Annotated in this window: 51 protein-coding genes (2 of these 51 running past the window's edge); 25 read left to right on the plus strand and 26 right to left on the minus strand. The window is 57.2% G+C overall.

The genetic code is table 11. The annotated features are described in order from the left end of the window. Nucleotides 1-1,105, minus strand: the 5' portion of a protein-coding gene (locus AC2FIB_RS08550; protein ID WP_496841937.1) for an aromatic ring-hydroxylating oxygenase subunit alpha. The gene continues 47 nt to the left of window position 1, outside the view; only the first 1,105 of its 1,152 coding nucleotides appear in the window; the start codon lies at nt 1,103-1,105; its stop codon lies off the left edge, out of view. Between the two features lie 346 nt (nt 1,106-1,451). Between AC2FIB_RS08550 and AC2FIB_RS08555 the strand changes: the two genes are divergently transcribed. Further along, the gene (locus AC2FIB_RS08555; protein WP_496734780.1) at nt 1,452-2,363 is read left to right on the plus strand and encodes a LysR family transcriptional regulator; all 912 of its coding nucleotides are present in this window, start codon (nt 1,452-1,454) and stop codon (nt 2,361-2,363) included. 28 nt (nt 2,364-2,391) lie between these two features. Here AC2FIB_RS08555 and AC2FIB_RS08560 read toward each other — a convergent pair whose 3' ends face one another. Further along, nucleotides 2,392-2,970 (minus strand): TetR/AcrR family transcriptional regulator, encoded by a 579-nt coding sequence (locus tag AC2FIB_RS08560; protein ID WP_496734781.1) that lies wholly within the window; start codon nt 2,968-2,970, stop codon nt 2,392-2,394. Nucleotides 2,971-3,163: 193 nt separating this feature from the next. On the opposite strand from AC2FIB_RS08560, the gene AC2FIB_RS08565 reads away from it, so the two are divergent. After that, on the plus strand, nt 3,164-4,351 hold the full coding sequence (locus AC2FIB_RS08565; RefSeq protein WP_496734783.1) for an aromatic ring-hydroxylating oxygenase subunit alpha: 1,188 nt from the start codon (nt 3,164-3,166) through the stop codon (nt 4,349-4,351). Nucleotides 4,352-4,525: 174 nt separating this feature from the next. On the opposite strand, the gene AC2FIB_RS08570 is transcribed toward AC2FIB_RS08565, so the two are convergent. Both AC2FIB_RS08570 and AC2FIB_RS08575 read right to left on the minus strand, forming a co-directional pair. Beyond that, entirely contained in the window at nt 4,526-6,076 is a 1,551-nt protein-coding gene (locus tag AC2FIB_RS08570) for a class I adenylate-forming enzyme family protein (RefSeq protein WP_496841938.1), read from the minus strand. 108 nt (nt 6,077-6,184) lie between these two features. Further along, nucleotides 6,185-6,682, minus strand: a complete 498-nt coding sequence (locus AC2FIB_RS08575) for a flavin reductase family protein (protein ID WP_496734786.1) — start codon at nt 6,680-6,682, stop codon at nt 6,185-6,187. A gap of 186 nt (nt 6,683-6,868) precedes the next feature. Here AC2FIB_RS08575 and AC2FIB_RS08580 point away from each other — a divergent pair, with 186 nt between their 5' ends. Next, a complete protein-coding gene (locus tag AC2FIB_RS08580; protein WP_496841939.1) occupies nt 6,869-8,308 on the plus strand; it encodes a coniferyl aldehyde dehydrogenase in 1,440 nt (479 codons plus the stop codon). 111 nt (nt 8,309-8,419) lie between these two features. Here the strand turns inward: AC2FIB_RS08580 and AC2FIB_RS08585 are convergent, their stop codons facing one another. The 5 genes from AC2FIB_RS08585 to AC2FIB_RS08605 all read right to left on the minus strand — a co-directional run bounded on the left by AC2FIB_RS08585 (nt 8,420) and on the right by AC2FIB_RS08605 (nt 13,447). Then, on the minus strand, nt 8,420-9,121 hold the full coding sequence (locus AC2FIB_RS08585) for an ABC transporter ATP-binding protein (protein WP_496724825.1): 702 nt from the start codon (nt 9,119-9,121) through the stop codon (nt 8,420-8,422). Beyond that, nucleotides 9,121-9,885 (minus strand): ABC transporter ATP-binding protein, encoded by a 765-nt coding sequence (locus AC2FIB_RS08590; RefSeq protein WP_496734790.1) that lies wholly within the window; start codon nt 9,883-9,885, stop codon nt 9,121-9,123. The genes AC2FIB_RS08585 and AC2FIB_RS08590 overlap by 1 nt, the downstream gene beginning before the upstream one ends. Then, entirely contained in the window at nt 9,882-11,168 is a 1,287-nt protein-coding gene (locus tag AC2FIB_RS08595) for a branched-chain amino acid ABC transporter permease (RefSeq protein WP_496734792.1), read from the minus strand. Before AC2FIB_RS08595 ends, AC2FIB_RS08590 begins: the two co-directional genes overlap by 4 nt. Further along, nucleotides 11,165-12,121 (minus strand): branched-chain amino acid ABC transporter permease, encoded by a 957-nt coding sequence (locus tag AC2FIB_RS08600; RefSeq protein ID WP_496724831.1) that lies wholly within the window; start codon nt 12,119-12,121, stop codon nt 11,165-11,167. Before AC2FIB_RS08600 ends, AC2FIB_RS08595 begins: the two co-directional genes overlap by 4 nt. Nucleotides 12,122-12,202: 81 nt before the next feature. Beyond that, a complete protein-coding gene (locus AC2FIB_RS08605; protein ID WP_496734794.1) occupies nt 12,203-13,447 on the minus strand; it encodes a branched-chain amino acid ABC transporter substrate-binding protein in 1,245 nt (414 codons plus the stop codon). Between the two features lie 378 nt (nt 13,448-13,825). Here AC2FIB_RS08605 and AC2FIB_RS08610 point away from each other — a divergent pair, with 378 nt between their 5' ends. The 11 genes from AC2FIB_RS08610 (at nt 13,826) to AC2FIB_RS08660 (ending at nt 26,084) form a co-directional block, all read left to right on the plus strand. Next, on the plus strand, nt 13,826-14,659 hold the full coding sequence (locus AC2FIB_RS08610) for an FAD binding domain-containing protein (protein WP_496734796.1): 834 nt from the start codon (nt 13,826-13,828) through the stop codon (nt 14,657-14,659). Next, nucleotides 14,652-17,402, plus strand: a complete 2,751-nt coding sequence (locus AC2FIB_RS08615) for a molybdopterin-dependent oxidoreductase (RefSeq protein WP_496841941.1) — start codon at nt 14,652-14,654, stop codon at nt 17,400-17,402. The genes AC2FIB_RS08610 and AC2FIB_RS08615 overlap by 8 nt, the downstream gene beginning before the upstream one ends. Then, nucleotides 17,392-18,885 (plus strand): 6-hydroxynicotinate reductase, encoded by a 1,494-nt coding sequence (locus AC2FIB_RS08620; protein WP_496734800.1) that lies wholly within the window; start codon nt 17,392-17,394, stop codon nt 18,883-18,885. Before AC2FIB_RS08615 ends, AC2FIB_RS08620 begins: the two co-directional genes overlap by 11 nt. A gap of 6 nt (nt 18,886-18,891) precedes the next feature. Then, nucleotides 18,892-19,755, plus strand: coding sequence for a UPF0280 family protein (locus AC2FIB_RS08625; protein WP_496734802.1), 864 nt, complete (start codon nt 18,892-18,894; stop codon nt 19,753-19,755). Further along, nucleotides 19,748-20,329 (plus strand): amino acid synthesis family protein, encoded by a 582-nt coding sequence (locus tag AC2FIB_RS08630; RefSeq protein WP_496841942.1) that lies wholly within the window; start codon nt 19,748-19,750, stop codon nt 20,327-20,329. Before AC2FIB_RS08625 ends, AC2FIB_RS08630 begins: the two co-directional genes overlap by 8 nt. Next, nucleotides 20,326-20,907 (plus strand): amino acid synthesis family protein, encoded by a 582-nt coding sequence (locus tag AC2FIB_RS08635; RefSeq protein WP_496734805.1) that lies wholly within the window; start codon nt 20,326-20,328, stop codon nt 20,905-20,907. The genes AC2FIB_RS08630 and AC2FIB_RS08635 overlap by 4 nt, the downstream gene beginning before the upstream one ends. An 88-nt stretch (nt 20,908-20,995) precedes the next feature. Then, a complete protein-coding gene (locus tag AC2FIB_RS08640; RefSeq protein ID WP_496734806.1) occupies nt 20,996-22,210 on the plus strand; it encodes an ABC transporter substrate-binding protein in 1,215 nt (404 codons plus the stop codon). Nucleotides 22,211-22,277: 67 nt separating this feature from the next. Next, complete coding sequence (locus AC2FIB_RS08645; protein WP_496734808.1) at nt 22,278-24,122, plus strand: ABC transporter permease; 1,845 nt, start codon at nt 22,278-22,280, stop codon at nt 24,120-24,122. Then, a complete protein-coding gene (locus AC2FIB_RS08650; protein WP_496734810.1) occupies nt 24,119-24,892 on the plus strand; it encodes an ABC transporter ATP-binding protein in 774 nt (257 codons plus the stop codon). Before AC2FIB_RS08645 ends, AC2FIB_RS08650 begins: the two co-directional genes overlap by 4 nt. Then, the gene (locus tag AC2FIB_RS08655) at nt 24,885-25,586 is read left to right on the plus strand and encodes an ABC transporter ATP-binding protein (protein WP_496734812.1); all 702 of its coding nucleotides are present in this window, start codon (nt 24,885-24,887) and stop codon (nt 25,584-25,586) included. The genes AC2FIB_RS08650 and AC2FIB_RS08655 overlap by 8 nt, the downstream gene beginning before the upstream one ends. A gap of 72 nt (nt 25,587-25,658) precedes the next feature. Further along, a complete protein-coding gene (locus tag AC2FIB_RS08660; RefSeq protein ID WP_496734813.1) occupies nt 25,659-26,084 on the plus strand; it encodes a MarR family winged helix-turn-helix transcriptional regulator in 426 nt (141 codons plus the stop codon). On the opposite strand, the gene AC2FIB_RS08665 is transcribed toward AC2FIB_RS08660, so the two are convergent. After that, the gene (locus AC2FIB_RS08665; protein ID WP_496734815.1) at nt 26,079-27,191 is read right to left on the minus strand and encodes a CaiB/BaiF CoA transferase family protein; all 1,113 of its coding nucleotides are present in this window, start codon (nt 27,189-27,191) and stop codon (nt 26,079-26,081) included. The genes AC2FIB_RS08660 and AC2FIB_RS08665 overlap by 6 nt on opposite strands. A gap of 268 nt (nt 27,192-27,459) precedes the next feature. Between AC2FIB_RS08665 and fdxA the strand changes: the two genes are divergently transcribed. Both fdxA and AC2FIB_RS08675 read left to right on the plus strand, forming a co-directional pair. Next, nucleotides 27,460-27,789, plus strand: coding sequence for a ferredoxin FdxA (gene fdxA, locus AC2FIB_RS08670; RefSeq protein WP_282119302.1), 330 nt, complete (start codon nt 27,460-27,462; stop codon nt 27,787-27,789). 9 nt (nt 27,790-27,798) lie between these two features. Next, on the plus strand, nt 27,799-28,605 hold the full coding sequence (locus tag AC2FIB_RS08675; protein ID WP_496734817.1) for a ferredoxin--NADP reductase: 807 nt from the start codon (nt 27,799-27,801) through the stop codon (nt 28,603-28,605). Nucleotides 28,606-28,681: 76 nt separating this feature from the next. On the opposite strand, the gene AC2FIB_RS08680 is transcribed toward AC2FIB_RS08675, so the two are convergent. Beyond that, entirely contained in the window at nt 28,682-29,452 is a 771-nt protein-coding gene (locus AC2FIB_RS08680) for a crotonase/enoyl-CoA hydratase family protein (RefSeq protein ID WP_496841944.1), read from the minus strand. Nucleotides 29,453-29,461: 9 nt separating this feature from the next. Further along, nucleotides 29,462-30,223, minus strand: a complete 762-nt coding sequence (locus AC2FIB_RS08685; RefSeq protein ID WP_496734820.1) for an SDR family NAD(P)-dependent oxidoreductase — start codon at nt 30,221-30,223, stop codon at nt 29,462-29,464. 208 nt (nt 30,224-30,431) lie between these two features. Here AC2FIB_RS08685 and AC2FIB_RS08690 point away from each other — a divergent pair, with 208 nt between their 5' ends. Genes AC2FIB_RS08690 through AC2FIB_RS08705 form a run of 4 tightly spaced genes read left to right on the plus strand, consistent with a single transcriptional unit; the run spans nt 30,432 to nt 35,491 of the window. After that, a complete protein-coding gene (locus AC2FIB_RS08690) occupies nt 30,432-32,276 on the plus strand; it encodes a feruloyl-CoA synthase (protein WP_496841945.1) in 1,845 nt (614 codons plus the stop codon). Then, on the plus strand, nt 32,273-33,901 hold the full coding sequence (locus AC2FIB_RS08695) for an acyl-CoA dehydrogenase family protein (RefSeq protein ID WP_496734824.1): 1,629 nt from the start codon (nt 32,273-32,275) through the stop codon (nt 33,899-33,901). The genes AC2FIB_RS08690 and AC2FIB_RS08695 overlap by 4 nt, the downstream gene beginning before the upstream one ends. Before the next feature lie 16 nt (nt 33,902-33,917). Next, the gene (locus AC2FIB_RS08700; protein ID WP_496734826.1) at nt 33,918-34,331 is read left to right on the plus strand and encodes a Zn-ribbon domain-containing OB-fold protein; all 414 of its coding nucleotides are present in this window, start codon (nt 33,918-33,920) and stop codon (nt 34,329-34,331) included. Nucleotides 34,332-34,342: 11 nt separating this feature from the next. Further along, nucleotides 34,343-35,491, plus strand: coding sequence for an acetyl-CoA acetyltransferase (locus AC2FIB_RS08705; protein ID WP_496734827.1), 1,149 nt, complete (start codon nt 34,343-34,345; stop codon nt 35,489-35,491). A 206-nt stretch (nt 35,492-35,697) separates the two neighbouring features. Here the strand turns inward: AC2FIB_RS08705 and AC2FIB_RS08710 are convergent, their stop codons facing one another. From AC2FIB_RS08710 to AC2FIB_RS08760, 11 genes are all read right to left on the minus strand, one after another. Beyond that, entirely contained in the window at nt 35,698-36,867 is a 1,170-nt protein-coding gene (locus AC2FIB_RS08710) for an amidohydrolase family protein (RefSeq protein WP_496734829.1), read from the minus strand. A gap of 286 nt (nt 36,868-37,153) precedes the next feature. Next, a complete protein-coding gene (locus tag AC2FIB_RS08715; protein ID WP_496841947.1) occupies nt 37,154-37,447 on the minus strand; it encodes a hypothetical protein in 294 nt (97 codons plus the stop codon). Between the two features lie 4 nt (nt 37,448-37,451). Beyond that, a complete protein-coding gene (locus tag AC2FIB_RS08720) occupies nt 37,452-37,787 on the minus strand; it encodes an LLM class flavin-dependent oxidoreductase (protein WP_496734833.1) in 336 nt (111 codons plus the stop codon). Between the two features lie 189 nt (nt 37,788-37,976). After that, nucleotides 37,977-39,746, minus strand: a complete 1,770-nt coding sequence (locus tag AC2FIB_RS08725; protein WP_496734834.1) for an acyl-CoA dehydrogenase family protein — start codon at nt 39,744-39,746, stop codon at nt 37,977-37,979. Nucleotides 39,747-39,758: 12 nt separating this feature from the next. Beyond that, on the minus strand, nt 39,759-42,056 hold the full coding sequence (locus AC2FIB_RS08730) for a 3-hydroxyacyl-CoA dehydrogenase/enoyl-CoA hydratase family protein (protein WP_496841949.1): 2,298 nt from the start codon (nt 42,054-42,056) through the stop codon (nt 39,759-39,761). Continuing rightward, the gene (locus AC2FIB_RS08735; protein ID WP_496734837.1) at nt 42,057-43,238 is read right to left on the minus strand and encodes an acetyl-CoA C-acyltransferase; all 1,182 of its coding nucleotides are present in this window, start codon (nt 43,236-43,238) and stop codon (nt 42,057-42,059) included. Nucleotides 43,239-43,261: 23 nt separating this feature from the next. Further along, nucleotides 43,262-44,911 (minus strand): long-chain-fatty-acid--CoA ligase, encoded by a 1,650-nt coding sequence (locus AC2FIB_RS08740; protein WP_496734838.1) that lies wholly within the window; start codon nt 44,909-44,911, stop codon nt 43,262-43,264. A 38-nt stretch (nt 44,912-44,949) separates the two neighbouring features. Continuing rightward, entirely contained in the window at nt 44,950-46,338 is a 1,389-nt protein-coding gene (locus tag AC2FIB_RS08745; protein ID WP_496841950.1) for an amidase family protein, read from the minus strand. Nucleotides 46,339-46,364: 26 nt separating this feature from the next. After that, on the minus strand, nt 46,365-46,742 hold the full coding sequence (locus tag AC2FIB_RS08750; protein WP_496734841.1) for a nuclear transport factor 2 family protein: 378 nt from the start codon (nt 46,740-46,742) through the stop codon (nt 46,365-46,367). Between the two features lie 48 nt (nt 46,743-46,790). Further along, a complete protein-coding gene (ribB, locus tag AC2FIB_RS08755; RefSeq protein ID WP_496734842.1) occupies nt 46,791-47,438 on the minus strand; it encodes a 3,4-dihydroxy-2-butanone-4-phosphate synthase in 648 nt (215 codons plus the stop codon). Nucleotides 47,439-47,448: 10 nt separating this feature from the next. Then, complete coding sequence (locus AC2FIB_RS08760; protein ID WP_496734843.1) at nt 47,449-48,582, minus strand: LLM class flavin-dependent oxidoreductase; 1,134 nt, start codon at nt 48,580-48,582, stop codon at nt 47,449-47,451. A 179-nt stretch (nt 48,583-48,761) separates the two neighbouring features. Between AC2FIB_RS08760 and AC2FIB_RS08765 the strand changes: the two genes are divergently transcribed. The 5 genes from AC2FIB_RS08765 to AC2FIB_RS08785 all read left to right on the plus strand — a co-directional run bounded on the left by AC2FIB_RS08765 (nt 48,762) and on the right by AC2FIB_RS08785 (nt 55,542). Then, complete coding sequence (locus AC2FIB_RS08765) at nt 48,762-49,733, plus strand: TetR/AcrR family transcriptional regulator (RefSeq protein WP_496841951.1); 972 nt, start codon at nt 48,762-48,764, stop codon at nt 49,731-49,733. A gap of 262 nt (nt 49,734-49,995) precedes the next feature. Then, nucleotides 49,996-52,092 (plus strand): hydantoinase/oxoprolinase family protein, encoded by a 2,097-nt coding sequence (locus tag AC2FIB_RS08770; RefSeq protein WP_496734845.1) that lies wholly within the window; start codon nt 49,996-49,998, stop codon nt 52,090-52,092. Beyond that, nucleotides 52,092-53,744, plus strand: a complete 1,653-nt coding sequence (locus AC2FIB_RS08775; RefSeq protein WP_496734846.1) for a hydantoinase B/oxoprolinase family protein — start codon at nt 52,092-52,094, stop codon at nt 53,742-53,744. Before AC2FIB_RS08770 ends, AC2FIB_RS08775 begins: the two co-directional genes overlap by 1 nt. Next, complete coding sequence (locus tag AC2FIB_RS08780) at nt 53,741-54,808, plus strand: pyridoxal phosphate-dependent aminotransferase (RefSeq protein ID WP_496734847.1); 1,068 nt, start codon at nt 53,741-53,743, stop codon at nt 54,806-54,808. The genes AC2FIB_RS08775 and AC2FIB_RS08780 overlap by 4 nt, the downstream gene beginning before the upstream one ends. Then, entirely contained in the window at nt 54,805-55,542 is a 738-nt protein-coding gene (locus AC2FIB_RS08785) for a maleate cis-trans isomerase family protein (protein ID WP_496734849.1), read from the plus strand. The genes AC2FIB_RS08780 and AC2FIB_RS08785 overlap by 4 nt, the downstream gene beginning before the upstream one ends. A 157-nt stretch (nt 55,543-55,699) precedes the next feature. Here AC2FIB_RS08785 and AC2FIB_RS08790 read toward each other — a convergent pair whose 3' ends face one another. The 3 genes in view from AC2FIB_RS08790 to AC2FIB_RS08800 are tightly spaced (at most 15 nt apart) and all read right to left on the minus strand, a layout consistent with a single transcriptional unit that may run on beyond the window. Next, a complete protein-coding gene (locus tag AC2FIB_RS08790) occupies nt 55,700-56,431 on the minus strand; it encodes an amino acid ABC transporter ATP-binding protein (RefSeq protein ID WP_496734851.1) in 732 nt (243 codons plus the stop codon). After that, on the minus strand, nt 56,428-57,273 hold the full coding sequence (locus tag AC2FIB_RS08795) for an amino acid ABC transporter permease (RefSeq protein ID WP_496734852.1): 846 nt from the start codon (nt 57,271-57,273) through the stop codon (nt 56,428-56,430). The genes AC2FIB_RS08790 and AC2FIB_RS08795 overlap by 4 nt, the downstream gene beginning before the upstream one ends. A 15-nt stretch (nt 57,274-57,288) precedes the next feature. Beyond that, nucleotides 57,289-57,671, minus strand: partial view of an ABC transporter substrate-binding protein gene (locus tag AC2FIB_RS08800; RefSeq protein ID WP_496734853.1) — the 3' portion only. 442 nt of this gene lie beyond the right edge of the window; only the last 383 of its 825 coding nucleotides appear in the window; its start codon lies beyond the right edge, outside the window — the gene reads right to left on this strand; the stop codon is at nt 57,289-57,291.

The raw sequence follows: 57,671 nt of genomic DNA on the forward strand, positions 1-57,671 counted from the left end.
CGGGGCTTTCCCCAACGGCGGCTGGACCAACTTCGAAATAAGGCGAGGTCAGGGATTTCTGTTGCTGTTCACAGGCATAGATGTCCTCTTGCGTGAAATCGCCCGAGGCCATCGGATCGTTTTCATCATACGCATCATCACCTTCATATTTGCCTTTGATGCCAAAATTGTTCCAGAAGGACGCCGACCGGGTGGCCTGTTTCGAAAACTCCCAGCCCGATGCATTGGCAACACGCGTCCGGTTCAGAATCCGCGTCCTGTCCGGAGCAAGCGGGGTAATGATAAAGACGTTCCATACGTCCTCGGACGCGCCAATTCCGACCCCCGGAAACAGCATCGGCACCCATGCACCATTCTGATCTTCGGGAACGACCCGCGGCATCTGAAGCTTTTTGTTCTGATCTTTGGCGAACTCTGCGACCGGCGGTTCCCAAAAGATGTAGTGCGGCCCATACCAACCATATTGCGCATTGGCGTGGTCATACATCTGTAAGGTGTTCGAATGCAGGTGGCTCAGATGGTAGACGTCGATGTAGTTCTCGACGACGATCTTCCAGTTGGCCTTGATCTCATAGGTGTTGGATGTGTCCTCGTGCTCCACCAGCTCTTCTGGCACGTGCGGCCCGACTTTGTCGTCCACATCGCCGAACCATTTCATGATCGAGCCTGCGTTCGGGTCGGGATGCACAAACAACATACCCTTCCAGATATCGACCGAAGCAGGCTTCAGGCCAAGGCAGGATTTGTCGACGGACTTATATTCGCGATGCTCATCCGGGACCGAGATCAGGTTGCCTTCTAGATCATAGGTCCAGTCGTGATAGGGGCAGGTTAGCGCTTTTTGGGTCTTTCCCACGGCGCGGATCAATTGGGTGCCCCTATGTCTGCAGATATTGTGGAAGGCCCGCAGCCTGCGATCCCTTCCCATGACGATGAACAAGTTGTTCAATCCCGCCTGAACCGAAAGATAATGGCCTGGCTCGGGCAAATCTTCCATAAAACCAACAAAACGCCATGTTTTTGAGAATATCTCTCGCTGTTCTCGGTCGAACCACTCCTGCGATGTATACGCCTCTGCAGGTAACTCATGGTACATTTGCGGCATGCTGTCCCCTCCTAGGGCCGTCGTCTTCACGGTTGGCAAGCTGATCAATTTGACCTCGGCAATTGTGCTTAACACCTGCCGGATTTTACGTTGTTTCGAAGCGAAATAGGCAAACGAATTCTTGCTGTCAACTGTGACAACCTAAAAAGCACGACCACAACACCAACCTTGACCAATCTTGCATAAGTTCGAACAGCACTAGGGCGGCCCGTTTGCGACCCTCGGGCGTGGCAATTGCGAAGCTCAACCGAGCTGACAGTCTTCGCAAATAACGGTGAATAAGTACGCTTGAATAGACCGCAAATGACTGCAAGATACTGAGACGATTCATGAGCAGACTGCATAGATGGTAACGCCACGCCGCCTCTTCCCCTCGATCTCATCACTCCGCGCCCTTGAGGCGTTGGATCGCTTAGGCTCGGCTTCTGCGGTCGCTGATGAGCTTGCCCTGACCCAAAGTGCCGTCAGCCGTCAATTGCAAACACTGGAAGCCCAGCTAGGTGTCGATCTGATCCGTCGGGATCGCAAACGCCTGCTGCTGACGCCGGTTGCGCAGGAATATGTTGCCGAGGTTCGGCAAGGCCTGAACCAGATCGCTCAGGCCTCGCTAAAGCTGCACATGGCTCCTATTGGTGGCACTTTGAACCTTGCGATTTTGCCGACGTTCGGAATGCGGTGGCTAGTGCCCAGATTACCCGAATTTGCCCGAATGCACCCGGAAATAACCATCAACATGTCGACCCGCCTGCGTCCGTTCAGTTTCACCGCTGAACCCTTCGACGCGGCGCTGCATTTTGGAGAACCCGATTGGCCCGGCACGGATCGGCTGCTGCTGCGAGTGGAAAGTGTATTGCCGGTTTGCGCGCCATCCTTGCTGCCCAAAGGCGCGCCGTCATCACCGCGAGATCTGCTGAAACTCCCATTGCTGCACATCCAGACCCGGCCCCACGCCTGGCAAGAATGGTTCAGCCATATGGGGACAAGCCATCCCGACGCGTTGCCCGGAACGATTTACGATCAATACACAACGATCAATCAGGCGGCGGTTCACGGTCTTGGCGTTGCGTTGTTGCCCAATTATTTGATCGAACAGGACCTCGCGACAGGCAAACTGATCGCAGCCTTCCCGGACGCGGTTGAGATGATGGGCGCCTACTATCTTGTTTGGCCTAAAACCAAGTCGGACGACCCGTCGCTGCGCAGCTTTCGTCACTGGCTGTCCACGCAGGCCCAAACCGAAGAGGGTCTGCCGCGCTGAGGTCGTCGGATGCGACCCGACTTGGCAATTACAAAGTTTCCGTCAGCAATGAAGCCGCCCGCTTCAATTCGGCGCGCCAAGCGGACGGCGCATCAAGTGCGGCCAGTGAATCGAGGGACAGGAAGATCGTTGAAATGCCCTGCGCCACGGCCTTCACCCGTTCTGGTATGGCGTCGGGCGACACGCGAGCAAGGAACTTCTCAAGAACCGCCACAAAACGTGCCAGGACTTCCAGCAACGCCTCCGCAAGTTCGGGATGATCCCCGACTGATGCGGATAACCCCTGCCACGCAGCAGCAAGCCGTGGGTCGATCTCTTCATCTTCGGCAAATAGGATTTCCAAGAGCTGATCGCCTGTTTCGATCTGTGTAAGATGACAATCCAACTCCAATGTCAGATTGTTGAACGCGTCTGCGACATGCTGATTTAGCGCACCAATCATCTGGTCACAATTGCCAAGGTAGTGCCGTAACAAAGGTCGCTTCACACCCGCCTCGGCCGCGACACGCTCTTGAGTGGCGCCATCAAGCCCGTACCGGGCCACGCAGGTCATATAGGCATCAAGGATTTCTTCTGACCGTTGCGGTTTTAAGCTCGGGCGCGGCATAGCGTTTCCAGTCTCTTCATCAGGCTCAGGACAAAAGCCCTTGAAATCGTGATTATCCGCAGTTTTTGCGGCCAATTTCTTCCAAATCGTCTAATTTAGTGAACGATCACTTTTCATTGACATATGCCGCGCTCAAGGTTACCTGTCAACGTTGACAGCAATGAAAACTTAGCAGCCATTTGTGAGATCCTTCATGCAACAGCCGAACCAAATGCCAGAGGTCGCCACCCAGGAATTGCCTTCTGAAGCCTACACATCAGATGAATGGCTGGCGCAGGAAAACAAGAAACTGTTTTCGGGCAGCTGGGTGTTTGCTGGCGTCGAGTCAAAGGTTGCCAATGCGGGCGATTACATGACGGCCAAGGCAGGGCACTTTACCTTGGTCGTAATCCGCGGAAACGACGGCGAACTGCGGGCGTTCCACAACATTTGTCGCCATCGCGGAACCGAATTGCTGGACCGCGGCTGCGGAAATGCGGGCAAAACGATCGTGTGCCCCTATCACTCGTGGACTTTTGGCCTGGATGGCGCGCTGCGTGGCATCCCTGACCAGAAGGCCTGTTTCCCGGACATCAACAAAAAAGAAAACGGCCTGCACAGAGCTTCGGTCGCGGTGTTCAAGGGCATTGTCTTTGCCAATCCCGAACCCGATCAGGACCTGTCCGATTGGCTCAGCGGATTGGAAGATGTCGTCTGGCCGCACGACATCACCAGCCCTGAACTGATATCTTACGGCGAACCTGTAACCTATGAAATGCAGTGCAACTGGAAAGTGTTCTTCGAGAATGCGATCGACGGATACCATCTGGCCTATCTGCACAAGAACACCCTTGGCGGCCCAACTCAGGACAAGAACATCTGGGACCCTTATGGTGACAATCAGGTTTGGTACTCGACCGAGAATGAAACCGTGCGTTCGCGTGTTCCGAATTTCGTGTCTACGCGCATGGACAAATGGAACGCGAAGAAAATCCCGCATGCAGAGAAAGAAGGCTATGGCGGCGTCTACATGTTGTTCCCGACGACCCTGATCGTGGCAAGCCCCTGGTCTTTTTCGATATCTGTGATGGAACCTGTAAGCGCCGGTGTGACACGGTTGCATGCTTATGTCTGGGCCGCAAAATCATGGATGTCGAGCCGCGGATCCGTCAAGGATATCCCAGGCTATGACAAAGTATCCGGCATGATCAAAAGCTCGCACTGGAAAGTGCATCCGCTGGAAACGCAAGACTTCCAGACCGAGGATGTATATGTCGTCGAGAAAATGCAGCGTGCGATGATGTCGCCCAAATACACGGTCGGCAAAATGGCCTCTGGTCCTGGGGCGGAATCTCCGCTGACCTACTTTCAGAGATCCGTACTGCGGCACATAGAGGCGTAGGTACACGCGGCAAGCGATAGAGATTTCACCGGGTCGCTTGCCCAACCGAATGGCCTGCATCATTTGAGTTGGGCCATTGAAACGAAGAGGCTTGACCGCATTTCAACGATCAAGCCTCACACTGTTTTTCGAACTTTCATCCCCTGACCATGAGCATTCAGTCAGGAACGGTGCTTAAGCCGCACCGCTTTGATCGTCGCGGCAGCAAATCTCGATGATTTCGCGCTTTTGAATTTTGCCGGTCGGTCCTTTGGGCAATGCGTCCCAAATCTCGATATCTTTCGGGATTTTGAAGTTGGCAATCTTACCCCGGCAGTACTCACGCAGTTCTGCGCCACTAACAGCCGTATCAGAGTTCAGGGTGACAACGGCATGAATCCGATCCCCCCATTTCGGATCCGGCAGGCCGAACACACTGACTTCGTCGACTGCATCATGTTCAGCCAGACAGTTTTCGACCTCGACCGGGAACACGTTATAGCCGCCGGACTTGATGCGGAACTTTGCCCGGTCCTTGAGTTGGACGTAGCCCTCTGCATCGATAACAGCGATATCCCCGGTATGCAGCCAACCATCGCGGACGGTTTCCGAATACTCTACCGCCTGATTCCAATAGCCCGGGATCACGTAAGGCGAGTGAATCAGCAGCTCACCTGCCTCACCGCTGGGAAGGTCATTGCCCTGCTCGTCAACGACACGGACGTCCACGTAGAAAAGTGGCCGGCCCGCGCTTTCGAGACAATTGTGCCCGTCTTTCAAAGCGCGCTCATGATCCGTTGCGGTCAACATCATGCCCATGCCCATCAGCTCGGTCGTGCCAAACATCTGCAAGAACTTGCACCCGAAAGCCTTGAGCGCATCGCGCACTGTCGCGGATGGAATTGGCGCAGACCCATACCCCAGCTGCCGGATCGACGAGCAATTGTATTGCGTAATCAGGCCGGAAGACAGCAGGTCGTTCAGCATCGTTGGAACCAGAACGCAGATCGTCGCCTGCTCACAGTCAATAAGCTTTAGCGCCGTTTCAGCATCCCATTCGCCGACAATGGCACATTTGGTGCCGTGGAACATGTTACGCAGCAGGTGAATGATCGGAACGCCCGATGCCGGCATCGCGTGCAACCATACATCGTCCGGACCCGCACCTTCCGTCAGGGCGATTACACCCATCGACTCGATCATCAACGCGTGAGGATAGATCGCACCTTTCGGCAAACCGGTTGAACCGGTGGTGTAGCAGATCATCAATTGCTCATGCGGGGTATCGGTGAAGGCCCCGCGATCAGATGCTGATGCGATAAGGGTTTCATAGTCCCGCTCCAACGCATGTTGGGAACCGACCCCTACCAGCACCGGCTGGCGCTTGCTGAAGGTCAACGCGTCTTGGGCGATTGCAATTTTCGTGTCCTGCACGATCAGAACATCCAAGCCCGCGTCGTCAATCAGCGCGCCGATTTCGCGCGGGGCAAGGCGATAGTTCAGACCCACTCGAATCGCACCGGCCTTGGCGCAAGCACCTATGGTTTCCGCAACCTCTATGCAGTCAGGCAGGATCACCCCAACCCGATCACCTTTGCGGACATCCAGCGACCGCAACGCATGTGCCAGCGCATCTGTTCGCTGGCCTAACTCGCGCCAACTGCGACGGCGGTCCAGTTCCACATAAGCATCTTGATCCCCAAAGCGGTCTGCGTTTCGGTCGATCAGCTGTCCAAGCGTCGGCATTGGTGTCTCCTCTCGGGCATCATCACGGCAAGTTTTCAGTTACGTGATAGTCGTTTTTTGGTGGCGTGGGGCGTGCGGAGTCTGGTGAAATTTCACTTTGACCCTGCATCAGCCTTCCAGCGGTGTGAGTTTGTGAAATCCCTTGCGCCCATAAATAAGCGCCGACTTTTCCGGGTTTAGGTGAACTTCTTTCACCATACCGAAGAACACCGCATGTGTCTTCGTATTTGCCCAGTTGTCGACCACGCATTCAAAGGACACGACGGACTCTTTCAAAACAGGCAGACCCAGATCTCCTTTGATCCATGTCCCGGCTATCTGGAACTGTTGTTCCTTGTCCATTTTCGACGAAAAGGCACCGACAACTTCGGTCATGTCATCAGGTATGAGGTTTACGGCAAACTTTCGGCTGTCCATCACGACGCCATATGTTCGCGCTGTTCGGTTGATGCAAACTAGCAAAGCTGGCGGATCGGCGGTTAGCGAACATACCGCCGTCGCCGCCATTCCAGCGCGTGAATCTGCGAATTCTGAAGTGATGATGGTCGTTGAGGCCGCCAGCAACTGCATGCCGGTCTTGAACCTGTCTTCTGTGGTCAGGGTCATACTGCGCTCTTGCTAATTAGTGAACGATCACTTACCTTCCACATCGCCGGACAAATGTCAACGCAGACTTCGCAGCCCGGCGGTAAAGAAACAAAACCCGACCCCTGTGACCAAGGGGGCAGAACGGGCACACAGACCAACAGGAAGGCGGTTGCGCACCGCAAAACCAACCGCAGGAGACGCGTATTGAATCAGCATAGCCCCAACCCCGCCGAGAGCCTCGCGACGCTTTTGGAGACACAAAAAGCCCACCAGGCCGAACATGGCGCGCCAAACGCGGCTGAACGCAAGGATCGCATCACGCGGTTAGTCGACCTGGTACTGGATAATCGCGATGCCATGATTGACGCGATCTCGTCCGATTTTGGCAATCGGTCACAACATGAAACAATCGCAGCCGACATCGTTGGCACGGTAAAACAGTTAAAATTCGCGCGGGACAACCTTGATCGTTGGATGCGCCCTGAGAAGGCAAAAGTCGAGTTTCCCCTGGGATTGCTGGGCGCGCGCGGTCGCATCCATTATCAACCCCTGGGTGTCATTGGGATTGTCAGCCCCTGGAACTTTCCGATCTATCTGGCCATTGGCCCTATGGCCGAGGCCTTTGCGGCCGGCAACTCGGTCATGCTGAAGCCGTCAGAGTTCACACCCCGCACATCCGACCTTTTGAAGTCGCTGATAGAAGCAAACTTCGCCCTGCACGAAGCCGTGGTTGTGACCGGTGGCGTCGACGTCGCACAGGCGTTCACTGCCCTTCCTTTTGACCACCTGCTATTTACCGGCGCCAGCACCATTGGCCCGCACGTCCTTCGCGCAGCAGCTGAACATATGGTGCCGACGACGCTGGAACTTGGAGGCAAGAACCCCGCCATCATCGCCCCCAGCGCAGATATGAAACTTGCGGTCGCCCGGATCGCCGCGGGCAAAGGATTCAATGCGGGTCAGGTTTGCCTGGCACCGGACTATGTCTTGGTCCCACGCGCAAAGATGGAAGAATTCGCCACCCAGCTTGCGGCAAAACTTGCCGAGGCCTTCCCGACTCTGTCCGGCAACCCGGATGTCACCCATATCGTGACCGACCGCCAATTCGAGCGGCTCAAGGGCCTTGTGGAGCAGGCACGCTCGGCAGGGGCGCGGGTCGTTCAGGTCAATCCCGCCAACGAAGATCTCTCAGCCACGAATGAGAAAATTCTGCCCCCGACACTGATCGTCGACGCCGATCCGGCGCTGGACGTCATGCAGGATGAAATCTTTGGGCCAATCCTGCCAATCCTGCCTTACGACTCGTTGGATCAGGCCATTAGCTTTGCCAACACCCGTCCGCGCCCTCTGGCGGCTTACGTATTTGCTAAAGACACGGGCGAGCAGGAGCAGGTGATGGAAAGCACCATTTCCGGCGGAGCGTGCATCAACGAAACCATCATGCATTCGACCCAGAACACCCTGCCCTTTGGCGGTGTCGGGAATAGTGGCATGGGCGCTTATCACGGCCTGCACGGCTTCAAACGGTTCAGCCACGCAAAGGCTATTTTCAAGCAGATCAACATGGACGGCGTCTTCAAGGCTCTTCGCCCGCCCTATGGCGAGAAGTTCTTTAAGACAATGGCACCGTTCCTGAAAAAATAATCTGGTGCACCAAAAAAGAAGGGAACTCCGCATTTACGAAGTTCCCTTCAATCTTTTTGCGGTATTGCTGACAGCGCGACTTACTATGGGCAAGGTGCCTGCGGCACAGCCTCAGACCTCCAGCCATTCCTTCCGGATTTCGTCATTTTCGCGCAATGCCTGCGGGGTGCCTTCGTAAACCATGTGCCCGTGACCCATGACGTAAACCCGGTTGGTCACACGCAAAGCGATAGTCAGCTTTTGCTCGACCAACAGGATCGAGACGCCACGCTCGGCAATCTGCAGCAGCAGATCCCCCACTTGCTCAACAATCTTCGGGGCCAGACCTTCGGTCGGTTCGTCGATCATGATGAAATCGGGATTGCCCATCAAAGCGCGACAGATGGTCAGCATTTGCTTTTCGCCGCCCGACATGACCGAGGCATCCACATCCGCACGGTTGCGCAAGTTGGGAAACATCTCAAACATGTCCTCGATACACCAGCGGCCATCGCCGTCCTTTTGGCCCGGCTTCAGCCCCAGTATCAGGTTTTGGCGCGTTGTGAGACCGGGAAAGATATCCCGGTTTTCGGGCACGTAGCCAATCCCGGCCTTGGCAATCTCAAAGCTCTTGCGACCAGCGATCTCCTGGCCGCGGAACTTGATCGACCCATGTGGCGCGACCTCGCCCATGATCGCCTTGCAGGTGGTTGACCGCCCAACCCCGTTGCGCCCCAGCAGCGAGACGATTTCGCCCTCGCCCACTTCAAGGTTCACCCCCTGAAGAATGTGACTTTTTCCGTAATATGCGTGCAAGTCGGTGACCTGAAGCATTACACCGCCTCCTCTTCCAAACTTGCGCCCAAATAGGCTTCTTTCACTTTCACCGATGCACGCACGACGTCCGGCGTGTCGGATTCGATCACTTCGCCATATACAAGGACCGAGATCTTGTCCGCCAAATCGAAGATCACGCCCATGTCGTGCTCGACGATCAATAGTGTCTTATCCTCGGTCACGTTGCGTATCAGATCGACGATCAGGTCAGTTTCTGAATGGCTCATCCCGGCGCAGGGTTCGTCCAGCAGAATGATATCGGCTCCGCCAGCGATCGTGATCCCAATCTCAAGCGCGCGCTGTTCGGCATAAGCTAGCGTGCCTGCCAGTTCATTCCGGCGCGCGGTCAGATTGATCTGTGCCAGAATACCCTCAGCCTTTTCAGTCACATCCTGCTGCCGACCAATCATGTGCCAAAACGAATAGCGATACCCCATTGTCCACAACAACCCGCAACGAATGTTTTCGAACACGGTCATGTTGGGAAAAATGTTGGTGATCTGGAAAGATCGGCTGAGACCACGGCGGTTGATCTCGAAGGGCTTCAATCCGGTGACATCTTCGCCGTGCAGAAACACCCCGCCCGAGGTCGGCGCGAACCGCCCGGTGATCAGGTTGAACAGGGTCGACTTCCCGGCCCCGTTTGGCCCAATGACCGCATGGCGTTCACCTTTTGCGATCTGCAGGTTCACACCCTGAATGATCTTAGCCAGACCAAAACTTTTTTCGAGGTTTCTTAGCTCGATAGCAGGAGCGCTCATGCCCGGTCCTCCGCATGGTTCGCATTGTCCCAGGCTTCACGGATTTCCGGCAAAACGCGGGACACAAGGAATAGTGAGATCGCGGCGATGATTACTGCAAAGGCTATGGCTTGGTAGCCACCACTGTCAAAGGCAATGCCATAAAGGTGCATCTCGTGATCGCCACCGTATCCGTGGCGCTTGTGGAAGAGAATTTCCAGAATGGCGGCCAGGGACAAGACACTCGTGATCGCGGGGATTGCCACCTTGAGATACGGCTTGATCAGCAATTTCAGTTTACCTAGGGCAAGTGGTCGTCGATGCATCGCGATCAACCCGGCAAAACCAGACGGGAAGAACATCACACAGGCCACGAACAATATGCCCAGATACAGCGCCCACAATTCGGTATGCAGGCCAAGAACCGTTTGAAGCAAGGTGAACACGACCGCCCCGATGATCGGCCCGACAAAGAAGCCGGCACCACCAATGAAGGTGATCAGTAGGATCGAGCCTGACGTTGCAAGGTTCAGGTTTTCCTCGGTCAGAATTTCAAAGTTGATCGCGAACAATGACCCGGCAACACCGGCAAAGAAGCCCGAAGCGCAGAAGGAAATCCAGCGTACGTTGCGCTGGGAATACCCCAGAAACTCGGCGCGTTCTTCGTTGTCACGTACTGCGTTGGCGATCCGCCCGATTGGCGTGCGCGAGAACAGATACATCAGCAGCGCTGCCACCAAAAGCCACACGACCGTAAGGTAATAGACCTCTTGCTGTGTAAGGAACTCATATCCGAACACTGGCGGACCCATGGTCCGGTCGCCCGAGATGCCTTCTTCGCCGCCAAAAAACACCACGATGATGACAGAACAGGCGGCGATCAGCTCTCCGACACCAAGCGAGATCATGGCGAATACAGTGCCTGCCCGACGGGTCGAAAAACTACCTATCAGGAAGGCGAAGACCATGCCGAACAAGCCTCCGACTACCGGAAGAAACGGCAAAGGCAACCATAGCCCGTCCTCGACCATGTTCATCACGTGCATGGCGAAGAACCCGCCAAGGCCCATATAGACCGCATGACCGAAGGACAGCATCCCGCCCTGTCCCAGCAACATGTTGTAACTCAGCGCGAAGACGATGGTGATTGCCATCTGGTTCATGATCGTCAGTGCCGAACTGGATTGGAACACAAATGGCAGGCACAACAGGAACAAAGCGGCAAAAGCCCAGGGCATCACGTTTGATAGCGATATCAGCCGCGTAGTGCCCGCAGTTAAAGGCGTTTTACTAGCGATACTCATGATTCACGGTTCCCCATAAGACCCTGCGGGCGCAGAACAAGAACGATGATCATCAACAGGTACGGCAAGATCGGGCCAAGCTGAGGCAGCGTCAGTGTCCAAAGGTCCTGCAGCGGATGATCCCAGATCATCTCTGGCTTGGTAAAGCCGATCGCGGTCAGCACCTGTTCAGCCGTGACGTCATAGGCGGTGGCAAAGGTCTGAAGCCAGCCGATAATCAGGGATGCAACCAAGGCGCCCCAAAGCGAACCCAAACCGCCGATCACGATGGTCACGAAAACGATTGAACCAAGCTGTACCGCCATGCCAGGGAATACGCCCAGAACCGGACCAGCGATGACGCCGGCCAGCCCGGCCATCGCGGTTCCTACGCCAAACACGCACATAAAGACCAACGGTACGTTATGACCCAGGTTCTGCACGGTTTCGGGATAGCTGAGCGCAGCCTGAATGGTCATGCCTATACGGGTCTTGGTCAGAATGTATAGCAGCGTCAGGAATATCCCCATCGCAACGGCGATCATGAAAACCTTGTAGGCAGGAAAGGCATTTCCAGCGATGGCGAAAGCGGCAAAATCCAGCGCGGCAGGTTCCGAGAATGGAAGCTGGCTCTTGCCCCAGAAGAATTGAATCGTTTCTTCAATCAGCAGCGCAAGACCAAAGGTAAAGATAAGCTCCGGCACATGCCCGTACTTGTGAACTCGTCTTAACCCGTATCGCTCGATCAAAGCTCCGATCAAACCGACAATCAATGGCGCGACAAGCAAGCCGACCCAGAACCCGGTGACGAGGCTGATCTGATAGGCGAAATAGGCACCCAGCATGTAAAAACTGGCATGAGCAAAGTTCAGAACGCCCATCATGGAAAAGATCAGTGTCAGACCGCTGCATAGCATGAACAGCAACAAACCAGTCACAAATCCATCCAACACGTTCACGAGGAACAGCGCCATTACGTGTCTCCCTGCATTTTATTGAGTGGTAGCCTGGGGGCCCGCCCGGAATTCGGACGGACCACCAGAGTGGTTAGAGGGTTATGGGCGTTTCATCTCGCACGTGGTGGGCGAGTCATTGGACGCCAGTTCGACTACCGTTTCTGCAACCATACCACGGCCAGAATTGTCATAGTCGAACGCAGCCTCGGGTGTCTGCCCTTGCACGGTCACGGTCTGGATCGTCTGGTGATCGCTTTCACGCATCAAGGTCTTGCCAGTGACAATACTGTCGTATTCCATACCTTCCAGCGCGTAGGCGATCGCCTTGATATCCGTGGCGTTGCCAACTTCGTTGATCGCGGCTGCCAGCATCGGTGCGACATTCGCCATCTGAGGCTGACCAAAGTCCAGATCCGGGAAGCTTACATAGAAGGCTTCGATGAACTCCTGCGCTTCAGGTGTTGGGGCCGGATTGACCTGACCTGCTCCGACCAGCTTGACGATACCGTCGCCTTCTTCACCAAAGGCCGCGGTGATGCCTGAGGTCGCGCCATAGTAGGTGTAGATCGGCTTGTCGAAACCGGCACCCATAACCGCTTTTCCCAGGCCGACCATATCGCCACCCCAGTTACCGGTGATCACGGCATCTGCGCCCGAACCAACAATCTTGCGCGCGTAGGGCGTGAAGTCTTTGACTTTGCCGATCGGGTGCAACTCGTTCCCGACAATCTCAATATCGGGGCGCTTTTCCTGAAGGAAACGCTGAGCGGCCGCAGCAACAGCTTTACCGAACGAATAGTCCTGACCGATCACATAGACTTTTTTAATATCCGGGTTGGCTGCAATGTCATCGGTCAACGCGTCCATTTTGATGTCAGCATTGGCGTCAAAGCGGAAATGCCAGAACTGGCACTTGTCATTGGTCAACGCCGGGTCAACGGCCGAGTGGTTGAGGAAGATAACCGGATCATCAGGATTGCGACGATTGTGCTTGGCAACGGCTTCGGTCAGCGCGTTCGCCACACCGGATGATGCGCCCTGAGCGATGATGCGAATGCCCTGATCCATGGCAACCTGCAACTGGATGAGAGATTCCTTTGCGCTGATCTTATTGTCGAAAGGCACCATCTCAAATTCGGCATTGCCATCCAACAGCCCGCCAGGTTCGTTCACCAGCTCTTTGACGCTGTGGCGATAGATTGCCAGGCCTTGTGTGCCCGTCGTCGCAAATGGCCCGGATAGCGGATCAATGAAAGCGATTCGTACTTTTTCCTGTGCCGCAGCGGCCCCTGCAACAAGACCAGCAGCAAGTGCGGTCGCCATCATCAAATTGAACTTGTTCATTTCTTCCTCCCTATTGACACCAGGCGGTAGGTTTCAGCCCGTTGTAAGATCCACACGAGGGTGAGTGATCGATCACTATATTCATGACTGTTTGTTAGTGTGTCAACGAATTACTGACGTAATTTGGAACTTCTGGACATTCGTGAAACAAAATCGGCAATGCGCCGTCACATCGCCCAATTTCATCTCGCCTAGAGTGACTGCTCCTCAATTGGCCCTGAAAATAAGGGGAATGATCAATCGACTGAATATCCGTGATCCAATTTCCCGCCCGCGCTCATGATAAACAAAACTGGCCAAAACAAATCGTTGACATTTTTTTTGTTCGCGTAATATCATTTGTGTACTAACGAGAAATTTCTCATCAGGATAGACACTTTGCGGTATCTCTCTCCCAACACACTCGATGATGCATTTGATTTGCTGACCAGCAATGATCTGACGGTTGTCGCTGGCGGCACTGACTTTTTCCCATCCCGGGAGCGCCATGAGCTGCACACCGACATATTGGACGTCACACGCATCAATGGTCTTTCGGGCATCCAACTTGTGGATGACCGTTGGAGAATCGGAGCCACAACAAGCTGGACAGACATTGCCCGGGCCAATCTGCCCGTGGCATTTAAGGGCCTGCAAATGGCAGCGCGGGAAGTCGGTAGCCTGCAGATCCAGAACAGCGGCACGATTGCAGGGAACCTGTGCAATGCCTCGCCTGCCGCTGACGGCGTGCCACCGCTGCTGACGCTGGAGGCCAGCGTTGAACTTGGCTCGGCCCGTGGCTTTCGCGAGGTTTCGCTGTCAGAGTTCATCACTGGCGTGCGCAAAACGGCGCTGTCCGACGATGAGATTGTGACCGCGATCTACCTGCCCGATCCGCCCAAAGGGACTGTTGGACATTTCGAAAAACTCGGCGCGCGGCGATACCTTGTGATCTCGATCACGATGACTTCTGTCATCATCGGCCTAGATGAAAACCACCGGATCAACTATGCGCGCATCGCCGCGGGGGCTGCGTCAGCCGTGGCACAAAGGCTGGTACAGCTCGAAGCCGAATTGATCGGGAAATCCCCTGAAACGGTTGAAGTTTCATCAGAGCATTTGGCACCGCTTAGCCCCATTGATGACGTCCGCGGGGACGCCGCATTCCGACTGGACGCTGTGACAGAACAATGTGTCCGGGCAATCGCAGAAGCGGGACAACACCATGGATAAACGTGCTGATGAATTCACGACCGAATTCACCTTGAACGGCCACCCCGTCAGCGCGGTGCCGCGCGTGGGTGAGCGCCTGTCGGAAATGCTGCGCGAGCGGCTGTCAGCACGCGACGTCAAGATCGGATGCAACGCCGGCGACTGTGGTGCTTGCACTGTACTGGTCGATGGTGATCCGGTCTGCGCCTGTCTGGTTCCGGCGCAACAGGCTGCCGGGCGGTCCGTGGAAACGGTGTCCGGGCTGACGCAGGATGATCAGATTGCCAAACGTTTGGCAGACAGCTTTCAGAACCACGGCGCGGCGCAGTGCGGAATTTGTACACCTGGTATGATGACCTCCGCCGTCGCTTTGCTGCGCGAGACACCTGAGCCAAACAATGAGCAGGTCCAGGATGCCCTAGGCGGCGTTTTGTGCCGCTGCACCGGGTATCGCAAGATTATCGATGCCGTTGTTGCCGCTGGTGCGCCTGCTTTGCCAGAAGCAACACTGGGGCACGCGGGCAACGCCATCTGGCGCGTAGATGGGCACGACAAGGTTACAGGCACAGAACTTTTTGGCGATGATGTTGCCCCGGCAGGTACGTTAGAAATCTGTGTCATCCGTTCCCCCTATCACCGTGCCGGATTTACACTTGGCGATCTGGACACTTGGGCCAATAAGACCCCTGGGATCGAAGCAGTCCTGACTGCGGCCGACATTCCTGGGCGCAACAACTTTGGCGTTATTCCCGACTTTGCCGACCAACCTGTATTCGCGGAATCCGAGGCTCGGTTCCGTGGTGAGGCTGTCGCCGCCATCATTGGCCTGCCCGAGGTTCTGGCAACCTTCGACCCAGCAGATTTTCCGGTAACGTGGGAGGAAAGACCCCCCGCGTTGGATTCACTGGACGCCATGACGCCCCAAGCCGCGCAGCTGCACTCAGATCGCGACGGAAACGTTATGTGCGCCGGTTTCGTGAAATGCGGAACCCCAGAAACCGCGTTGGCCAACGCAGATGTTGTGGTCGAAGGCCATTTCCGCTCGGGGTTTGTGGAACATGGGTATATCGAGCCTGAGGCCGGGTTCGCCGAGATCGTGAACGGGCGGGTCGAAGTCCATGCCTGCACGCAAGCTCCGGTGATGGACCTTGACGCGCTGGAGATCATCCTGGGAATGCCGCGCGATCAGATCCGTATTGCCCCGACCGGGGTCGGCGGCGGGTTCGGCTCAAAACTGGATATTTCGGTGCAGCCTTATTTGGCTCTTGCCGCGCTCAAAACCGGCAAGCCGGTGCGACTGACGTACTCGCGGACCGAGTCCATGCAGTCCACCACCAAACGCCACCCTTCCGACCTGCGGGTCAAGATCGGGGCAACCAAGGACGGCCGCATCAGTGGGATGACATTTGACGGGCTGTTCAACACAGGCGCCTATGCCAGCTGGGGTCCGACCGTGGCCAACCGGGTTCCTGTTCATGCCTCGGGTCCCTACAGAATTGCCGACTACCGCGCCGAAGCCAAAGGCATCCATACGCATTGCCCGCCGTCGGGCGCATTCCGCGGCTTTGGCGTTCCGCAATCAGCCATCGCGCAGGAAAGCCTGTTCGATGAGTTGGCGGACAAGTTGGGCATCGACGCGCTTGATTTCCGCATCAACAACGCACTGGAAAATGGGGTCCCCACCGTTTGCGGGCAGATCTTCGATCAAGGTGTTGGCATTCGCGCCTGCCTCGAAGCGCTGCGTCCCGCTTGGGCCGAAGAGAGCAAAACGGCCAAGGCATTCAACGCACAAAATAGCACGTTAAAGCGCGGTGTCGGATTGGCGGCAGGCTGGTACGGGTGTGGCAACACTTCGTTGCCCAACCCGTCGACGATCAAATCGGGCATCCGGCCCGATGGCAGTTTGGTCCTGCACCAAGGGGCGATGGATATCGGCCAGGGCGCTAATACTGTAATAACCCAGATCTTTGCCACCGCTCTTGGGGTTCCGGTTGCGCAGATTGAAATTATCGGCGCCGATACGGATGTGACACCGGATGCGGGCAAGACCTCGGCCTCGCGTCAGACATATGTATCCGGCAGTGCATCACGTTTGTCGGGCGAAGCGATGCGGGCTCAGATACTGTCCCGCGTGAACGCCGGGCCTGACGCCGTGATCACCCTGAGCGCAGGTTTGATTGTGGTGGACGACAACGGGCAACATCACTCTATCGACCTGACTGTGCTGGAGCCTGACGCAGAAGGTTACGTCCTGCGCGCCGAAGAAACCTATGACCCGCCCACAAAACCGTTGGACGAAAACGGTCAGGGGATACCTTATGCTCAGTTTGGTTATGCTGCGCATCTGGCGGTTGTCGAGGTGGACACAAAGCTGGGCACGGTGAAACCGATCAAATTCGTGGCCGCCCATGACGTTGGCAAGGCGATCAACCCGATGCTGGTCGAAGGTCAGGTACAGGGCGGTATCGCGCAGGGTCTGGGCATGGCACTGATGGAAGAATACCTGCCCGGCCGCACCGAGAACCTGCATGACTATCTGGTCCCGACCATTGGTGACATCCCTCCGATCGAAACGCTGATCATCGAGGAAGAGGATGCCCACGGCCCCTATGGCGCCAAAGGCCTGGGTGAGCACGTGCTAATCCCGACGGCCCCGGCCCTATTTAACGCAATCAAGCGCGCCTGCGGCGTTCGGCTGACCCAAGGTCCCGCCACACCAGCAAAAATGCGCGCAGCAATCAAGGAATTGACAGATGGCAACTGAGCGCACAACACCGGAAAAAATCCGCTGCGACGCCTGCCCGGTGATGTGCTTTATCGCAGATGGCAAAATCGGGGCCTGCGACCGCTATGCCAACCATTGCGGCAATCTTGTCCGACTGGATGCGCTGACCATCATCGAAAGTGCAGAAGACACTCGTCTGGTCCCGTTCCTGAAGGATGGTAAGGGCCCCGAAGATTGGGACGGCGACATCGTGCAGGGAAAACGGCCCTTTGTGACGGCCGTCGGCGCGGGCACGACCTATCCCGACTACAAACCCGCGCCCTTCATCGTCAGCCAGGACGTGGCGGGCGTGGATATGGTCACCGTGGTGACCGAGGGGATATTCTCGTATTGCGGCGTCAAGGTGAAGATCGACACCGACCGTCATATCGGCCACGAACGCGATGTCGTCCGCGTAAATGGTGAGCCTGTCGGGCACGTCATGACCTCGGAATACGGATCCAAGATGTTGTCGCTGGGCGGTGTGGAACACCTGACCGGCGGCACCAAGAAAGAAGGCCGGATCACCTGCGATGCCCTGCTTCGGCTGTGCAATCGTGAAGCCGTCGAAATGGTGATCGGCGATGAAGGACATGAGACCACGGTTGTTGTTCAGGCCGGCAAAGCGCCCATCATCAACGGGGTTGAGGAAAAACTGATGCGGGTGGGCTGCGGCTCGGCCACAATCGGAATGTTCGCCAAGCAATGGATTGAACACGTGGATGACGTGGTAGTGGTCGACGACCACATTACCGGCGTTCTGTCAGAGCACCAGGCAGGCAAACTGCTGGATGTCGAACCCACGGGCATCAAAATCAATGGTCGCCGTTCCACCCCGGGTCGCTATTTTCAGGTCGCAGAACCCGGCACCGGCTGGGGCGGTACGGATATCGAGGATCCGCTGAAAATTCTGGGCGATTTCAATCCGAAATTTGCGCGTGAAGGTATGAGCCTGTTGATGGTATCCACCACGGGTGAGCAATATGGCTATTTTGAACTGGATGCCGAGCTGAAACCCCAACCCGTCGAGATTCCCCCGGCGCTGAAGGCGTCTGCCGAGTTGATTGCCGAAAACTGCGAACCTTCGGTTTGCTCGGTCCTGTTCATGGGCGGCGCAGGCGGCAGCCTGCGGGCGGGCGTCACAGAAAACCCGGTTCGCCTCACGAAATCGGTCAAGGACTCGCTGACCTTTGTATCTTGCGGTGGGGCCGAGGCTTATGTCTGGCCCGGCGGCGGCATCACCGTGATGGTGGACATTCTGGACATGCCCACGGGATCGTTCGGATACGTTCCGACCCCGGCGCTGGTCGCCCCCATTGAGTTCACAATGCGTGTCAGCGACTATGGCACGCTGGGCGGGCACATGGATGAGATCAAACCAGTTGCAGATGTGATCTCGGACGAAACCCGCAAGGTAGATCAGTTCGAAAACCAGCCCGACCCCATGTCCTCGAAAAATTACCGCTGGGCGAAAGGAGCATAAGGTCAGATGCACCCCGTCTCTGCCATATTGCCGTGTGGTCGCAGATTGCATCTGCAACACGGCCCAATCGATCTGATCGTCGAGGCAGATGGGGCGCGCGATATTGCATTTGAGGCTGCCCAGTTACGGTTCCAATCCTTGCTGCAGGGCTTGGTGGATGAACTGGCTTTGTTGAAAACGCCCATGACCGCTGAATGCGCCCGCCCTCAAGGACGGGTAGCGCGCCGTATGGATGAGGCTGCACGCCCTCATTCCAACGTGTTTGTTACACGCATGGCCGCCGTTGCCGGAGCTGTCGCGGACGAAGTACTGGCAGCTATGCTTCACGCCACACCTCTGGATCGCGCGTCTGTCAACAATGGCGGAGATATTGCTGTCCATCTGAGTTCGGACCAGGATTACCGCGTCGCCATGAGCGGGCTTGACGGGCGCAACTTAGGCCGCATTGCTATCCGTGCAAGCGACAAGATTGGTGGCATTGCCACGTCGGGTCTCGGCGGACGCAGCTTGAGCCTTGGCATCGCCGACAGCGTTACAGTGCTGGCCAGCAACGCAGCTATGGCCGATGTGGCAGCGACGCTGATCGCCAATGCGGTTGATCTGCCCGGGCATCCGGCCATCCGGCGGCTTCCGGCCAATCAACTGCGCGATGACAGCGATTTGGGCGACCTGCCCGTTCCGGTTTCTGTCGGCCAACTCTCTGCCCAAGAAATTCAAGATGCCCTTTCAAACGGCCTGAACACTGCCGAGACCATGCTTGGGCGCGGTTTGATCGCCGCCGCCCATCTGTCTCTTGGCTCTCACTCCTGCCAGACGGGCGCGTCCCGATTGGTGATCTCAACCACTCAGAAGGTTTCAGAATATGCCTGACGTTCAGCTGCGAAAAAAGCTGTTTTTGCTTGAAGAAATCTATCACGAAGGCGGACCGCTGGCCTACACCCCGCTGGTGCGGGTGGCTGCGATGGCCGTGATCGACAACCCGTTTGCAGGGCGGTACGAACCCGAAATTCAGGGCTTTATGGAAGACCTCAAACCTCTGGGTCTGGAAATGGCACAAGCCCTGATCGACATGTTGAACGGTCCGGAAAACGTCCAGGGCTATGGAAAAGGTTCCTTGGTTGGTGAAGGCGGCGAGCTGGAACACGGCGCACTGTGGCACGCCCCCGGCGGCTATGCGATGCGCCAGTTGCTAGGCACGGCAAACGCGATTGTGCCCTCATCCAAAAAAGTCGGTGGCGTGGGTGCGCGGCTGGATGTGCCGATCACGCATATCAACGCCTCATATGTGCGCAGCCATTTCGACAGCATGGAGGTGGGTTGCAATGACGCCCCGCGCGCAGGCGAGCTGGCTTTCTCGCAGGTCATGACAACCGGACCACGGGTGCATTCGCGCTCGGGCGGGCTTGAGGCCTGGGACATCAAAGGAGAGGACGGCCTAAGATGACAAAGATCCGCAAAATCGCAATCAACGTTGAAGAAACCCATATCGAGGCAGGGCGACCGATCTCGCCCGCCACGCGCAAGGCGGTGGCCGTGGCCGTGATCGAAAACCCCTTTGCCGGGCAATATGTCGAGGATCTGACACCGCTGATGGAAACTGGTGCTGAGTTGGGCGCTTTGCTGGGCCGCCGCTGCGTCGAGGCCCTTAACATCACACCGGAACAGGCCGAAAGCTACGGCAAATCGGCGATGGTCGGTGAGAATGGCGAGCTGGAACATGCCGCCGCCATCCTGCACCCCAAGTTGGGCGCGCCACTGCGCAAAGAGGTCGAAAGGGGCGCTGCCTTGGTGCCTTCTTCGAAGAAGATGGGCAGCCCTGGGCAGGTACTGGACGTACCGCTTGGTCACAAGGACGCGGCCTATGTGCGCAGCCATTTTGACGGCATCGAAGTGCAGTTGAACGACGCGCCCCGCGCGAATGAGATCATGGTGGCAGTTGCGGTCACCGACAGCGGACGACCGCTGCCGCGTGTAGGCGGACTGACGAATGAGGAGGCAGAAGGCAAAGACGGGCTGCGCTGAATGTAGCAGCTGCGCTCTTTAGGGCTGACAACACATTAAGAAGCCGGGATAACTGGCCGTGAACAATGATCATTGGGAGGAGTTTGAAATGAATCTGATCAGACGCACGGTACTGGGCGCGCTTGCGGCGCTGCCCTTCACCGGTTTGACGGCTGGGGTCAGTCTGGCCCAGGACACAATCGTTTTGGGTGAAGTAAACAGCTATACCCGTCTGCCCGCCTTTACCGAGCCCTACAAGAAAGGTTGGCAACTGGCGGTCGAACAGATCAACGCCGCAGGCGGGATCGACGGCAAGCAACTGGAAGTGATCAGCCGGGATGATACCGGTGATCCAGCCACCGCAATCCGGATCGCCGAGGAACTGGTCTCAAAAGACGGTGCAGTTCTGATCTTTGGCACCTTCCTGTCCAATATCGGTCTGGCCGTTTCCGATTTTGCCAAGCAGAAAGAAGTCCTGTTCATCGCGTCCGAGCCCCTGTCCGACGCGATTGTCTGGTCCAAAGGCAACAAATACACCTATCGTCTGCGTCCCTCGACCCATATGCAGGCAGCAATGCTGGCCGAACAAGCCGCCAAGTTGGATGCTGTGAAATGGGCGACTGTCGCGCCGAACTACGCCTATGGGCAGGATGCGGTGAAGGCCTTCAAATCCGAACTGACCAAATTGCGCCCCGATGTAGAATTTGTCGAAGAACAATGGCCTCCGCTGTTCAAGATCGACGCGGGTTCCACCGTACGCGCACTTGAGGCCTCGAAACCGGATGCGATTTACAACGTGACCTTCGGCGGCGATCTGGCCAAATTTGTTCGCGAAGGTTCGCTGCGGTTCCTGTTCGAGGATCGCGAAGTGGCATCATTGCTGACCGGAGAACCGGAATATCTCGACCCGCTGGGGGCTGAGGCTCCTGAGGGTTGGATCGTCACCGGATACCCCTCGACCGACATCACAACGGACGAGCATCAGGCGTTTGCTGAAGCCTATATCGAGAAGTTCGGCGAAGCGCCCAAAACCGGTTCTATCGTTGGATATAACTCGATCCTCGCCATCGCCGCAGCACTAGAAAAGGCCGATTCCATAGACACTGACGCCTTGCTAGCCGCGATGGAGGGCCTGACCGTCGACAGTAGCCCAACCGGCCCCTTCACCTTCCGCGCGGCTGACCATCAGTCCACGATGGGCGCCTATGTCGGCAAGACTGGGACGGTCGACGGCAAACCATCGATGGTCGACTGGTCCTATGCCGACGGGGCTGATTACTTGCCCAGCGAAGACGACGCAGCAGCCTTGCGTCCAGCGGAATAAGCCGACTTTGGCGGGGCAATAGCTGCCCCGCCCCACAAAAAGAACACGAACAAGGGACGGTGGCCCGATGGGGTTCTATTTTGCACAGCTATTGACTGGATTGGCGAACGCTTCCTCGCTTTTCTTGATCGCATCCGGGCTTTCGATCATCTTCGGCGTCACGCGGATCGTGAACTTTGCGCATGGCTCGTTCTATATGGTCGGCGCTTATCTCGCTTACACACTGGTTACACTCTGGAGCGGCAGCATCCTTGGCTTTTGGGTCAGCGTCATTTTGGCGGCAATGATCGTCGGGGGGATCGGCCTGATCATTGAACTCACTATCCTGCGCCGCATTTACCACGCACCTGAGCTGTTCCAACTGGTCGCAACGTTTGGCGTCGTATTGATCTTTCAGGATGGCACGCTGGCGATCTGGGGCGCAGAGGACCTTCTGGGCCCGCGCGCGCCGGGATTGGATAGCGCGGTTCGCATCATGGGTGAACCAATTCCCGAATATGACCTCGCTTTGATTGCTATCGGGCCGGTCGTATTGCTGGCCATCTGGCTGCTGTTTCACAAAACGCGATGGGGTGTTCTGGTGCGCGCTGCAACCCAAGACCGCGAGATGGTCGGAGCGCTTGGCGTCAACCAAGCCTGGTTGTTTTCAGCGGCTTTCGTTCTGGGGTCATTCCTAGCTGGATTGGGCGGCGCGCTGCAAATCCCGCGCGAGGCGGTATCGCTGCAGATGGATCTGTCCATCATTGGTGAGGCCTTCGTTGTGGTTGTCATTGGCGGTATGGGCAGCGTGTCCGGCGCGTTTGTAGCGGCGGTTCTGATCTCGGTCCTTAACGCTTTTGCCATCCTGATCTTCCCGCAGATCTCAATCGTTTTGCCCTTCGTCATTATGGCGATTGTCCTGATCTTCCGGCCGCATGGCTTGTTCGGCAAACCCGGCAGCGAAAAGGGCGCGCCGGAAGAACCGGACCAACCACTGGCGTTGATGGATCAGAAATCAGCAATGGTGCTGATGGCCGCGCTGCTGGTGCTGGCGCTTAGCCCCTTGTTCACTGCCGATTTCACCTCGGTCCTGATGGTCGATGTGATGGTCGCAACCCTTTTTGCCGTATCGCTTCATTTCATGATGGGTGTTGGCGGCATGGTCAGTTTCGGACATGCCGCCTATTTCGGCGTTGGCGCCTATGGTGCCGCGATGGCGGTCAAATTCCTAGGGCTCGGCATGATCTCGGCAATGCTTTTCGGCCCAGTTTGTGCGGCTATTGCAGCGCTGTTCTTCGGCTGGTTCTGTGTTCGGCTGTCGGGCGTTTATCTTGCCATGTTGACCTTGGCCGCAGCCCAGATCCTATGGGGTGTCACGTTCCAATGGCAGGAATTCACCGGCGGGGATGATGGCATCCTAGGCGTATGGCCCGCGAAATGGGCCAGCTCTGACAAGGTTTACTTCTACATTGCCTTCGTCCTTTGCATCGGCGGCATATGGGCTTTGCGTCGTGTGGCCTTCTCTCCGTTCGGCTATATCCTGCGCGGCATACGCGACAGCCAGACCCGGGCTGAATCGATCGGCATCGATACCCGGTTTCATCAATGGATGGGCTTTGTGCTGGCGGGTGGCTTTGCCGGTTTGGCCGGGGTCGTCTTTGCATTCTCCAAGGGCAGCGTATTTCCTGACAGCCTCGGCATCGCGCTGAGTATCGACGGTCTGATCATGGTTCTTCTGGGTGGCATTCACGCACTGGCGGGTCCGATCCTGGGGGCCGGTGCCTTTGTACTGATCGAAGATTGGGTCACGCGGTTGGACTATTGGCGCTTTATCTTCGGGACCATCATTCTAATTGTTGTCCTAGTGGCACCTGACGGAATTGCGGGCGGTATTCAACGCCTGTTGCGCGGCCTGAAAGGAGGCCGCGCATGACCAACGTTCTCGAAGTCCGCAACCTGTCCAAATCCTTTGGCGGCGTGCAGGCCGTGAAGGATGTGAATTTCGTTCTGAAAGAAGGGGAATTCCTTGCCCTGATCGGACCCAACGGCGCAGGTAAAACCACATGTTTCAACATGCTGAATGGCTACCTGAAACCGGATGCAGGCTCAGTATCCTTGCGCGGTCAGGCCCTGATCGGCCATCCGCCGCGCAAGATCTGGCGTATGGGCGTCGGTCGAACGTTCCAGATTACGGCGACCTTCCTGTCGATGACCGTTGTGGAAAACGTCCAGATGGCGTTGATCTCGTATCACCGCCGGGTGTTCGACCTGTTTTCCCGGGCAACGCGAATGTATGTGGATGAGGCAATGGCGTTACTGGAACTGGTCTCGATGCAGGACCAAGCCGGGCGTGCATGTTCGGAATTGGCTTATGGCGATCTGAAAAGGCTGGAACTGGCGATTGCCCTGGCGCATGCACCCGCCCTTCTGCTGATGGATGAACCGACGGCGGGCATGGCACCGTCCGAACGGCAAGCCTTGATGGCGTTGACCGCAGAGATCGTTGCCAAAGGCGGCGTAAGCGTGGTGTTCACCGAACATGACATGGACGTCGTTTTTGCCCACGCCCATCGTATTCTGGTCCTGAACCGGGGTGAGTTGATCGCCGAAGGCACAGGGTCTGAAATCCGCACCAACCCATTGGTCCAAGAGGTATATCTGGGCGGTGGCTCAGTCTTTGAAGCGGAGAGCGCCCATGCTTGACGTCAAAAACCTTGGGGCCTGGTACGGCCGTGCGCAAATCCTCAACGGTGTTTCGCTGAGCGTCGGCGAAAACGAGGTGGTTGCGCTGATGGGCCGGAACGGCGCGGGCAAATCGACCACCATGAAGTCCATCATGGGATTGGTGCGTCACATCAATGGCACCATCCGCTATGCCGAACGCGAGGTTCAGGGGAATACCCCTCATGCGATCTGTCGCCTTGGCATGGGTTATGTCCCCGAAGACCGTCGTATTTTCGGAGATCTGACCATCGAAGAAAACCTCGAAGTCGGACGCCGCGAACCACGTCCAGATGCACCCGAATGGACACAGAAACACTTGTTCGAGCTGTTCCCAAATCTGGCTGAACGTCGCAAGAACCTGGGTAAGCAACTTTCGGGTGGGGAACAACAGATGTTGACCATCGCCCGTACGTTGATGGGCAATCCCAAGCTGGTCTTGTTGGATGAGCCATCAGAAGGGATTGCCCCCGTCATTGTGGAACAAATGGCCCGCGTGATTGCGGAACTGAAACGAGAAGGGCTGTCCGTGCTGATCAGCGAACAGAACCTACACTTTGCGCGGATCGTGTCGGACAGGGCTTATATCATCGAAAAAGGCGAGATGCGGTTTGAAGGCAGCTTTGCTGACCTCGACGAAAACCCAGAAATTTCAAACACCTATCTTGCCGTCTAATACCTTGGTCTTGTGGGAAGGATTAGGCTTTGTTTATTATAGTACAAACAATTGAATCAGGCAGGAGCCGTCATGACGGAATCCATTGAAAGCTATGCGCTTGACGAGCAGGTCGGCTACCTTTTGAGGCTGGCCAATCAGCGCCACGCATCGATTTTCCAGTCACACACATTGGACGGCCTGACTCCCACGCAGTTTGCTGCGCTGATCCGTATTGCCGATTTGGGCAAGTGCTCTCAAAACCGGTTGGGGCGGCTGGCGGCAATGGATGTTGCGACGATCAAAGGGGTCGTTGATCGCTTGCGTCAAAAGGGATTTGCGGTTGTCGAGCCCGATCCGGACGACAAGCGACGCACACTGATTTCGCTATCCCCCGAAGGCGAGGCCATGGTCGCGCGCATGAAGGATGTTGGTCAGCAGATCACCAACGAAACGCTCAAGCCGCTGACGGCCGCCGAACAGCGCAGCCTGATTCGGATTTTGCGCAAAATCTCATGATTTGAAGGGCCGTTTGGCAGACGCCTTATCCAACTGCAATTCAGACCGGGAAAACCGGATCGGAGTGCGCAGACCGGGCACGCCTTCCGGGTTAATCTGCATCTCGCGATGCTGAATTTGCGGGTCGCTTAGCGCCTCGTGAACTGAATTGATCGGGCCACCAGGCACGCCGTGTTGTTCAAGGGCCGCCAACAGATCGACCTTGGTCCATTTCAGGCAGTAACTCGTCAGCAATTCAGTCAACGCAGCGCGATTTTCCACACGGTCCGCGTTGGACATGAACCGTGTATCGTCGATCAACTTTGGCAGGCCAAGTATTTGGCAAAGGCTTGCATATTGCCGGTCGTTTCCACAGGCGATGATGATGTGTCCATCCGCCACCGGAAACACCTGATAAGGCACGATATTGGGATGAGCATTACCCAGTCGCGTTGGGCATGCACCCGAGGCCAGATAATTCATCGCCTGATTGGCCAGAACGCCCGTCATGCAATCCAGCAGGCTCAAATCCACGTGTTGTCCCTGCCCCGAGCGCTCTCGTTCAGCAAGTGCAGCCTGAATGCCGATTACCCCGTAGAGGCCCGTGAAGATATCTGCAAAGGCGACGCCGATCTTTTGCGGCTCTCCCTCGGGGTCGCCTGTCAGGTCCATGATCCCGCTCATACCCTGGATAAGAAAATCGTACCCCGCCCGATGGGCATAGGGCCCATCCTGACCGAACCCAGTGACGGATGCGTAAACAAGTCCGGGGTTGATCTGTTTGACGCTATCATAATCCAGGCCGAATTTCTTCAACCCGCCGACCTTGAAGTTTTCGATCAGCACATCCGCATCGCGGATCAGATCCAGCAACTTGGCCCGATCACCCGCATCCCGGAAATCCAATGCGATACTGTCCTTGCCCCGATTGGCCGCGTGGAAATAAGCGGCTGTCTTATCGCCATCGCGTTCGATAAACGGAGGGCCCCATTTTCGGGTATCATCCCCCTCGGGGCTTTCGACCTTGAGCACATCCGCCCCCAGATCGGCCAATGTCTGCCCGATCCAGGGCCCGGCCAGAATGCGGGCAAGTTCGATCACTTTCAGTCCGTGCAAGGGAGTGCTCATGGGTTGAACCTTTCAAAACTCTGCTGCGATCGGCCAACTTGTGTCCGGGATCGAATCCTGCATCTCCCCAACAGCATAAGTCCGATGTTTCGACAACCCGCTTGTCAGTCATGCCACCCTTCCGAAGCGCAGCATTTTCGTTAGTACACTAACTTTTTTCTCATTTGGGTCAAGAGTCCGAATCAGGAAAATTTCATTCGTACAGAAACGTATTGACAGGCACGCACTTCTCACAATACTCATTCGTACACTAACGAATAGGCATTCCATGACTTACGTCGTCACCGAAAACTGCATCAACTGCAAATTCACCGATTGCGTGGAGGTTTGCCCAGTAGATTGTTTCTACGAAGGGGAAAATACACTGGTCATCCATCCCGACGAATGTATCGACTGCGGTGTGTGTGAACCGGAATGCCCCGCCGACGCAATCCGCCCGGACACTGAGGACGGGATGGAGACGTGGGTCGAACTAAACGGGAAATACGCAGAGGCGTGGCCCGTCATCACCGAAAAGAAAAACCCGATGCCTGACGCAGACGATTGGAACGGCAAGGACGGCAAACTGGAGCTTCTGTCCGAAGCCCCGGCAGAATAGGAGATCAAGATGTCGCTGGATTCCATGACCAAAACCGAATTCCCCATTCCGGCGGGCGTGTTCGCCGAAACCGTGACCGAGGTGAAACACTACACTGATCGCTTGTTCAAATTCCGCATCACCCGCCCGGCTTCCTTCCGGTTTCGGTCAGGTGAATTTGTGATGATCGGCCTGCCGAATGCGGAAAAACCCGTGTTCCGCGCCTATTCCATTGCCTCGCCCAGTTGGGACGAAGAGATCGAGTTCTATTCGATCAAGGTTCCCGGCGGCCCACTTACCGAACACCTGCAAAAAATCCGCGAAGGCGACACGGTTTTGATGCGCAAAAAGCCCACCGGCACATTGGTGAATGACGCGCTATTGCCGGGCAAGCGGCTTTGGATGTTCTCGACCGGCACCGGCATTGCGCCATTTGCCTCGCTGATCCGCGACCCCGAAACCTATGAGAAGTTCGACGAAGTGATCCTGACCCATACCTGTCGGGAAAATGGCGAGCTGGACTATGGCAAGGAACTGGTTGCGGCGCTCAAATCCGATCCGCTGGTTGGCGAGATGGCACAGAATTTGCGGCACTATTGCACCCTCACGCGTGAGGACTATCCGTTCAAAGGTCGGATCACCGATCTCATGGCATCGGGCAAAGTGTTTGGTGATTTGGACCTGCCGCAAATCTCACCTGAAACAGATCGCGGAATGATCTGCGGCTCGATGGCGATGCTGCAGGATACCAAGGCCGCGCTGGAAGGGTTCGGTCTGGAAGAAGGTGCGAACAACAAACCTGCAACTTTTGTGGTCGAACGCGCCTTTGTCGATTGACCAACCGGGGCTCTGCCCCGCCCTACACCGGGATCTGGTGAAACGCTCTCACACCAGATCCCGCGTGTCTCGGGACTTACTGATTGTCCCGCTTTCCTGTCTTGTGCAGAAACGCCTCCATCCCGGCCCGCGCTTCGGGTGAGGATTGGGCAATCGCCGCAGCCAGGCTTTCGGTAAAGAAGCCATCACTGGCCGACATATCGTTAATGCGCGTGATCGCCTGCATCATCATGTAATTTGACAGGGGCGCATTCTCGGTCACACGCCGGGCCAGCTCCATCGCTTTGTCGAACACGGTTCCGTCCGGCTCAACATAATGCGCCAGCCCCAGTTGCAACCCTTCGTCCGAGCCATAGCGGCGACCGGTCAGCATCATCTCCATCATCCGGCTGGCCCCGATGATCCGGCCAACACGTACCGTTGCGCCGCCGCCGACAAAGATCGCGCGGCGTCCTTCGGGCAGCTCATAGAACGTATCCTGCTGCGAGACCCGAATATGGGCGGTCATAGCCAGCTCCATCCCGCCGCCCAGAACACCACCGTTCATTGCGGCGACGACCGGAACCCGTCCGTATTCGATTTTGTCGAAAATCCGGTGCCACAGGCGACATTCATGCATCGCCCCTGCGGCGTCGCGCATCGAATGTTCCAACAGGTCCAGCCCGGCACAGAAATGCTGACCGGAACTGCGGATCACAACGGCGCCGATCTCATCAGGAACGGTGTCAAAATAGTGCTCGATCTCGAACAGCAGCCCGTGATTGATCGCATTGAACTTGGCAGGTCGGTCCAGCGTCAGGATACCGACCGGGCCGTCTGTCTCTGGGGTGATATGTGCATATTCCATTGAAAAGCCTTACTTGGGTTCCAGACGGATCGCGCCGTCCAGACGCACGCATTCACCGTTCAGCATGGTGTTTTTGATCATGTGCCCTGCCAGGCGCGCAAACTCAGCCGGCTGTCCAAGACGCGACGGGAAGGGAACCTTGGCACCCAGACTGTCCTGAATCTCTTGCGGCAGCAAATCCATCATCGGGGTCGAGAAGATACCCGGTGCAATCGCCATGACCCGAACGCCCGAGCGCGCAAACTCCCGCGCCGCAGGCAAGGTCAAGCTGGCTACCCCACCTTTCGAGGCAGAATAGGCCGCTTGTCCGATCTGCCCCTCAAAAGCCGCCGCCGACGCGGTGTTGATGATAATCCCCCGCTCGTTATCCTCAAGCGGTTCATTTTGCATGATCCGCTCAGCCGCCAGGCGCAAGACATTAAAGGTGCCGATCAGGTTGATCTGAACCGTTCTGGCGAACCCGTCCAGCGCCGCCGGGCCGTTGCGCCCTACGATCCGCTCGCCATGCGTTACGCCGGCGCAATTGACGACAACACGGGGCAAACCATTGGCGGCAGTTGCCGTGTCCAGCGCCGCAGCAACCTGGGCCTCTTTGGTGACGTCGCAAGGCGCGGCAATTGCCCCCATCTGCTTTGCGGCCTCGTCCAGCTTGTCGCCGGGCAAGTCGAACAGGGCCACTTTCGCCCCGCATGATGCAAGATATTCGGCCGTCGCAAACCCCAACCCCGAAGCACCGCCAGTCACGATTGCGGATGCGTTTTCGATTCTCATTTCAAGTCTCCCTGTGTGCCCCGCACGCCATGACGCAACGAAACCAGGCTTCGGTCTTGCGCGATTTCCTGATGCGTCATACCCGTTGAATCGGAATTTAGTGAACGATCAATATTACATTTGCACACTAACAATTTTTTGGATAGCCTGATTTTCAAAATATGCATCATGTCGCGCCCATGGTGACCAGATGACAGGGAGAGGAAAGATGAGCATTTCAGCCCGGCAAAGTGAAGACGGTGTAGTGCCTATCCAAAAATTCGCGCCCTCAAAGGTGTTGCGAGAAGACCTAAGCGATGGCGCCTTTGTTTTGCGCAGCCCATACCCGCTGAATATGGATGTACAGTGCGTTTCTGAATATCTGGAACGCTGGGCGGAAGAAGCACCCGATCGCCTGTTTCTGGCCGAACGTGGGCCACACGGTGAATGGATCAGCGTCACCTATTCCGAGGCTTTGACGCAAACCCGCTCACTGGCTGCGTTTCTTCTGAACAAGGGACTGGGTAGAGATTGCCCGCTTTTGATTCTGTCAGGCAATTCGGTCCGGCACGGTCTGCTGATGCTGGCTGCTATGCATGTGGGCATTCCGGTGGTGCCGGTTTCTGTCCCTTACTCTCTGTTCGACGAGTCGCTGGCCAAGCTGCGCCATATCGTCCGGACCACAAATCCGGGCATGGCCTACGCCGATGATGCCAAGGGCTTTGCCCATGCTTTTGAGTTTCTCGCCTCGGAAGGCATCGAACAGCTGTCGGACAATGGCGCGCTGACATTTGAACACGCTCTGGAAGCCACAGCTGACGAACCGGTTGCCCAAGCGCGGGCTACGATTGACCATGACACGCTGGCCAAAATTCTGTTCACTTCTGGCTCGACCGGGTTGCCCAAGGGCGTCATCGTAACGCAGCGCATGATGTTGGCCACACAAGAAGCCGTGGTGCAGATTTGGCCGTTTCTGGAAAGCGCCCCACCTGTCGTGGTTGATTGGCTGCCCTGGAACCATACGTTCGGCGGCAATTTCAACTTCAACATGATGCTGCGCAACGGCGGTAGCTTTTATGTCGATGATGGCAAACCCGTGCTGGGCGAGATTGAAAAGACAATTCGCAACGTGCGCGACGTATCACCCACTCTGTTCTTCAACGTCCCGCGCGGCTTTGACATGCTTTTGCCGGTCCTGCGCGAGGACGCAGTCTTTCGCAACGCTTTTTTCCAGCGGCTTGATCTAATCTTTTTCTCTGGTGCGGGGCTACCCGACCATCTTTGGGAAAGTCTGGAACAATTGGGCGTGCAGGAACGGGGCGAGAAAATCCCGTTTGTCAGCGCCTGGGGCCTGACTGAGGCGATGATGGCCACCTGCGTGCACTTCCCCATCGACAAGGCAGGCGTCATCGGCGTGCCGGGTCCGGGATCCGAGCTGAAGTTTCTACCCAATGGTGGCAAGCTGGAAATGCGGGTCCGCGGACCGCATGTGACAACAGGTTATCTGAACAACGCCGAAAAAACCGCCGAGGCGTTTGATGACGAAGGGTACTTCCTGACTGGCGACGCGGGACGTTTGCAAGATCCAGATGACCCGTCGAAGGGCATCGTATTCGATGGCCGCATCTCTGAGAACTTCAAACTGATGACCGGCACTTGGGTCGCCGTCGGCAACTTACGTGTTGCGTTACTGCAGGCGCTTAGCCCGATTGCCTCGGATGCGGTCATTACCGGCCACAACCGGACCGAAATTGGTGCGCTTCTGTTCCTGAACATAGATGAATGCAAAACCCTGACCGGACGGGGCGACACTTTGGCTGGCTATGCCGACGATCCGGCAGTACGCGCCTTCCTCACTGAAAAGCTGGCTGCATACAATGCCGGGCAAACCGGCAGCGCCACACGCGTAAAGCGCGTTCGCATCGAACACGACGCCCCGTCGGTTGAAAAGAACGAGATCACCGACAAAGGCTATATCAATCAACGCCTTGCGCTAGAGCTCCGGGCTGACGCGGTCACTGGCTTGTATGATGGAGCCGCGGATGTGATCGTATCAGGAAAGGCCGCCACATGATCGACTACACCGCCTCTGAAGCCGAGATTGCATTCGTCCTCAAGCATATCGGTCGGCCCGAGCGGCTGCCAGATTGGAGCGACGATCTGGCCGAGGCTGTAATCCCAGCCCTAGGCCGCTTCATCAACACCGAAATTGCCCCTTTGGACATGATCGGCGAGGAACACGGCGCACGTTTAGAAAATGGCCGTGTGCGGATGCCACCAGGCATGGTCGCCGCCTATAAGCGCTATGCCGATGCCGGTTGGCCGGGCCTTTGTGCACCTGAAGAATATGGCGGGCAAGAACTGCCACACATTCTGGGTGCGGTTCTGGCGGACATGCTGGCTGGCGCGTGTATTTCCTATGAGATGGTGCTGAGTCTTGCGCAGGGCTGCATTCGAACCCTGAATGCCTCGGGCAATGACAATCAAAAAGCACGGCTGTTGCCGCCGCTGGTGTCGGGCGAATGGATGGCATCGATGTGCCTGACCGAACCGGATGCGGGGTCAGATCTGGGTCGGATCAAAACAACCGCTACACCCGATGGTGATGGCTATGTGCTCAGCGGCACCAAAATCTTCATCTCGGGCGGTGACCACGACTATACCGACAACGTATTGCATCTGGTGCTCGCGCGCACCCCGGACACGGCACCGGGGGTCAGGGGTCTCAGCCTGTTCGCCTGCCCCGCCGTGTTACCCGATGGGACACGTAACCGGGTTCAGACCGTGCGGATCGAAGAAAAGATGGGGATGCATGCCTCGCCCACCTGTCAGATGGCGTTCGACGGCGCAAAGGCCGAATTGTTGGGCCAGGAAGGCCAGGGTCTAGCCGCCATGTTCACTATGATGAATGCCGAGCGTCTAGATGTGGCCCTGCAGGCTGTGGGCCAAATGGACGTGGCCTTTCAGCGTTCGCGTTTGCATGCCGCAGGTCGGCGCCAGGGCACGACATCAGAAGGCACGGCGCTGATCACCAAACACGGTGACGTTCAGCGAATGTTGCTGGATATCTATGCCTACACGCTGGGATGCCGGGCGATGGTTTATCGCACCTTTGTGGATATCGACCTGGGCACCGATCAGGGGTTGCTGGATATCCTTACTCCGACCTGCAAGGCCTTCGCGACCGACGCAGTCAACGCTGCCTCAAGCCAGGCGGTACAAATCCACGGCGGCTATGGATTCTGCAAGGAATACCGCGTTGAACAGATCATGCGCGACAGCCGCATCATGGCGATTTACGAAGGCACCAACGGCGTTCTGGCGACCGGAGTTGCCCGCCGCGCGATCCGCGCAAATGGCGGTGCGGCAGCGCAGGCTTTTGCCGATTTGGCCTCAACGGGCCCCAGTTCGATCGAGCTGGCCGATGCGATCGACGCCTGGAAATCCGCAACCCAAGCCATGCAAAGCTATACAGATATCGGTCCGTCGGTCTCGGACTATATGCGGCTGACCGGGCTAGTATATTTTGGTCGCGTCTGGGCGGATCTCGAAGCCGCCGCGGACAACGCCCCGGAACCCGAATTGTTGCGCGCCACTGCGGCCCATGTCCGGGCGCGCATCCTGCCCGAAGCCGGTTTGCTGCGGCACCGTATCCTTAATCCAGAACCCACGCATTCTGCGGCGATCTTTGCCGCGTGAACATCAAGGACGACACATGACTGACTTTACTCTTCCCGAAGCCAGCCCTCAGGCCGACGCGGCATTCCGTGCCGGTCTGGCCGCTGAAAAATTTCTGATCCAGCGCTCAAAAACCACCGGTGAATACAACTTCTACCCACGCGCCCTGTCCCCTACGACCGGAGCAGACGATCTGGAATGGGTCGAAGCCTCGGGCTGCGGCACTGTCTTTGCCTCGACCATCATCCGGCGTCCGGCGAAATACGGCGAGGACATCAACAACGTACTAATTGATCTGGACGAAGGTCCTCGCATGTTCAGCCGCATTGTGGACGTGGACAACGAAGCGATCACCATCGGTATGAAAGTGCAGGCCGTTGTCATGATCCCCGACTTCGGACCCAACGCAAAATCCGGCGAAGCCGCCGTGTTCTTCAAGCCCGCGGAATAAGGAATTCAATCATGGCAAATGCACTTCGCGGCAAATCCGCAATCGTTGGCAAAGGCTATTGGGGTTTGGGCAAAACGCCCAATACCTCACCAATGGAACTGATCGCCAAAGCCACGCAGAACGCGCTGACCGATGCGGGGATGGACTTCTCCGAGATCGACGGCGTCTGTGGCGGAACATTCTACCACTTCTTCCCCACCCTCTCGATCGCCGAGTATTTGGGCATCAAACCGAAATGGGCGAATTCTGACATGGTGGGCGGCTCGTCCTTCATGTCCTATCTGGTCGAGGCCACCATGGCGATTCAAGCAGGCCTGTGTAAGAACGTTTTGATCTGCTATGGATCAAACGCGAAATCTGCACGTGACCTCAACGGGTTGATTGAAACCCCCCAATGGGAACTCCCCTATGAGCCAATGGTCCCGGTCCCGGGTTATGCCTTTACCGCACAACGTTATATGTACGAATTCAACGTGCCCAAAGAGCATTTCGGTCATGTCGCCATCTCGGCCCGGAAATGGGCCCAGCTGAACCCCGATGCGACAATGCAGGATGACCTGACGATGGAGGAGTATCTGAACTCGCCCATGGTTGCCGATCCACTGGCGGTTCTGGATTGTTGCCTGATGTCGGATGGCGGTGCCGCGATTATCGTGACCTCGGCCGACCGCGCCAAGGATTATCAGGAAAAGCCCGCCTATTTCCTGGGCGGCGGCAATGCCATTTCCCACCGTGAGATCAGTCAGGCGGCAACGCTGACCACAACTTGTGCCGCCGAAAGTTCGAAACGTGCGTTCGAGATGGCCGGCGTCACTACCAAAGATGTTGATGTGGTCGAGCTTTATGACGCCTTCACGATCAACACGCTGCTGTTTCTCGAGGACATGGGCTTTGTCAAGAAAGGTGAGGCTGGGGCTTTTGTGGCCGATGGCAACATCGCACCGGGAGGCTCGCTGCCGGTAAACACCAATGGCGGCGGGCTAAGTTGTGTGCACCCCGGCATGTACGGCCTGTTCTGTCTGATCGAGGCTGCGACCCAAATCCGGGGCGACGGCGGCGATCGTCAGATCGACGATGTGAATATCGCGATCGCCCATGGCAATGGCGGCACGTTCTCGAACGAGTTCACGACCGTTCTGGGCAGCGAAGCTGCGCTTTAAGCGATTAAAATGGGGGGGCAAATGCGCCCCCCAAAGCTTGAGATATTGCCAGTACGAAAAAACGCAACCTGCCGAAGACGAACCCTCGGCAAGGGTCAGTCAGCGTCAAAAGCAGGCAATCCAAATTCGTATTTTTGGGAAAGCCCTAAGCCCGACCGCCTATCTGGCGATTGGGCTTAGGCTTCAAACCTACGTCTCTCGTGTCTTTAAAGTACCGGTACACGCGCTGCAGGAGGGGTCGAGCGCGACCGTCCGGTACGCATCTTTCCATCAATCATAACAGCCCCAACTCCGGGGATGTTGCCGACCGCCATGCCTTCCAAAACGTTCTTTCCGTCCGATCCTTCGGGGCGGTCCATGAACACCAGATCAGCTGGACGGCCAGTTGCCACGACCCCTTGTGCAAGATCCCGTCTCTTCGCCACGTTTCCGGTGCCACAGCACCAAGCTTGTTCGGCAGGCAATCCGCCAATACTGGCCAGCAGAGTTGCCATCCGCAGCATTCCGTTCGGCTGTACGCCCGACCCCGCTGGGGCATCTGTTCCAATCAGGAAATCGGCAAGGCGACCTTCGGCCAACGCGCCTTCCAGCGTCACAATTACCGACTTCTCGTTGCCATTGTGTACCGCTTCAAGCGCCCCTTTCGCGTGGCGGCAAAGCTCTCGGATTTCATCCTGCGAAATTGAGGTTGGTCCGCCGTTGATATGACTGACTACGTCCGGTTGCGCCTCTAGCACATCTGCTGCTCGTACATCGTGAGAGCCCGCAATCGAAGGGCCGCCAGTATGCATAATGGTTTCAATTCCTAATTCCCGACACCAGCCGGTGACGCGTGCCGCGTCAGGGCCTTTGGCTACTGTCCCAAGGCCGATCTCACCAATATGCCGAATACCAGCCGCCTTTATTGCCGCATAGAAATCGCGATCAAAATCAAGTTCGGGCACTGGCGCTCCTGCCAAAACCTTGGCACCGGACGGGCGGAAATTTGAATAGCAACGTTGTGCCACCATCGCCAATGCCTTGACGCCTTCGGCATCCTTGGGGCGACCGGGCAGATGGACTTCGCCCGCGGAAATAAGGCTTGTGACGCCACCGTTAACATTCATTTCGATCCAGCCAATCTGGCTTTGGCGCGGGGTCCAATCGCCGAAAACCGGGTGGCAATGGCCATCAATCAGGCCCGGTGCGACCGCACAACCAGAGGCGTCAATGACGCGATCCGCGTCGCCGGCCTCAAGGCCCACAATCACTCCGTCTTCGATGAGAAGGCAATCACTGTCCGCAATAGGCGAGTCCAAATCACCGGTCAGAAGCAAACCGATGTTGCGGATTAGTGTGCGACCCTGTTCCGGCGTGTCTTTTGGTGCGTCAGCCATCTGATCCCCCATTTAACGTGTGATTTCTGTTTCATATTCGGATCGAAAAAAGCGCGCCAAGAAATCGTTCGGCCGTCGTGCTTCCTTCATCCATTTTCATTAGTATACAAGCGATATTAGAACGCCTGTGTCAAGACCTTCTAACTGGCACTACGCCGGGATTGGCTACCCTTTAGCGGCTGATTGACCAGAGCCGACCAATCCTCGCCTGTTATTAAGTAACCTGCATTCGGCAAGCCACCGACTAGTACCGCGGCTTGGGCGCTGTTGCCCCTATTGCCGCGGGTCAGGAAAACGCCGTGATGACTTTGGCGTAGTTGTTCAGGATCTCAAGCTCTTCTTCCTGCGTGAAGTAACCGGCGTCATGCCAGACGACGAATTCTTCGGTCCCGTGTTTCTCTTTCAACGCACCAACCTGATCGATCACCTGGTACACGGCGCCTTTCCAGACCCGCCACATCGGCACATGATATGGCGGGGCATTAGAGGCGAAATTGAACGATTCCTCAAAAACGCGATAGTGCTGCCCGGCCTGCGCTTCGGTCGGTCCGATGGTCAGATTGGGTTGTGATGATATCAAGATGCTACGCCAGTGTATTCAACCAGCGCGGCGTGTCGCCCCGAACAAAACCACAGAACAGTCGGGCACCGGGCATGTGATCGATCATTGCCAGATCCTCGGCCAGACGCATCGGATGATGCGCCGTCAACGCCATACCCACCTGCCCCGCCATCAGGATCTTGGTGTTTGCAGCGATGTGCATGTTCCACAAAGGCGGATTGGTCGTGGTTTCGATCCCTTCCACCTGAAAGTGATGCTCGGTCATGCAAAACCCGGCATACCCGTTTTCGTCGGCAAATTTCACCTGCTCAGCTATCCGCTCTAACAGCGTTTCATACCGAGCCGGGCAGCACGACATCTTCGCCCTTTGAATGCATTTAAAGCCGCACAAGGATGTGGGTTTTCAAGACTATACCTGCCTTTAGTGCCCGTTCACGAAATTCTATTGCTGACCGCTCAACGGAACTTGATTTGGGTCAAGAAACGCAAAAAGGGCGCCCTGTTTCCAGAACGCCCTTTAGCACCGCTGTCTGTGAAGAAGGAGGAGTTACAGACAGCGATCAGCCCGACATACAACGCCGGGTTCACCGGCCTGCATGATTAATTCGTGGCTGACAGCACGGGGCAATGCCCGCGCCATAAAGGCGCGCGCTGCATCCACCCGATCCGAATAGTATTCTGGCGATTGAGCGCCCGCTGCAGCGGTGGCCACCCGTGCAATCCGTGCGGACATCCAGGCCGATACGCTGAGGGCTACAATTTCCAGATAGTCACAGGCCCCGGACAGCACGTCACCTTGCGCTGTACCCAGCACCCAATCCGTCGAACGTCCAAGCCGGGATGCCGCATCGCGCAAGCTTTTCTCTAAGTCAGCGAGGTCGTTGCCCAGTTTGCCCGCCTCGTCCAGCATATCGGCCACCAGACCCTTGATGACGGCACCATTGTCGCCGCGCACCTTGCGCATAACCAGATCGCGGGCCTGAACGGCATTGGTACCTTCGTAAATTTCGGTGATCCGCACATCACGCACCAGCTGTTCGACGCCATAATCTTTGATGAAGCCATGCCCGCCATGCATCTGCACAGCCTCATTCGCCATTCGCGATCCCATGTCAGACAAATAGGATTTAATCACCGGAGTCAGCAGCGACAGATGCGCATCCGCCTCTTTGCGCTGTTCAGGCGTATCGGCGCGATGCGCCGCGTCTAACAGACCAGCGCCGTAATAGGCCATCGCACGGGCGGCATCCATTTCGCCCTGCGCGGTCAGCAACCGTCGGCGCACATCCGCATGAGCGATCAGCGGATCAGCTGGGCCCGTCGGGTTCATAGGTTCCCCGTCCGTGCGACCCTGTAGTCGTTCGTGGGCATATGATGTCGCGGTTTGCACAGCGGCCTCAGCCACGCCCAACCCCTGCAAGCCGACCGACAGGCGCGCGGCGTTCATCATCACGAACATCGCGGCCAGGCCTTTACCCTCTTCGCCGACGATCCAAGCCTTGGTGTCTTCAAACGAAATCGTGCAGGTGGGTGATCCGTGGATACCCATCTTGTTCTCGATCCCGGCAATGGTGATCGTGTTTTGCTCGTCCGTCGTGTTGTTGTCCGCATCCAGCATGTATTTCGGCGCCAAAAACAGGGACAGTCCACGCGGTCCGGGCTGAGCGCCCTCGACCCGTGCGAGGATCAGATGGGCGACATTTTCCGACATGTCGTGGTCGCCCCAGGTGATGAAGATCTTGTTGCCGGTGATGGCATAAGATCCGTCATCATTTCGAACGGCCTTGGTGCGGATCAGGCCCAGATCGGTGCCGCAATGCGGCTCGGTCAGGTTCATGGTCCCGGCCCAGTTGCCGGACGTCAGCTGAGGGCAATAGACCGCCTTTTGTTCGTCCGAGCCATAGGCCATCAAAGCTTCGACAACGCCAAAGTTCAGTTCGTGGATCAGGGCAAAAGCCAGATTGGTTCCGGCCATCCCTTCACGCAGGGCGGCATGCAGGACGAAGGGCAGCTGTTGGCCACCATATTCTTCTTCCAGTGCCAGCGCGTTCCAGCCGTCTTCGCAGAATACCTTGTAGGCGTCGCCAAAACCTGGCGCGGCATAGACCTGACCATCTTCAAGCCGTGCGCCCGGGCTGTCGCCCGCCTCATTGCAGGTTGCCAAATTGTCGCGCACAAACCCGTTGATCGCGTCAACGACCGCAAAGAACGTATCTTTGTCGCAATGCTCATACCCAGGCAGCGCCAGCGTCTTGTCGAGGTCAAAAACCTCGTCCAACAGAAAAGTAATGTCCCGCTGCGGGAGTTGATAGTCCATACCTATGATCCCTCAGTTTTTAAGCGGCTTGCCGGTCGTCATGGTGTGGCGCATCCGTTCGAGTGTTTTATCCTGTCGGATCAGGCGCATCATACCTTCGGCTTCCAGCCTGTGCAGCGCCTCTTCGTCCAGAACGCCGCCGTCGCCTCCTGCCAGAACGCGCACGGTTTCACTGGCAATTTCGACTGTGTAGGGTGCTTCTGGCATAGCCTCGGCCAGTGCGGCCAGTTTGGGCTCCAGCGCGGCATTGATAGCGGCGACATCCAGTGTGATCTCGGCCTTGGGCGCGGGTTTGTACCCCTCAGCCAGCGCCAGTGCCGCCGCCTTGGCCTCGGCCAGAAGGCGGTCGCGGTTCATGACAACGCCGTCCGTCGCGCGCAGATAGCCCGCATGTTGCGCCATCGGGGCCGAGCCAGTCATCAGCGCCACAGAAATCACATCGAACGCAGCCTCGGCCCCTTTGACCGGATCACCCAGCTCCGCCGCCTTGCGCAGCAACAGGGCTGTGGTTCCGCCCCACGCGGGCAGCAGGCCAACATTGGCCTCGACCAACCCGATATTGCTTTCCAATGCGGCCATGACCCGATCCGAGTGCATTAGGATTTCGCAGCCGCCACCAAGGGCCAGACCACAGGCGGCCGAGACAACCGGGAACGGCGCGTACTTGATCTTGCGCATCGTGGCCTGACCGATGGCCAGTTGCCCTTCGACCAGATCCATTTCCCCCGCATCAGCACGATCCAGCGCTTTTTTTAGGTTCGCGCCCACCGAAAAGTGGTTGCCGTCCGACCCGATGACCATCGCTTTGAAGTCTCGGCCCACAACGTCCAGTGCTTCGCTCACACCGGTCATCACTTGATCGTCCAAAGCCGCATTAGGTGCCGTGATCGTCAACAGAGCGGCACCATCGCCCATATCGCGCAGCACAACAGCCTCGGTCTGGTACACCGGAGCATCCGTCAGGTCAGATGCAAAGATCACCCCGGGGCCACGCGGCACGTCCGCCTGTTCGGCCGAAGGCAACAGCACTTTACGGTTACGGCCCTGACCTGAATAAATCCCGCCGCGTTCAGCGGCCAGCGCCAGCAAGGGCGGCACATCCTGACCCTCGGCCTTCAAGCGAGCCACAATCTTGTCCGCACCAATCTTGTCGATCAGCTTGAATGGGCCCATGCGCCAATTGTATCCCAGCTCCATCGCCGCATCGATATCCGCCGGGTTGGCGGTAATCTCGGGCACGCAGTAAGCTGCGTAAGACAAAGTCGGCCCCATTACAGCCCAGGCATAATCAGCCAACCGATCACTGGCCTGATCAATAAAGTCGACACCAAAGCTTTTGGTCAGCTCCGGACCCTTGGCCTGCGCACGATACTCTAGCGTTCCCAGATCAACGGCTTCGGCAACTGGTTTGCCATTTTCGTCCTTGGATCTGCGATAGAAACCCGCACCGACCTTGCGACCGGCCAAACCCTTGGCGGCCATCTGATCGAACAGCTCCAGACCGTCGGTGTGGAATTGCTGCGGATCATCAGCCTCAAGCAAATTTCGCATAGACAGGCGTGATTTGCCCATCAGGTCGATGCCGATCAGGTCCATCAACGCGAATACACCCGTTCCGGGCACGCCGAAGGGACGGGCCAGCACTGTATCAGCCTCTTCAACTGTGATGCCACGCGCCACAGCCTCGCGGGCAGCGGCGTTCATCCACAGCCCGCCCAGACGGTTGGCGATGAAACCGGGGCGGTCGTTGCAGGGCACGACGGTTTTGCCGAGGCGTTCATCGCTGAACGCACGCGCACGTTCCGCAGCAGCCGGATCTGTGTCCGGTCCGGTCACAAGCTCAATCAGGCGCATATAGCGCGGCGGGTTGAAGAAATGCACGATGATGAACCGCTTGCGCAGGCTGTCATCCATCTGGCTAACCAAATCGGCCAGCGGAATGGTCGAGGTGTTCGAGCTCAGAAGTGCATCGTCGCGCAGGTAAGGCGCAATTTTCGCATAGAGCGCGTGTTTGATGGCGAGGTCTTCCAGAACGACCTCAACCACCCAATCACAGGTCGAAAGCTGATCCAGATCATCATCCAGATTGCCCGCTGTCAGCCGGGCCGCATAGGCCGGGTCGGCCAGTTGCGGCGCGCGGCCCTTGGTCATGCGTGCAATGGCACCTTTGGCCAACATCGAGCGGTCTTCGGCAACCTTTGGGACGATGTCCAGCAAAACGACTTCGGCACCTGCATTGGCGAAATGGGCGGCAATGCCTGCCCCCATCACGCCCGAGCCGATGACAGCAACTTTTTTGATCGCAGTCATTTACAGAACCTCGAACAGACCAGCAGCACCCATGCCGCCGCCGATGCACATAGTGGCAACGATGTACTTCGCGCCGCGTTTCTTACCCTCGATCAGCGCGTGACCGACCATACGCGTGCCCGACATACCATAGGGGTGGCCCACGGAAATCGCGCCGCCATCGACGTTCAGGATCTCATTCGGGATGCCCAGCTTGTCACGGCAATACAGGGCTTGCGATGCAAAGGCCTCATTCAATTCCCACAGGCCGATATCATCCATCTTGAGGCCATTGCGTTCCAGCAATTTCGGCACTGCAAACACCGGGCCGATCCCCATCTCATCGGGCTCACAACCCGCGACGACGTAACCCATATAGCGACCCAACGGCTCGAGCCCGCGCTTTTCGGCCAGCTTTTCTTCCATCACGACCTGCGCCGAGCCACCGTCGGACAATTGTGAGGCGTTGCCAGCCGTGATCCACTTGTCCTCACCCATCACTGGAGTGAGACCCTGCAGGCTTTCCAGCGTGGTCGAAGGACGGTTGCACTCGTCCTGCGACAGCGTGACCTCTTCATAGGTGATCTCGCCGGTTTCCTTATTCTTGTTCGCCTTGGTGACCGTGATTGGCACGATTTCATCGTCAAATTTGCCAGCTGCCTGCGCCGCGGCGGTGCGCTGCTGCGATTGCAAGGCAAATGCATCCTGCGCCTCGCGGGTGATGCCATAGCGTTCGGCTACAGTATCGGCGGTCGCAATCATCGGATCGTAGAACCCACGAATGTTCTGCGCGATCCAGTCCTCTTTCAGGCGATAGGTGTTATCGCGACCCATCACCAGCGAGATGCTTTCGGCACCGCCACCGACAACCACATCGCAGCCATCGACCATGACCCGCGAGCAGGCGCGTGTCAGCGCCTCAAGACCCGAGGAGCAGAACCGGTTGATGGTTTGGCCCGATGCGGTCACGGGCAGACCGGCGCGCATGGCGACCTGACGGCCAAGATTGCCGCCATTTGCACCTTCCGGGACGGCATTGCCGATGATCACATCCTCAATTTCGGACGGGTCAACACCTGCGCGTTTGACCGCCTCGGCGACAGCATGGCCACCATAAACGGCGGGGTGAGTGTCGTTGAAAGCACCACGAAAGGCTTTGCCAATTGCAGTACGGGCGGTCGAGACGATTACAGCAGAACGCATTAGATTGATCCTTGAAGGAAGTATTAGATGTCAGTGGGCAGCTTGTAGTCGGCGTATTGCTCACGCAGATGCAGCTTTGAAACTTTGCCGGTGGCGGTGTGCGGAAGCTCGGCCTGGAACACCACGTCGTCGGGCGTCCACCACTTGGCGATCTGACCCTCGTAGAGCGCCAGGACATCCTCGCGGCTGACATCCGATCCGTCACGCTTGACAGCAACGATCAACGGGCGTTCGTCCCATTTGCGGTGCTTGGCGGCGATACAGGCGGCCTCCAGAATGTCCGGGTGGCTCATCGCGATGTTTTCCAGATCGATTGAGGAAATCCACTCGCCGCCCGATTTGACGACATCCTTGGTTCGGTCGGTCAGGCGCAGATAGCCTTTCGGATCGATCGCCGCCACATCACCGGTGATGAACCAACCGTCCTCGGTAAAGGCATCAGCACCGGCCCCGCCCCAATAGCTTTCGGCAACCCAGTGGCCGCGCACCTGCAACATACCCGAGGCAACGCCGTCATGTGGCAGCAACGCGCCTTCATCATTAACGATGCGCATCTCGACCCCATAAAGCGCTCGGCCCTGTTTGGTTTTCAGCGCAAGGCGGTCGTCGATTGGCAGTTTATCCTCGCCCCATTTGGGCACCGAAAGCGTGCCGACGGGGCTCAGCTCGGTCATACCCCAGCCATGCACCACGTCGATACCGTGGCCTTTTTCGATCTGCTCGATCAGTGACAGAGGTGCCGCTGAACCTCCCATCATCGCGCGTTTGACTGTTTTTAGCCTGGCGCCCTGCTGATCCAGATATTCGAACAAGCCCAGCCAGACAGTCGGCACACCCGAGATCATCGTGACCTCTTCGTCGTCCATAAGTTCGCGCAGCGGGGCCGGATCCATGCCCGGTCCGGGCATAACCAGTTTGGTGCCGTTCATCAGGGCTGCATACGGAATACCCCAGGCACAGGCGTGGAACATCGGCACCACGGGCAAAGTGGCATCACGCGAGCTGAGCGCCAGCCAGTCGCCACCGGACACGCCCATGGCGTGCAGCACGGTCCCACGATGGGAATACAAAACGCCTTTGGGATTGCCTGTTGTGCCAGATGTGTAGCACAGCGCCATGGCCGCGTTCTCATCCAGTTCGGGCCAGTCATAAACCTCGGGCTTGCCCGCGATAAGGGATTCGTAGTCACTGACCGGGGTGTTCATCTGCGGCACCTGGTCCGGGCCAGTCAGACTGAACCAGGCCTGAACGCTGGGGCAGCGGGCCGAGACAGCATCGATCAGCGGCGCAAAAGTCGTGTCGAAGAACATATGCGTGTCTTCGGCGTCGTTGATAATAAACGCGATCTGATCGGGATGCAGGCGCGGATTGATCGTGTGGCAAATCGCACCGATGCAAGCCAATGCATAATAGAGTTCCAGATGCCGATTGTTGTTCCAGGCCAGCGTCGCGACGCGGTCACCCGGCCCCACACCCAGTTCGGTCAAAGCGTGCGCCAGTTGTTGGGTCCGTCGCCCCATATCCGCAAAGCTGTACCGATCAATCGTCATGTCCGAGTTGCGCCAGACAATCTCCGCCTCGGGATGCGCACGCATGCCATGACGGAAAATGCTGGTCACCGTCAGTGGCATCGTCATGATCTGACCGGGAATCGTCGTTTTTTCTGCGCTCATTTTTTGCCTCTCAATGTGTTTTTCTGTATCTGCGTCCGTCACAGAGGCGCAGGCGGCATTTCTCCGATGTCCCGTTCGATCCGCCACGACATTTGCAAAACGCCCAGATCGTCAAAGCGGCGTCCGACCAATTGCATACCGATCGGCAGCCCGTTTCGGTCTAGTCCGACCGGAATACTGGATGCCGGTTGCTCAGTGAGGTTGAACAGGAAGGTATTAGCCCAGCTTTCAAACGGCTTATCGGGGTCAGACCCCGGCAGGTCGGCAGCAAAGGCGGTGTCAGGTGTCGATGGCAACAGGACAAAATGATGGCCGTCAATCAGCGCCAACGCACGTTCGCGCAACGCCTGCGTGTGATCGAAATTCCGCTGATGCTCAACAGCGGACAATGCGCGTGCATCGTTGGTCCAGTCGCGGATATAGGGCGTTTTCGCCTGTTCGGCCTCGGGTTGGCGCATCAGTTCGGACAGGGTACGTATTTTGTAGAATGCCTCGGCGGGTTCCCAGTCCGTTCGGCTGAACGGCGCGGTTTCAAGATAGGTGACCTGAACGCCCATATCCCGCAAAACCTGTGCCGTCCGTTCCAGCGCTGCCTGAACATCTTCCGCCACCGGTTCGCCCAAGCCCAGCTCGGGGATGACCTGAACCGACATGCCTTTGCGGTCGCCGCGCGTCAGGCGCGAAACATAGTTCGCGCCGTCCCGTGCCAATGCCGCGAAATCGCGCGTATCCTCTCCGGTCAGAACATTCATATGCAGCGCGACGTCGCCAAAATTGCGGGCCAACGGCCCCGCCGTAATCGCCGGGCTGTTGCAGACGTAATAGGGCACTCGCCCCTGGCTGGGCTTCAGCCCGGCCAGGCCGCAATACGAGGCTGGCAGACGGATGGATCCCACGATGTCGGTCCCAATCGAAACCGGCTCGATCCCAGCGGCAACACTGGCAGACGCGCCCGAAGATGATGCGCCTGTCGTGCGCGATACATCCCATGGATTGCGGGTAACCCCATGCTTTGAGCTCACTCCGCCTGCAAGAATGCCATAATCGCACATGGTATTTTTGCCCAGGATCACGGAACCGACCTCACGCATGCGTGCGACCGTGGGATGATCGGTTGTGCTGACCGATGCCTCACCCGCCGCCGAGCCGCGATAGGCGGGCATACCGATGCAATCCATTGCATCCTTGACTGTTGTCGGCACGCCATCCAGCGGCCCCATTGGTACGTTGTCGTGCCAACGTTTCTCAGACGCCCGGGCCGCTTCAAGCGCGCCCTCGGCATCCACGTGGTAAATCGCGTTGATAATAGGATTTACCGACTCAATACGGGCCAGCGCTGCCTGCGTGACCTCGACCGGAGACAGCTCCAGCCGAGCAAAGGCCTGCACCATGGCACGCGCCGAAAGTTGGGAATATGGGGCGGTCATTCGGGGGCTCGATCAGATAAAGGGGATCAGTCTTCGGTGCGCTGGACGTAATAGACCTTGGCCGCAATCTTCCAGCCCTCGCCAGTGCGGACCAGCGACAGGTAGTCGATGAAGTATCGCGGCTGCACGGCGCAGTCGATCTTGACAAAGGCTGTATTCGGCCCTGATTGATCGATCGAGATTGTATGACCGTAGACAGGATAGCCTTTGGATTTCGGGCTTTCGCGACCGCCGATGACCTCTTTGTATTTCTCCAGCGTCATGTGGATATAGCTGCCATCCTCGTTGGCGCAGCAAAGATCACATTCAGGCAGAAACATCTGGTCGGTCTTGCTGATGTCTCCGTCATGCAGGTTGTCGATATACGCCTGCATCAGGGTTTCGATCTCGGCGAATGCAGTCATAGGATATCCTCGGTCATGAGTGTCTTGAAACGCAAGTGGTGTTGGCGATCAGGCGGCCTTGTCGGCAAGCAGGTCCTGGCGATACCTTTTGAGGTCTTCGATTGTGCCGACCTTAAGGCCGTGCCGGGCCCCAAATTCCAGCAGATCCGGCAGGCGCGCCATTTCACCGTCATCATTCATGATTTCGCAGATCACGCCGGAATCCCCCTGCCCGGACAGGCGGGCCAGATCGACTGCGGCCTCGGTATGGCCTTCGCGTTCCAGCACGCCCTGCGGTTTCGCCACCAATGGGAACAGATGCCCGGGCGAAACCAGATCTGCCGAAGAGCCGTTGTTGGAAGCCAAAAGTGCGATGGTCCGCGCCCGGTCGCTGGCGGAAATGCCGGTGGTCGTGCCGTCTTTCGCATCCACCGAAATGGTGAACGCGGTATGATGTGGATCCGTGTTCAACGCTGTCATGGGGCCAAGGCTGAACTGCTCGGCCCGCTCGGGAGGAATGGCCATGCAGATCAAACCCCGACCAAAGCGTGCCATGAAATTTACCGCGGCCGCATCCGCGCAGGCGGCGGGGATCACCAGATCGCCCTCATTCTCGCGGTTTTCATCGTCGACAAGAATTACCATTCGGCCTTGTTCGCAATCCGTAATGATCTCTTCGATGGGAGACAGCTGATAAACTTCATGCAGATCGAACACGGTCTTCCCCTTATCCGTTCAGAGGCTTGATGACGCCTTCGGCGAATTCGATCAGAGCTTCCTGTTCGATCTCGTCGCCAAAGTAGTTCACGTGGTGCCAGACAAAGAATTCGTCGATCTGATAGCGCTCGGCCAGTTCACCGACCTGGTCCAGAACCTGTTGACGCGAGCCGTCCCAGACGCGGCCCAGTGGGACGTGATAGGGCGGCGCGTCGTAGGCCGAGAACCACAGGTTGTCGAACATTTCGCGGTATTGTTTGGTCTTGGCGGGAGTCTTGCCCATCATCAGATGCGCACCCAGAGCCAAAACGTCGTTGTTGGTGGTTTGAGGCAGCCCGTTTTCATGCGCGGCCTTCAAACAGTTCTCAAGGATCACCGGCATGAATTCTTCTTTTTCTGCGGTTACGAAGGATACCATCTTGGCCCCTTCCGACGCCCAGAACTTGGCGGTTTCCATCGAATACGAGAACGGCGCGTACACTTTCGGATGCGGCTTTTGCAGCGGCCGGGGAACGATGCCCGATTTGCGCAGGATCTTGTTGCTATCAACCGGGCTGTCACCGCCCCAGAGTTTGGTCGGATTGAACTCCCACTCGACATTCGACGGGAAGTTCCAGAACTCGCCCTGATGTTCGGTCAGGTCGTCGGTCCACAGTGATTTGATCAGGCGCCAGTTTTCGTACAGCGCGCGACGGTTGCGCTGGTCGGCCTCGGACTTGTCAGATTCAGCCGAGGTGATGTCCAGGTGCTGCCCCATGGTCGCCGTCCAGCGCGGCGTGTTCCCGCGCGAGAAGCCTGCGAAGACACGGCCGCCAGTCATGTGGTCCAGCATGGCGATGTCTTCGGCAGTCTTGATCGGGTTCATCGCGGTCAGGTTCATCCCCAACTGACCAACTTTGAAGTTCTTGGTGTGCTGGGCGATGTACATGTTCCAGAACAGCGGGTTCGTGGTGCATTCAACGCCTTCGACCTGCATGTGGTGCTCAGTCAGGCAGAAGCCGTCATAGCCCAGCTCTTCGGCAAGGACCATCTGATCCCGCATCGTGTGCATCATCTTGTTGAACCGCGCAGGGTCACGTCCAGCAAGCTGAGTGTCCTCGCCATGCTGGCGTGCGAAAGGAATGGCGAGAATCTTGAACTTCATGCAGGCGTCCTCTGGCGTGTTATTGAACGTTCACTAACATTCTCATACAGCCGGCAATTTCGTCAAGCCCCGAATTGTTTTTCCCTACGTCGCAACGACACTGCGACGATTTCCAACTGGACAAGAGATAGGGATTTCAACATGTTGCCCTCAGGTAGGGTCCTATGGAGGCAAGCCGCGTGTTTTTGTATTCCGCTGCGCAAGTTGATGAATTTATTAATAAATCGCAGCTAGATGGCGTGTGCGTTGCGCTGGCGATTGATGCTGCGCGCGAGGAACTCAGACGTCTCGGCGACACTTTGCAACCAACACTGGTCAACACGTCGGCCACGAATCTGGCAACTGCGGGACAGGGGCAAATCGAGGCTCAGGCCATACGCGTGTCGCCAGAAGATTCGCTGCTGCCCTCATACCGTGTCTCGATCGTTCAGGCCGGGCACAATCCCGGGGAAGCCGCCACGCTGATGGAAGTGACCTGCACGTTCTCAGTCGATGCGCAACTGGCGGAAACGCCGAAATCCACACAGGCCGAAAAACCGCCCCGCGCCCTGTCCGACACCGCCGAGGAACGTCGGCGACAGATCTTTGAAGGCGCGTGCAAGGTGATCGCCAAGCATGGGTTCGGCAATGCATCGATGCGCGAGATTGCCAAAACATCTGGGCTGTCGGTTCCGCTAATGTACAAGTACATCAAGGACAAAGATGACATACTGCACTTGATCACTACGATGTGCATGCAGGACATCATCGACTTTTTCGATACCGGAGAACTGTTCACTGGCCCCGCCGATCAGAACCTTGAAAAAGCGGTTGAACGGTACATCGACTACATTGGTGAAAATCGCCGCTATATCAATCTGGTCTATTCGGAAACACGGTCCATGTCTGCCGAGAACCGCGCGCGCGTTTTCGATATGGAACGTGATTTCATGGGGCGCTGGAAAGGTATTCTGGACAAAGGGGTCGAGCAGAAAGTGTTCCGCCCCATGAACACAGAGCTGATGGCCAATTATCTGTATTTCCTTTGTAATGTCTGGTCACTCCGGCATTGGAGCATCGGAAAGTTCCCGGAAAGCGAGATCCGGACCAGTCTGAAGGCGCTTATCATGGATGGCGTTTTGGTCAGGGCTACTCCCTCCAAGAAATCCTGAGCGAACCATCAACCACTCTGGGTGGTTGAAGCACAAACGCTTAGGCAATCAAGTCGCACATCTCTGTCGCTTCCGGGCGATTTGGTCGCAAACCAACTTGCGACACGTCTTGGGCGTGTCAAACTGCGTATATGACAACGCTCTCTAGTCCAAACCCTCTGGATCGCCGCGCAACCGGTTGTGACCTCGTCGTGAGTGGATGATGGCTGGCGCTCTGCGCCCATTGCCATCTGCCCAGACAACGGACAATTCGGACACTCTCATGACATCTCAAACCTTACGCCTGGCCATTGATATCGGCGGCACCTTTACCGATACGGTACTCGTCTCGGGCGATGAGACCATTTTGGCTTCGACCAAGACGCTCACGACGCACAAAAATCCCGCAGATGGCGCGATGGAGGGCGCAAGACGTGTCATGGCGGAATCCGGCCGGTCGTTGAATGAGGTGACAGGTTTCATCCACGGAACGACACTGGCGACCAATGCATTGATCGAACGTCGAGGCGCCGTTGTGGCAACCGTGACGACTGAAGGGTTTCGCGACATTCTGGAAATCGCGTATGAGCGGCGATATGCGCAATATGACATCAACCTGGAAAAGCCGGACCTGCTGATCCCACGCGAACGGGCGCTGACCATTCGCGAAAGAATGGCTGCCGGAGGGGATGTGCTGATCCCATTGGACACCAGCGCAATTGACGCGCTGCTGATTGAATTGGATGCCAGCGGAGTGGATGCTGTCGCAATCTGTTTGATGCATGCCTATGCCAACCCGTCACACGAACGCAGGTTGCGCGAAATTCTCACGGAAAAACGCCCCAGCCTGACAGTTTCAATTTCCTCTGATGTAAGCCCCGAAGCACGCGAATTTGACCGGCTATGTACTACGGTCGCCAATGCCTACATCCAACCGTTGATGGAAAGCTATCTGGCACGGTTTGCCACTCGGTTTCAGGCAGAAGGCGTGACCTGTCCGATCCTGATGATGACGGCCAGTGGCGGAATGTGCACTATTCAGACGGCCTCACGATTTCCGATCCGGCTGGTCGAAAGCGGCCCGGCGGGCGGAGCAATTTTGGCCGCACGGATCGCAGCGCGGGCCGGGATTGACGAGGTTCTATCTTTCGACATGGGAGGGACGACTGCGAAGCTCTGCCTGATTGACAATGCACAGCCTCAAACCTCGCGCCAATTCGAAATCGCGCGGGCCGCGCGGTTCATCAAAGGGTCGGGCATGCCGGTACGTATCCCTGTAGTCGAAATGATCGAGATTGGCGCGGGCGGCGGCTCAATCGCCGGGGTTGACCGTCTAGGTCGGTTGACAGTGGGTCCAAAATCGGCCGGATCAGAACCCGGTCCGGCGGCCTTTGGGCGGGGCGGCACCGAGCCAACCGTGACTGACAGCGACATCACTCTGGGCTATATCGTGCCGGACACATTTGCCGAAGGGTTTATCAGGATTGACCCCGCAGCGTCTGAAGCCGCGCTGAACCGGGTCATCGCCGCGCGTCTGGACACGAACGGCACTGCGGCGGCGGACGGAGTCAGTCGCATCGTCGATGAAAGCATGGCCAGTGCGGGCCGAATGCATGCGGTGGAGTCGGGCAAGGACCTCGGTTCGCGCACAATGATTGCTTTCGGCGGCAACGGCCCCCTGCATGCAAGCCGGGTGGCCCGATCCGCAGGGGTCCGTCGCATCGTGATCCCGCCCAATCCAGGCGTCGGGTCCGCGGTCGGGTTCCTATTTGCGCCGGTCAGTTTTGAGATCGTCAGATCAAGTTATTCTCTACTTGAATCCCTGGATCTGGAGCGGGTCAACTCCCAGCTTTCCGACATGATCGACGAGGCAAGCCGGGTGGTTGCCCAAGGCGCGGGTGATGCACCCACCGAAACCCAACGCACGGCTTTCATGCGCTACAACGGTCAGGGCCACGAGATCGAGATTGCCCTGCCTGATCGCGATTTAACTTTCGAAGACATAGAGCCGCTGACTGATGCGTTCGAGGCGGAATACCGTAAACAATTCTCGCGTCCCGTGCCGGGAATGCAAATCGAGATCCTGAACTGGGCTGTCCGCGTCGCAACCCCAGATGCGGATGTTCCAGATCTGCCGGAAACACCAGTTCTGACAACGATCACACCAGCCCAGACCCGCCCCTTCACCTGCGATGTAGATGGTCAAACAAAGCAGGCTGGTTTTGTGTCACGCGGCAGCCTGAACCCGGGCGACCGGGTTTGCGGCCCGGCGCTGATCACGGAACCGCAGACGACGACCTTGGTCTCTGCTGATTTCTCGGCGCATGTGGACGCCATTGGAAACCTCATCCTTATCCAAGATCAGAAAGGAGGTGTATGATGACTGCCGATCAGCCCCCCGCCCGCCTGCAAGTCATGTGGAACCGCCTGCTTGCGGTGGTTGAAGAACAAGGTCAGACCCTGATCCGCGCCGCATTCTCACCCATTGTACGCGAATGCGGCGACATTTCTGCCGGGATTTTTGACGCCGAGGGTCGGATGCTGGCACAGGCGGTCACCGGAACGCCCGGGCACATCAACACGATGGCTGAAGCCGTGATGCACCTGCGGGGCCATTTTCCGGTCCAGCACATGAAGCCCGGCGATATCTACATGACCAATGATCCGTGGCTGGCTTCGGGACACCTCAACGACTTTCTGCTGATGATGCCTGCCTTCAAAAACGGCAAAGTTGTCGGCTTTACTTCATGCACTTCGCATCTTGTGGATCTGGGCGGCCTTGGAATGGGCCCCGAAGGGTCAGATATCTATGATGAGGGCCTGCTGATCCCACCCTGCAAGCTGGTCGAACAAGGCGTCCCGAACACTTTGCTTTTGGACATTGTCCGCGCCAACAGCCGCGAGCCTATTGCTAATGAGGGCGACATATATGCACTGGTCGCTTGCTGCGAAGCGGGCGTGAACCGCCTGCTCGATATGATGGATGAATTTGGGATCGACGATCTGGATCAACTGGGCAGCTACATCATCGACACCTCGCGCCGAGGCACGCTTGAAGCCATCGCTGAAGTGCCCGCAGGCACCTATAGAAACGTTCTGAGGATGGACGGTTATGAAAAAGAACTGGAACTGCACGCGACCTTGACGGTCAACAAAACGAGCATGCATGTGGATTTCACCGGAACTTCGGGCTGTTCGGGCAAGGGTATCAACGTGCCGCTGAACTATGCGACCGCCTATACCGTCTTCGCCCTACGCTGCATCGTCGGATCCGACATCCCCAACAACGCCGGATCGCTGGAACCGTTTACAGTGGACGGCCCAAAAGGCTGCATCCTCAATGCACAACGCCCCGCCCCTGTAGCAATGCGGCACACACTAGGACAGGTAACGCCAGATCTGGTGCTTGGATGCCTGCATCAGGCACTGCCAGATCAGGTCCCCGCCGAGGGCGCATCCTGCATGTTCGATCTGCCGATGCGGCACGCACCCGAAGTGGCGCGTGATGGAGGTCGGGAATTCGCGGTTGAACCTGTGCACAATGGCGGCACTGGCGCTCGGCCACATGCGGATGGATTGTCTGCCACAGCCTACCCTTCGGGCGTGTTCGGATCTCAGGTTGAGATCACGGAAAGCGTGGCCCCGGTCACAATCTGGAAACGCGAACTACGCCAGGATTCAGGAGGTGCAGGCAAGTATCGCGGCGGTCTCGGTCAACGGATCGAGATGACCTCGGCCAATGGCGCACCCTTCCTCATTTTCCTGTCGGTTGAGCGCCTCAAATTCCCCGCCCTCGGACGCATGGGTGGAAAACCCGGCGCACCCGGTCGTATTCGTTTCCGCGATAGCGAAAATGATATCCCGGGCAAAGGAGAACTGCGCGTTGGAGCTGACGACCACCTGATCTTTGAGACACCCGGAGGCGGTGGTTTTGGTGACCCAGCCGAGCGAGACCCACAGGCAATCTCCCTAGACCTCAAGCGCGGGTTGATCAGCGCGAAAGGCGCAAAATCCTATGGGGGCACATCATGATCCGCCCGGTTCCCCACATAAGTGCAATGGCGGCCTATGCGCTGGCCGACCTTGGCGGCGAAAACACCATCTCGTTGGCCCAGAACGAAAGCGCCTTTCCCGCAAGTCCCGCAGCCATCAAGGCGGGTCGTGACGCACTGGCCGATCTGCAATTGTATCCTGATCCGGAATGGTTGGAACTGCGCGCAGAAATTGCAGATGTGCATGGACTTGATCCGGCACGGGTGCTGTGCGGAGCAGGCTCGATGGAGCTGATCGGCTGTTTGATCCGCGCCTATGCCGGGCGCGGTGATCGGATCCTTGGCACGGATTACGGATATGCGTTTGTCGCCTCGGCAGCAGCTCAGGTTCAGGCCGATTACGTCAAGGCGCGTGAAGTGGATCTGACCGTATCCGTCGACGATATCATCGCCGTAGTCACACCTGAAACGCGGATCGTCTTTGTCTGCAACCCTGGCAACCCGACCGGCACCCTGCTCCCCAATTCCGAAATCCTTCGCCTGCGCGATGAACTGCCCACCGATGTTCTACTGGTCGTCGATCAGGCTTATGCCGAGTTTTCCGATCACATAGATGATCCGGACGACATCTTCGCGCTGACCGATCGAGGGGACACCGTGATCATGCGCACCTTTTCCAAGGCCTATGGCCTAGCGGGCGCGCGTGCAGGATGGGGATACTTCCCGCCCGAGATTGCGGCTGAACTGCGCAAATTGCTTAATCCAAACAATATTTCCATCGCTTCACAGGCGGCGGCAACTGCAGCGATCCGCGATCAGGCGCATATGCAAAATGTGGTTGCCCGCACGACTGAAATCCGTGAACGATTTGCCGTGGAATGTCGCGCGTTGGGCCTAATCGTTCCTCAAAGCCACACAAACTTTGTGCTATTGCGCTTTGCCTCAACGCTGGATGCGCAACGGGCAGACGCGGCGCTGCGGGCGGACGACCTACTAATGCGCGGCATGGGAGGATACGGCTTAACCGACTGCCTGCGCGCTACAATCTGCGAGACGCCGATCATGGATCGGTGCCTGACCGCCCTGAAGGGAGCATTGAAGTGACCGAAACGCGAACCGCAGCCAAAATCGGTGTTCTGGTACCCTTCACCAACACCAACCTCGAACCGGATATGGAGTTGTTGAGGCCGCCCAACACTACAGTCCATTTTCAACGCATGGGCGGATATGACGAGGATGAAATCCCCGGCTCGGATCAGATGGCGGGGTTGGGCGCATCGGATATCACTCACGACCTGCGGATGATCTCGGGTATACGCCCCGATGTGGTGTTGTATGGCTGCACCTCAGCGACGCTGACCCACGGACCGTCTTTTGATGCAGAGCTGGCCCAGCTGATCAAGGCGGGCTCGGGTGCAGTTTCGCTGACCGCTGCAGGGGCGTTGATCTCTGGGATCAATGCGGTTGGCGCAACAAAGGTCAGCTTTTCATCGCCCTATTTGGGCGAGATCAATGCCCAGGCGATAGATTTCATGGCCCTTAACGGCATTGATACCGTCAAATGTGCCGATGTCGGCCGCGAGCTTGGCAACTATGGGCAAGGTGAACTGACCCCGGGTGAGGTGTTCGACCTGGCGTGCAGGGCTGATCACCCAGAGGCGCAGGCAATCGTCCTAAGCTGCACAGACATGCGCTCGGTCGAGGCGATTGAACGGATTGAGGCCGCGCTTGACAAACCGGTCATTACCTCAAATCAAGCGATGGTCTTCGGCCTCTTGAGGGTGTTGAACCTGCCGCGGCACGACGCGTTATCCGGGCGTCTGTTCGACAACTTGTGATCTGCAGCATAGCAAGCGCGGTTTTTCCAGGACCGCTCAAAGTTCTTGCTGCAATAGATCGGTCGCCCGATCCTGCGCGTTGTTTGCCCTGCGGCCTGCCAGTTATTTTGGTATCACGCTTAGCGTAGCCCCTCAAAAATGCAGGACCTCCGCGACGTCACAACACGCGCGAAAGGAAGGCCTTAGTGCGCTTTTTGTGTGGTTGGGAAAAGAGCACCTCGGGCGGGCCCTGTTCCAGGATGCGTCCGGCATCAAGGAAACACACTTTGTCTGCCAGCTCACGTGCAAAACCCATTTCGTGGGTGGCAAGTACCATGGTCATACCCTGCTTTCGCAGGTCCCTCAGCACGTCCAGAACCTCGCCTACCAGCTCGGGATCCAGCGCGCTTGTAATCTCGTCAAACAACATGATCTGCGGCTCCATCGCCAGCGCGCGGATGATAGCCACCCGCTGCTGCTGACCGCCCGATAGCTGGTCTGGATAGTGCTCCATCCGGTCACCCAGCCCAAAGCGCGTAAAAAGCTGGGTCACCTTCGGGCGCAGGTCATCTCTGCTCAGCCCGCGTACACGACGTGGCGCGAGCATTACGTTCTCTGCCGCCGTCATGTGGGGAAAGAGGTTATAGCTCTGGAACACAATGCCGATCTGTTGACGCACCGGCTGTGGGTCCAGTCCCGGTTCAGAGATGTCTTTCCCGTCCAGCCAGATCTCGCCGTCATCGATCGGTTCAAGCAGGTTCATGCAGCGCAAGAGCGTGGATTTGCCAGAACCAGAAGCGCCAATCAGGCACACCATTTCGCCCTCAGCCACATCCAGGTCAATGCCCTTGCACACTTCGTGATCATCGAACTGCTTGCGCACCCCACGTAAGGATAACTTCGCCGTCATGTGCGCGCCCTGTTCTGCTTGTTCATAAGGTAGTCCGCATACCGCGTGGCTGGTATGGTCAGCGCAAGAAAGATAAGCGCTGCGCCCACATAAGGCGTAAAATTGGCATAGAGCGATTTGTAAACACCAGCCTGACGGAAAATCTCAACCGGGCCGATAAAGGATAAAAGCGCCACGTCCTTCTGCAAAGCGATGAACAGGTTCATATTGGCAGGAACGACGTTTCGTATGGCCTGCGGCAGGACCACATAGCGCATGGTGTCCTGATCACTTAGCCCCAGCGAGGCCGCGGCGGATCGCTGCGACTGATGGATCGAGTCAATGCCCGAGCGGATCACTTCGGCCACATAGGCCGAATAGACCAAAACCAGCGCCAGCGTGCCCCAAATGTAGGGGCTGTTCCAAGGCCTCGGCAGGCCCAACCCGGGCACGCCAAAGCCAATAATGTAAATAACAAGAACCACTGGCAGGCCACGGAAGATGTCCGTATATGCAATGCCGAACAGCCGCAGCGGAAAAAGTGCAGGTGCGCGCGTGTCCCGACACAGCGCGATAACCAGACCCGTGATCGCGATAAGTGGTGCAGACCACGCAAAAATCATCACGTTCATCAGAAAGGCTTCGAGCAATCCGGGAAACGTCTCGGCGAAGACCCGGCCGTTAAAAAACGAGCGTTGTACGGCCTCCCAACCGGGGGCGAGCGGGACGAGGACGACGATGGCAAGAGCCACACTGACCACTGAAATCAGCGCGATGCGATTTGAGCGACGCCGTACCTCAGCTTCATAAACCTCGCGACGCGTGGGCGTCGCGGCAGGGCGCTCAACCGAGTCTTTTTGCAATGACGTTTCTTCCATCTATTCGATGACCGGTACACCTGTAGCCTCGGACAGCCATTGGGTTTCAATCGCGGCAAGCTCGCCGCTTTCGGTCAGTTCTGTGATGGCCGCGTTGACGCATTCCTTCAACCCGTTGCCCTCTTCCATCAAAACGCCGAACTGATCAGGACTTTCGGATTGTCCCGCAGGGAACTGGCCAAGCAATGCACCGTTTTCGACCACGACGGCCGACAGATAGAGTGCCGTAGGAAGGTCATAAATTGCGGCATCGATCTGGCCAGCCATGATGGCCGCATTCACATCAGCATTGTCGTTGTAAAGCAGCGGTTCACTAGACGGCTGGATCACGTCGTTCAGCATCGGGATCGCTGTCGTCGTGGCCACAGCGCCCCACTTCAAAT

Source organism: Ruegeria sp. YTSA072 (genome assembly GCF_059610285.1).

Excerpts from the sequence above, each read along its gene's own strand:
- AC2FIB_RS08775 (WP_496734846.1), top strand. The coding sequence starts at position 52,092 with ATGACTGCCGATCAGCCCCCCGCCCGCCTGCAAGTCATGTGGAACCGC.
- AC2FIB_RS08730 (WP_496841949.1), bottom strand. The coding sequence starts at position 42,056 with ATGACTGCGATCAAAAAAGTTGCTGTCATCGGCTCGGGCGTGATGGGG.
- AC2FIB_RS08745 (WP_496841950.1), bottom strand. The coding sequence starts at position 46,338 with ATGACCGCCCCATATTCCCAACTTTCGGCGCGTGCCATGGTGCAGGCC.
- AC2FIB_RS08575 (WP_496734786.1), bottom strand. The coding sequence starts at position 6,682 with ATGACCCTGACCACAGAAGACAGGTTCAAGACCGGCATGCAGTTGCTG.
- AC2FIB_RS08570 (WP_496841938.1), bottom strand. The coding sequence starts at position 6,076 with ATGCCGACGCTTGGACAGCTGATCGACCGAAACGCAGACCGCTTTGGG.
- AC2FIB_RS08625 (WP_496734802.1), top strand. The coding sequence starts at position 18,892 with ATGCACCCCGTCTCTGCCATATTGCCGTGTGGTCGCAGATTGCATCTG.
- AC2FIB_RS08620 (WP_496734800.1), top strand. The coding sequence starts at position 17,392 with ATGGCAACTGAGCGCACAACACCGGAAAAAATCCGCTGCGACGCCTGC.
- AC2FIB_RS08675 (WP_496734817.1), top strand. The coding sequence starts at position 27,799 with ATGTCGCTGGATTCCATGACCAAAACCGAATTCCCCATTCCGGCGGGC.
- AC2FIB_RS08630 (WP_496841942.1), top strand. The coding sequence starts at position 19,748 with ATGCCTGACGTTCAGCTGCGAAAAAAGCTGTTTTTGCTTGAAGAAATC.
- AC2FIB_RS08560 (WP_496734781.1), bottom strand. The coding sequence starts at position 2,970 with ATGCCGCGCCCGAGCTTAAAACCGCAACGGTCAGAAGAAATCCTTGAT.
- AC2FIB_RS08685 (WP_496734820.1), bottom strand. The coding sequence starts at position 30,223 with ATGAGAATCGAAAACGCATCCGCAATCGTGACTGGCGGTGCTTCGGGG.
- AC2FIB_RS08680 (WP_496841944.1), bottom strand. The coding sequence starts at position 29,452 with ATGGAATATGCACATATCACCCCAGAGACAGACGGCCCGGTCGGTATC.
- AC2FIB_RS08780 (WP_496734847.1), top strand. The coding sequence starts at position 53,741 with ATGATCCGCCCGGTTCCCCACATAAGTGCAATGGCGGCCTATGCGCTG.
- AC2FIB_RS08595 (WP_496734792.1), bottom strand. The coding sequence starts at position 11,168 with ATGAGTATCGCTAGTAAAACGCCTTTAACTGCGGGCACTACGCGGCTG.
- AC2FIB_RS08640 (WP_496734806.1), top strand. The coding sequence starts at position 20,996 with ATGAATCTGATCAGACGCACGGTACTGGGCGCGCTTGCGGCGCTGCCC.
- AC2FIB_RS08690 (WP_496841945.1), top strand. The coding sequence starts at position 30,432 with ATGAGCATTTCAGCCCGGCAAAGTGAAGACGGTGTAGTGCCTATCCAA.
- AC2FIB_RS08790 (WP_496734851.1), bottom strand. The coding sequence starts at position 56,431 with ATGACGGCGAAGTTATCCTTACGTGGGGTGCGCAAGCAGTTCGATGAT.
- AC2FIB_RS08740 (WP_496734838.1), bottom strand. The coding sequence starts at position 44,911 with ATGAGCGCAGAAAAAACGACGATTCCCGGTCAGATCATGACGATGCCA.
- AC2FIB_RS08760 (WP_496734843.1), bottom strand. The coding sequence starts at position 48,582 with ATGAAGTTCAAGATTCTCGCCATTCCTTTCGCACGCCAGCATGGCGAG.
- AC2FIB_RS08725 (WP_496734834.1), bottom strand. The coding sequence starts at position 39,746 with ATGGACTATCAACTCCCGCAGCGGGACATTACTTTTCTGTTGGACGAG.
- AC2FIB_RS08650 (WP_496734810.1), top strand. The coding sequence starts at position 24,119 with ATGACCAACGTTCTCGAAGTCCGCAACCTGTCCAAATCCTTTGGCGGC.
- AC2FIB_RS08695 (WP_496734824.1), top strand. The coding sequence starts at position 32,273 with ATGATCGACTACACCGCCTCTGAAGCCGAGATTGCATTCGTCCTCAAG.
- AC2FIB_RS08770 (WP_496734845.1), top strand. The coding sequence starts at position 49,996 with ATGACATCTCAAACCTTACGCCTGGCCATTGATATCGGCGGCACCTTT.
- AC2FIB_RS08565 (WP_496734783.1), top strand. The coding sequence starts at position 3,164 with ATGCAACAGCCGAACCAAATGCCAGAGGTCGCCACCCAGGAATTGCCT.
- AC2FIB_RS08750 (WP_496734841.1), bottom strand. The coding sequence starts at position 46,742 with ATGACTGCATTCGCCGAGATCGAAACCCTGATGCAGGCGTATATCGAC.
- AC2FIB_RS08615 (WP_496841941.1), top strand. The coding sequence starts at position 14,652 with ATGGATAAACGTGCTGATGAATTCACGACCGAATTCACCTTGAACGGC.
- AC2FIB_RS08735 (WP_496734837.1), bottom strand. The coding sequence starts at position 43,238 with ATGCGTTCTGCTGTAATCGTCTCGACCGCCCGTACTGCAATTGGCAAA.
- AC2FIB_RS08720 (WP_496734833.1), bottom strand. The coding sequence starts at position 37,787 with ATGTCGTGCTGCCCGGCTCGGTATGAAACGCTGTTAGAGCGGATAGCT.
- AC2FIB_RS08555 (WP_496734780.1), top strand. The coding sequence starts at position 1,452 with ATGGTAACGCCACGCCGCCTCTTCCCCTCGATCTCATCACTCCGCGCC.
- AC2FIB_RS08655 (WP_496734812.1), top strand. The coding sequence starts at position 24,885 with ATGCTTGACGTCAAAAACCTTGGGGCCTGGTACGGCCGTGCGCAAATC.
- AC2FIB_RS08705 (WP_496734827.1), top strand. The coding sequence starts at position 34,343 with ATGGCAAATGCACTTCGCGGCAAATCCGCAATCGTTGGCAAAGGCTAT.
- AC2FIB_RS08645 (WP_496734808.1), top strand. The coding sequence starts at position 22,278 with ATGGGGTTCTATTTTGCACAGCTATTGACTGGATTGGCGAACGCTTCC.
- AC2FIB_RS08600 (WP_496724831.1), bottom strand. The coding sequence starts at position 12,121 with ATGGCGCTGTTCCTCGTGAACGTGTTGGATGGATTTGTGACTGGTTTG.
- AC2FIB_RS08660 (WP_496734813.1), top strand. The coding sequence starts at position 25,659 with ATGACGGAATCCATTGAAAGCTATGCGCTTGACGAGCAGGTCGGCTAC.
- AC2FIB_RS08635 (WP_496734805.1), top strand. The coding sequence starts at position 20,326 with ATGACAAAGATCCGCAAAATCGCAATCAACGTTGAAGAAACCCATATC.
- AC2FIB_RS08665 (WP_496734815.1), bottom strand. The coding sequence starts at position 27,191 with ATGAGCACTCCCTTGCACGGACTGAAAGTGATCGAACTTGCCCGCATT.
- AC2FIB_RS08585 (WP_496724825.1), bottom strand. The coding sequence starts at position 9,121 with ATGCTTCAGGTCACCGACTTGCACGCATATTACGGAAAAAGTCACATT.
- fdxA (WP_282119302.1), top strand. The coding sequence starts at position 27,460 with ATGACTTACGTCGTCACCGAAAACTGCATCAACTGCAAATTCACCGAT.
- AC2FIB_RS08590 (WP_496734790.1), bottom strand. The coding sequence starts at position 9,885 with ATGAGCGCTCCTGCTATCGAGCTAAGAAACCTCGAAAAAAGTTTTGGT.
- AC2FIB_RS08700 (WP_496734826.1), top strand. The coding sequence starts at position 33,918 with ATGACTGACTTTACTCTTCCCGAAGCCAGCCCTCAGGCCGACGCGGCA.
- AC2FIB_RS08605 (WP_496734794.1), bottom strand. The coding sequence starts at position 13,447 with ATGAACAAGTTCAATTTGATGATGGCGACCGCACTTGCTGCTGGTCTT.
- AC2FIB_RS08710 (WP_496734829.1), bottom strand. The coding sequence starts at position 36,867 with ATGGCTGACGCACCAAAAGACACGCCGGAACAGGGTCGCACACTAATC.